54 protein-coding genes (2 of these 54 running past the window's edge) are annotated in these 57,671 nt (G+C 58.6%); 19 read left to right on the top strand and 35 right to left on the bottom strand.

What is annotated here, in order from left to right; all coding sequences use genetic code 11:
- The 3 genes from acnA to DD236_RS11050 all read right to left on the bottom strand — a co-directional run.
- Window positions 1–2,385, bottom strand: partial view of an aconitate hydratase AcnA gene (gene acnA / locus DD236_RS11060; protein WP_109094459.1) — the 5' portion only. It extends 270 nt beyond the left edge of the window; the window shows 2,385 of its 2,655 coding nt (coding positions 1–2,385); its start codon is at window positions 2,383–2,385; its stop codon lies off the left edge, out of view.
- A gap of 93 nt (window positions 2,386–2,478) precedes the next feature.
- Entirely contained in the window at window positions 2,479–3,702 is a 1,224-nt protein-coding gene (locus tag DD236_RS11055; RefSeq protein ID WP_109094458.1) for a class I SAM-dependent RNA methyltransferase, read from the bottom strand.
- Between the two features lies 1 nt (window position 3,703).
- Window positions 3,704–5,509, bottom strand: a complete 1,806-nt coding sequence (locus DD236_RS11050; RefSeq protein ID WP_109094457.1) for an APC family permease — start codon at window positions 5,507–5,509, stop codon at window positions 3,704–3,706.
- 62 nt (window positions 5,510–5,571) lie between these two features.
- On the opposite strand from DD236_RS11050, the gene DD236_RS11045 reads away from it, so the two are divergent.
- Both DD236_RS11045 and DD236_RS11040 read left to right on the top strand, forming a co-directional pair.
- On the top strand, window positions 5,572–6,219 hold the full coding sequence (locus tag DD236_RS11045; protein ID WP_109094519.1) for a potassium channel family protein: 648 nt from the start codon (window positions 5,572–5,574) through the stop codon (window positions 6,217–6,219).
- On the top strand, window positions 6,219–6,902 hold the full coding sequence (locus DD236_RS11040) for a potassium channel family protein (protein ID WP_109094456.1): 684 nt from the start codon (window positions 6,219–6,221) through the stop codon (window positions 6,900–6,902). The genes DD236_RS11045 and DD236_RS11040 overlap by 1 nt, the downstream gene beginning before the upstream one ends.
- Here DD236_RS11040 and DD236_RS11035 read toward each other — a convergent pair.
- The 4 genes from DD236_RS11035 to DD236_RS11020 are packed head-to-tail and all read right to left on the bottom strand — an operon-like array spanning window position 6,874 to window position 8,795.
- On the bottom strand, window positions 6,874–7,539 hold the full coding sequence (locus tag DD236_RS11035; RefSeq protein ID WP_109094455.1) for a DUF3159 domain-containing protein: 666 nt from the start codon (window positions 7,537–7,539) through the stop codon (window positions 6,874–6,876). The genes DD236_RS11040 and DD236_RS11035 overlap by 29 nt on opposite strands.
- Complete coding sequence (locus tag DD236_RS11030; protein WP_133246099.1) at window positions 7,536–7,808, bottom strand: single stranded DNA-binding domain-containing protein; 273 nt, start codon at window positions 7,806–7,808, stop codon at window positions 7,536–7,538. Before DD236_RS11030 ends, DD236_RS11035 begins: the two co-directional genes overlap by 4 nt.
- Window positions 7,805–8,476: a DUF3710 domain-containing protein gene (locus DD236_RS11025; RefSeq protein WP_109094453.1), complete on the bottom strand. Its 672-nt coding sequence runs from the start codon at window positions 8,474–8,476 to the stop codon at window positions 7,805–7,807. The genes DD236_RS11030 and DD236_RS11025 overlap by 4 nt, the downstream gene beginning before the upstream one ends.
- A 19-nt stretch (window positions 8,477–8,495) precedes the next feature.
- On the bottom strand, window positions 8,496–8,795 hold the full coding sequence (locus DD236_RS11020; RefSeq protein ID WP_109094452.1) for a DUF4193 domain-containing protein: 300 nt from the start codon (window positions 8,793–8,795) through the stop codon (window positions 8,496–8,498).
- A 273-nt stretch (window positions 8,796–9,068) separates the two neighbouring features.
- On the opposite strand from DD236_RS11020, the gene sepH reads away from it, so the two are divergent.
- On the top strand, window positions 9,069–10,016 hold the full coding sequence (sepH, locus tag DD236_RS11015) for a septation protein SepH (protein WP_109094451.1): 948 nt from the start codon (window positions 9,069–9,071) through the stop codon (window positions 10,014–10,016).
- On the opposite strand, the gene DD236_RS11010 is transcribed toward sepH, so the two are convergent.
- From DD236_RS11010 to DD236_RS11000, 3 genes are read right to left on the bottom strand one after another with little or no spacing between them, the layout of a single operon-like run.
- The gene (locus tag DD236_RS11010) at window positions 10,013–10,663 is read right to left on the bottom strand and encodes a thymidine kinase (protein WP_109094450.1); all 651 of its coding nucleotides are present in this window, start codon (window positions 10,661–10,663) and stop codon (window positions 10,013–10,015) included. The two genes, sepH and DD236_RS11010, sit on opposite strands and share 4 nt — an antisense overlap.
- Window positions 10,663–11,784, bottom strand: a complete 1,122-nt coding sequence (locus DD236_RS11005; RefSeq protein ID WP_109094449.1) for an alkaline phosphatase family protein — start codon at window positions 11,782–11,784, stop codon at window positions 10,663–10,665. Before DD236_RS11005 ends, DD236_RS11010 begins: the two co-directional genes overlap by 1 nt.
- A complete protein-coding gene (locus DD236_RS11000; protein ID WP_109094448.1) occupies window positions 11,781–12,347 on the bottom strand; it encodes a DUF5998 family protein in 567 nt (188 codons plus the stop codon). Before DD236_RS11000 ends, DD236_RS11005 begins: the two co-directional genes overlap by 4 nt.
- 109 nt (window positions 12,348–12,456) lie before the next feature.
- On the opposite strand from DD236_RS11000, the gene DD236_RS10995 reads away from it, so the two are divergent.
- Window positions 12,457–14,880: a DNA gyrase/topoisomerase IV subunit A gene (locus DD236_RS10995; RefSeq protein ID WP_109094447.1), complete on the top strand. Its 2,424-nt coding sequence runs from the start codon at window positions 12,457–12,459 to the stop codon at window positions 14,878–14,880.
- On the opposite strand, the gene DD236_RS10990 is transcribed toward DD236_RS10995, so the two are convergent.
- From DD236_RS10990 to DD236_RS10980, 3 genes are read right to left on the bottom strand one after another with little or no spacing between them, the layout of a single operon-like run.
- Complete coding sequence (locus DD236_RS10990) at window positions 14,865–15,887, bottom strand: GNAT family N-acetyltransferase (RefSeq protein WP_109094446.1); 1,023 nt, start codon at window positions 15,885–15,887, stop codon at window positions 14,865–14,867. The genes DD236_RS10995 and DD236_RS10990 overlap by 16 nt on opposite strands.
- A gap of 38 nt (window positions 15,888–15,925) precedes the next feature.
- Complete coding sequence (locus DD236_RS10985; protein ID WP_109094445.1) at window positions 15,926–18,061, bottom strand: DNA gyrase/topoisomerase IV subunit B; 2,136 nt, start codon at window positions 18,059–18,061, stop codon at window positions 15,926–15,928.
- A gap of 60 nt (window positions 18,062–18,121) precedes the next feature.
- Window positions 18,122–18,316: a DUF7455 domain-containing protein gene (locus DD236_RS10980; RefSeq protein ID WP_109094444.1), complete on the bottom strand. Its 195-nt coding sequence runs from the start codon at window positions 18,314–18,316 to the stop codon at window positions 18,122–18,124.
- 104 nt (window positions 18,317–18,420) lie between these two features.
- Between DD236_RS10980 and DD236_RS10975 the strand changes: the two genes are divergently transcribed.
- A complete protein-coding gene (locus DD236_RS10975; protein ID WP_109094443.1) occupies window positions 18,421–19,068 on the top strand; it encodes a 3'-5' exonuclease in 648 nt (215 codons plus the stop codon).
- Here DD236_RS10975 and DD236_RS10970 read toward each other — a convergent pair.
- The 7 genes from DD236_RS10970 to DD236_RS10940 form a co-directional block, all read right to left on the bottom strand.
- Entirely contained in the window at window positions 19,037–19,345 is a 309-nt protein-coding gene (locus DD236_RS10970; RefSeq protein ID WP_109094442.1) for a DUF4333 domain-containing protein, read from the bottom strand. The genes DD236_RS10975 and DD236_RS10970 overlap by 32 nt on opposite strands.
- Window positions 19,346–19,360: 15 nt before the next feature.
- Entirely contained in the window at window positions 19,361–20,899 is a 1,539-nt protein-coding gene (locus DD236_RS10965; RefSeq protein WP_109094441.1) for an HNH endonuclease, read from the bottom strand.
- Window positions 20,900–21,101: 202 nt separating this feature from the next.
- Window positions 21,102–22,430, bottom strand: coding sequence for an RNA polymerase sigma factor (locus DD236_RS10960; RefSeq protein WP_165819907.1), 1,329 nt, complete (start codon window positions 22,428–22,430; stop codon window positions 21,102–21,104).
- Between the two features lie 151 nt (window positions 22,431–22,581).
- Window positions 22,582–25,467: an aminomethyl-transferring glycine dehydrogenase gene (gene gcvP / locus DD236_RS10955; protein ID WP_243410299.1), complete on the bottom strand. Its 2,886-nt coding sequence runs from the start codon at window positions 25,465–25,467 to the stop codon at window positions 22,582–22,584.
- On the bottom strand, window positions 25,467–25,835 hold the full coding sequence (locus DD236_RS10950; protein ID WP_109094440.1) for a glycine cleavage system protein H: 369 nt from the start codon (window positions 25,833–25,835) through the stop codon (window positions 25,467–25,469). The genes gcvP and DD236_RS10950 overlap by 1 nt, the downstream gene beginning before the upstream one ends.
- A 26-nt stretch (window positions 25,836–25,861) precedes the next feature.
- Window positions 25,862–26,959, bottom strand: a complete 1,098-nt coding sequence (gene gcvT / locus DD236_RS10945; protein ID WP_109094439.1) for a glycine cleavage system aminomethyltransferase GcvT — start codon at window positions 26,957–26,959, stop codon at window positions 25,862–25,864.
- A gap of 117 nt (window positions 26,960–27,076) precedes the next feature.
- On the bottom strand, window positions 27,077–28,147 hold the full coding sequence (locus tag DD236_RS10940) for a DUF4192 family protein (RefSeq protein WP_165819906.1): 1,071 nt from the start codon (window positions 28,145–28,147) through the stop codon (window positions 27,077–27,079).
- 118 nt (window positions 28,148–28,265) lie between these two features.
- Between DD236_RS10940 and DD236_RS10935 the strand changes: the two genes are divergently transcribed.
- Window positions 28,266–29,342: a polyprenyl synthetase family protein gene (locus DD236_RS10935; protein ID WP_109094437.1), complete on the top strand. Its 1,077-nt coding sequence runs from the start codon at window positions 28,266–28,268 to the stop codon at window positions 29,340–29,342.
- Here the strand turns inward: DD236_RS10935 and DD236_RS10930 are convergent.
- Window positions 29,339–29,698 (bottom strand): Rv2175c family DNA-binding protein, encoded by a 360-nt coding sequence (locus tag DD236_RS10930; RefSeq protein ID WP_243410298.1) that lies wholly within the window; start codon window positions 29,696–29,698, stop codon window positions 29,339–29,341. The genes DD236_RS10935 and DD236_RS10930 overlap by 4 nt on opposite strands.
- A gap of 131 nt (window positions 29,699–29,829) precedes the next feature.
- Here DD236_RS10930 and DD236_RS10925 point away from each other — a divergent pair, with 131 nt between their 5' ends.
- Together DD236_RS10925 and pknB are read left to right on the top strand one after the other, a co-directional pair.
- Window positions 29,830–30,924 carry a lytic transglycosylase gene (locus tag DD236_RS10925; protein WP_109094435.1) on the top strand — a complete coding sequence of 365 codons (1,095 nt, stop codon included), beginning with the start codon at window positions 29,830–29,832 and terminating at the stop codon, window positions 30,922–30,924.
- A 15-nt stretch (window positions 30,925–30,939) separates the two neighbouring features.
- On the top strand, window positions 30,940–32,841 hold the full coding sequence (gene pknB, locus DD236_RS10920) for a Stk1 family PASTA domain-containing Ser/Thr kinase (protein WP_109094434.1): 1,902 nt from the start codon (window positions 30,940–30,942) through the stop codon (window positions 32,839–32,841).
- On the opposite strand, the gene DD236_RS10915 is transcribed toward pknB, so the two are convergent.
- Both DD236_RS10915 and DD236_RS10910 read right to left on the bottom strand, forming a co-directional pair.
- Entirely contained in the window at window positions 32,842–34,212 is a 1,371-nt protein-coding gene (locus DD236_RS10915; RefSeq protein ID WP_109094517.1) for a class II 3-deoxy-7-phosphoheptulonate synthase, read from the bottom strand. It abuts the gene before it with no gap.
- A 69-nt stretch (window positions 34,213–34,281) separates the two neighbouring features.
- Window positions 34,282–35,493, bottom strand: coding sequence for a pyrophosphate--fructose-6-phosphate 1-phosphotransferase (locus DD236_RS10910; protein ID WP_109094433.1), 1,212 nt, complete (start codon window positions 35,491–35,493; stop codon window positions 34,282–34,284).
- Window positions 35,494–35,572: 79 nt separating this feature from the next.
- Between DD236_RS10910 and DD236_RS10905 the strand changes: the two genes are divergently transcribed.
- From DD236_RS10905 to DD236_RS10895, 3 genes are read left to right on the top strand one after another with little or no spacing between them, the layout of a single operon-like run.
- Complete coding sequence (locus DD236_RS10905) at window positions 35,573–36,019, top strand: hypothetical protein (RefSeq protein ID WP_133246098.1); 447 nt, start codon at window positions 35,573–35,575, stop codon at window positions 36,017–36,019.
- A complete protein-coding gene (locus tag DD236_RS10900) occupies window positions 36,016–37,773 on the top strand; it encodes a DEDD exonuclease domain-containing protein (RefSeq protein ID WP_109094431.1) in 1,758 nt (585 codons plus the stop codon). The genes DD236_RS10905 and DD236_RS10900 overlap by 4 nt, the downstream gene beginning before the upstream one ends.
- Before the next feature lie 18 nt (window positions 37,774–37,791).
- Window positions 37,792–38,085 (top strand): Lrp/AsnC family transcriptional regulator, encoded by a 294-nt coding sequence (locus DD236_RS10895; RefSeq protein ID WP_243410297.1) that lies wholly within the window; start codon window positions 37,792–37,794, stop codon window positions 38,083–38,085.
- Between the two features lie 16 nt (window positions 38,086–38,101).
- Here the strand turns inward: DD236_RS10895 and DD236_RS10890 are convergent, their stop codons facing one another.
- Genes DD236_RS10890 through DD236_RS10880 form a run of 3 tightly spaced genes read right to left on the bottom strand, consistent with a single transcriptional unit; the run spans window position 38,102 to window position 40,468 of the window.
- A complete protein-coding gene (locus DD236_RS10890) occupies window positions 38,102–38,992 on the bottom strand; it encodes an Fpg/Nei family DNA glycosylase (RefSeq protein ID WP_109094516.1) in 891 nt (296 codons plus the stop codon).
- Window positions 38,985–40,046 (bottom strand): anthranilate phosphoribosyltransferase, encoded by a 1,062-nt coding sequence (gene trpD, locus DD236_RS10885; protein WP_109094429.1) that lies wholly within the window; start codon window positions 40,044–40,046, stop codon window positions 38,985–38,987. Before trpD ends, DD236_RS10890 begins: the two co-directional genes overlap by 8 nt.
- The gene (locus DD236_RS10880; protein ID WP_165819905.1) at window positions 40,046–40,468 is read right to left on the bottom strand and encodes a response regulator; all 423 of its coding nucleotides are present in this window, start codon (window positions 40,466–40,468) and stop codon (window positions 40,046–40,048) included. Before DD236_RS10880 ends, trpD begins: the two co-directional genes overlap by 1 nt.
- A gap of 271 nt (window positions 40,469–40,739) precedes the next feature.
- On the opposite strand from DD236_RS10880, the gene DD236_RS10875 reads away from it, so the two are divergent.
- A complete protein-coding gene (locus DD236_RS10875) occupies window positions 40,740–41,363 on the top strand; it encodes a superoxide dismutase (RefSeq protein WP_109094427.1) in 624 nt (207 codons plus the stop codon).
- A gap of 56 nt (window positions 41,364–41,419) precedes the next feature.
- Here DD236_RS10875 and DD236_RS10870 read toward each other — a convergent pair whose 3' ends face one another.
- The 5 genes from DD236_RS10870 to DD236_RS10850 all read right to left on the bottom strand — a co-directional run bounded on the left by DD236_RS10870 (window position 41,420) and on the right by DD236_RS10850 (window position 46,774).
- Window positions 41,420–42,868, bottom strand: a complete 1,449-nt coding sequence (locus DD236_RS10870) for an amino acid permease (protein ID WP_207785801.1) — start codon at window positions 42,866–42,868, stop codon at window positions 41,420–41,422.
- A gap of 57 nt (window positions 42,869–42,925) precedes the next feature.
- Complete coding sequence (locus DD236_RS10865; protein ID WP_109094426.1) at window positions 42,926–43,939, bottom strand: FKBP-type peptidyl-prolyl cis-trans isomerase; 1,014 nt, start codon at window positions 43,937–43,939, stop codon at window positions 42,926–42,928.
- Between the two features lie 19 nt (window positions 43,940–43,958).
- On the bottom strand, window positions 43,959–44,309 hold the full coding sequence (locus tag DD236_RS10860) for a HesB/IscA family protein (RefSeq protein WP_109094425.1): 351 nt from the start codon (window positions 44,307–44,309) through the stop codon (window positions 43,959–43,961).
- A 51-nt stretch (window positions 44,310–44,360) separates the two neighbouring features.
- A complete protein-coding gene (locus tag DD236_RS10855) occupies window positions 44,361–45,284 on the bottom strand; it encodes a hypothetical protein (RefSeq protein ID WP_109094424.1) in 924 nt (307 codons plus the stop codon).
- A gap of 131 nt (window positions 45,285–45,415) precedes the next feature.
- Window positions 45,416–46,774: a dipeptidase gene (locus tag DD236_RS10850; protein ID WP_109094423.1), complete on the bottom strand. Its 1,359-nt coding sequence runs from the start codon at window positions 46,772–46,774 to the stop codon at window positions 45,416–45,418.
- Window positions 46,775–46,863: 89 nt separating this feature from the next.
- On the opposite strand from DD236_RS10850, the gene DD236_RS10845 reads away from it, so the two are divergent.
- On the top strand, window positions 46,864–47,589 hold the full coding sequence (locus DD236_RS10845; protein ID WP_109094422.1) for a DUF3043 domain-containing protein: 726 nt from the start codon (window positions 46,864–46,866) through the stop codon (window positions 47,587–47,589).
- A 2-nt stretch (window positions 47,590–47,591) separates the two neighbouring features.
- Here the strand turns inward: DD236_RS10845 and DD236_RS10840 are convergent, their stop codons facing one another.
- The 3 genes from DD236_RS10840 to DD236_RS10830 form a co-directional block, all read right to left on the bottom strand.
- Window positions 47,592–48,614: a quinone-dependent dihydroorotate dehydrogenase gene (locus DD236_RS10840; RefSeq protein WP_109094421.1), complete on the bottom strand. Its 1,023-nt coding sequence runs from the start codon at window positions 48,612–48,614 to the stop codon at window positions 47,592–47,594.
- Window positions 48,615–49,049: a hypothetical protein gene (locus DD236_RS10835; protein WP_133246096.1), complete on the bottom strand. Its 435-nt coding sequence runs from the start codon at window positions 49,047–49,049 to the stop codon at window positions 48,615–48,617. It abuts the gene before it with no gap.
- Between the two features lie 77 nt (window positions 49,050–49,126).
- Window positions 49,127–49,465 (bottom strand): oxidoreductase, encoded by a 339-nt coding sequence (locus DD236_RS10830; protein WP_109094419.1) that lies wholly within the window; start codon window positions 49,463–49,465, stop codon window positions 49,127–49,129.
- 143 nt (window positions 49,466–49,608) lie between these two features.
- On the opposite strand from DD236_RS10830, the gene lpdA reads away from it, so the two are divergent.
- Both lpdA and sucB read left to right on the top strand, forming a co-directional pair.
- Complete coding sequence (lpdA, locus tag DD236_RS10825) at window positions 49,609–50,985, top strand: dihydrolipoyl dehydrogenase (RefSeq protein ID WP_109094418.1); 1,377 nt, start codon at window positions 49,609–49,611, stop codon at window positions 50,983–50,985.
- A 14-nt stretch (window positions 50,986–50,999) separates the two neighbouring features.
- A complete protein-coding gene (gene sucB / locus DD236_RS10820; RefSeq protein WP_109094417.1) occupies window positions 51,000–52,694 on the top strand; it encodes a 2-oxoglutarate dehydrogenase, E2 component, dihydrolipoamide succinyltransferase in 1,695 nt (564 codons plus the stop codon).
- Window positions 52,695–52,754: 60 nt separating this feature from the next.
- Here the strand turns inward: sucB and DD236_RS10815 are convergent, their stop codons facing one another.
- On the bottom strand, window positions 52,755–53,237 hold the full coding sequence (locus DD236_RS10815; RefSeq protein WP_133246095.1) for a hypothetical protein: 483 nt from the start codon (window positions 53,235–53,237) through the stop codon (window positions 52,755–52,757).
- Window positions 53,238–53,378: 141 nt separating this feature from the next.
- Between DD236_RS10815 and DD236_RS10810 the strand changes: the two genes are divergently transcribed.
- The 4 genes from DD236_RS10810 to DD236_RS10795 all read left to right on the top strand — a co-directional run.
- The gene (locus tag DD236_RS10810) at window positions 53,379–54,080 is read left to right on the top strand and encodes a DUF4191 domain-containing protein (RefSeq protein WP_109094415.1); all 702 of its coding nucleotides are present in this window, start codon (window positions 53,379–53,381) and stop codon (window positions 54,078–54,080) included.
- Between the two features lie 154 nt (window positions 54,081–54,234).
- Entirely contained in the window at window positions 54,235–55,659 is a 1,425-nt protein-coding gene (gene glnA, locus DD236_RS10805; RefSeq protein WP_109094414.1) for a type I glutamate--ammonia ligase, read from the top strand.
- Between the two features lie 158 nt (window positions 55,660–55,817).
- Complete coding sequence (locus DD236_RS10800) at window positions 55,818–56,723, top strand: ABC transporter substrate-binding protein (protein ID WP_109094413.1); 906 nt, start codon at window positions 55,818–55,820, stop codon at window positions 56,721–56,723.
- Between the two features lies 1 nt (window position 56,724).
- Window positions 56,725–57,671, top strand: partial view of an amino acid ABC transporter permease gene (locus DD236_RS10795; RefSeq protein ID WP_109094412.1) — the 5' portion only. Its footprint extends 19 nt past the window's final position; the window shows 947 of its 966 coding nt (coding positions 1–947); its start codon is at window positions 56,725–56,727; the stop codon falls past the right edge of the window.

Below are 57,671 nucleotides of genomic sequence, written 5' to 3'. Positions count from 1 at the left end.
GTTCGAACGATGAATACGCTCGAAGGATTCGGTGATCACTGCTTTGACTCCCAGCAGCGACGTGCCCTTGGCAGCCCAATCGCGCGAGGAACCGGAACCGTACTCCTTGCCGCCCAGCACAACCAGCGGAATATCCTGCTCCGCGTAGGCCATTGCCGCATCGAAGATTGCCTCGGTTTCACCCGTCAGCAGGTTCTTCGTATAGCCGCCCTCAACTCCATCGAGGAGTTGATTCCGCAAGCGGATGTTAGCGAACGTTCCGCGGACCATGACTTCATGGTTGCCGCGGCGCGATCCGTACGAGTTGAAGTCGCGGCGCTCCACACCGTGATCGGCGAGGTAGCGTCCAGCTGGGGAATCCGCCTTGATGGCACCCGCCGGGGAGATGTGATCGGTGGTGACCGAATCGCCCAATTTCGCCAGCACACGGGCACCGGAAATATCCTTCACGGGTGCTGGATCGGCAGCCAGATCATCAAAGAACGGAGCCTTACGGACGTAGGTTGAATCCGCGTCCCAATCAAAGAGATCACCCTCAGGTGTTGGCAGCTGCTTCCAGCGATCATCACCCTCAAAAACACTCGCGTAGTTATCGCGGAACATGTCTGAATCAATCGACTGATCGATCGTATCCTGAACTTCGTCCGGATCGGGCCAGATATCTTGCAGGTACACCGGCGTGCCATCGGGATCATTGCCCAAGGGCTCATTCTCAAAATCGAAATCCATCGTACCGGCCAACGCGTATGCGATCACGAGCGGCGGAGAGGCAAGATAGTTCATCTTGACGTCCGGGTTAATGCGGCCTTCGAAGTTTCGGTTGCCCGAGAGCACTGATACAACGGCCAGATCGTTCTCGTTGACAACATCGGACACTTCCTGCGGAAGCGGTCCCGAGTTGCCGATACAGGTGCCACAGCCGTAACCCACAAGGTTGAAACCGAGCGCGTTGAGATCATCCCACAGGTTGGCCTTGGTGAAGTAGTCCGTGACTACCTTCGATCCTGGTGCCATGGAGGTCTTGACCCACGGCTTGGAGCCAAGCCCCTTGGCCACTGCTTTCTTAGCCAGAAGACCTGCCGCCAGCATCACTGAGGGATTCGAGGTGTTGGTACACGAGGTGATGGAGGCGATAGCCACATCGCCGTTGCTCAGCCGCGTATTCGTCCCATTCTGGAGCGTCAATTCGACCTCTTGGGCAGGATCGGAAGCGTAGTCACCAATCGTGTTCTCGAAAGACTCCTTCGATTCGGACAACAGGATGCGATCCTGTGGTCGCTTGGGGCCCGCGATGGAGGGAACCACCGTGGAAAGGTCCAGCTCAAGGTATTCGGAGTACACCGGCTCATGAGCCGGATCATGCCATAGGCCCTGCTCCTTGGTGTACGCCTCAACCAACGCAACCTCAGAATCGTCACGGCCGGTCAGGCGCAGATAATCGAGTGTCACGTCGTCAATCGGGAAAATAGCGGCCGTGGAACCAAACTCCGGGGACATATTGCCAATTGTGGCGCGGTTCGCCAGCGGAACCTCAGCAACCCCGTCTCCGTAGAATTCCACGAACTTGCCCACCACGCCATGCTGCCGCAGCATCTGGGTGATCGTGAGCACCACGTCTGTGGCAGTAGATCCGGCTGGGATCGAGCCGGTCAGCTTGAAGCCCACGACCTTCGGAATGAGCATGGAGACCGGCTGGCCCAGCATCGCCGCCTCGGCCTCAATGCCACCCACACCCCAGCCAAGAACGCCAAGGCCATTGACCATCGTGGTGTGAGAATCAGTTCCCACGCAAGTATCCGGGTAGGCCACTCCATCGCGAGTCATCGTTACGCGAGCTAAATACTCGATGTTGACCTGATGGACAATTCCGGTCCCGGGTGGCACAACCTTGAAGTTCTCGAACGCACCTTGGCCCCAGCGAAGGAACTGGTAACGCTCACCGTTGCGCTGATACTCGATGTCCATGTTCCGCTCAAGAGCGTCTTGACGGCCGAACACGTCGATCTGGACGGAGTGATCAATCACCATCTCCGCAGGGTTGAGCGGATTGATCTTATCGGGATCCCCACCTAAAGAGGACACTGCTTCACGCATGGTGGCAAGATCCACGATGCAGGGAACGCCGGTGAAGTCCTGCATCACCACACGCGCAGGCGTGAACTGGATTTCGTGGCTGGGCTCTGCCTCAGGTTCCCATGAGGCGAGGGCCTCAATCTGGGCGGCGGTTACATTGGCGCCATCTTCCGTACGCAGCAGGTTTTCGGCGAGGACCTTAAGCGAGTAAGGCAAACGAGAAAGTCCTGGAACTGCATCAAGACGGTAGATGTCATACGAATCGCTGCCCACCTCAAGCTGGGCGCGCGAGTTAAAGCTGTTCAGGCTCATGACACTCCTCTAGATAACTCTTGCTGAAACTATCTTGACGTCAAGATATCACGTTATTGGCGTTAACGCGCAGCCTTTCACCACTATTCCGTCTCAGACCAAAGCAGTCACAACTTCGAAGTGGTGAGTATTAGGAAACATATCCACTGATTCCATCGATACTACCTTTCGGCCAGCATCCACCATGGCACGAATATCGCGAGCCATAGACGCGGGATCGCAGGAAACCAGCACGATACGATTCGCACCCGTACCAGCCAGAATGGTGGCGATCTCCTGGCCTAATCCGGCCCGCGGCGGATCAGCGATTACGACATCGCCAGCTTCCTTCCCCACCAACTGCGCACTGACAGCAGAGGTTCGGCTGGTGGCCCAGCTGAATTCCCGCAGGTTCGCCCGGGCATCCTCAACTGCCTGACGCACACCTTCGAGGGACTGAACGCTTCCGCCTTGGCCCACCTCGATGGCGAGGGGCTGAGTGAGCAGACCAGCGCCCGAATAAAGCTCCACTACATTGTCCCCCGGTTGGACCGCGGCGGCTCGCATCACCATCGCAATCAGCTGGGCCGCTGCTTCACGATGCACCTGCCAAAACCCATTGGCGCGGACTCGGTAGCTGTAGAGGTTATGGCCCACCACAACGTCTTCGCGAACATAGGGCTCTGCAGGCATCAGAGGTGCCCAGAAGGCATTCTTGTCAATCATCAACACCGGGTCGCTTCCGGAAGGGGCTACAGCCCTCAGCCTCTGGCCCGGACGGAACTGACCGGCCCACGATCCCCCAAACACCTCCAAGTCATCGATTTCGGCCACGGCCAACGGCACGTGGCCGACAGCAACGGTTTCGCGTGTTCCGTTTCGGTACATGGCCGGGAAACCGTCCGCGTCAACGGTGAGTTCCACACGCGTACGTGTGTGCCAGCCGCCATTCGCTCGGTCTCCATCGAAGGGAAACACATGCGGTTGGATCCCCGATTCCGCAAGATGGTCAACGAGCCGCTGCCCGCCAATCCTACGTAGCGTGCTGTTGAGGACGTAGGTTTTCCATTCGCTTTGGTAATCAAATTCCACGTGCCCAAGCTCAGCCCCGCCTACCCCCAACGGGCCTGCAACGGGCCATGGGTGATCGATACGGTGCGGTGAAGGGTTGTCTAGCACTTCCACCACGTCGCCGCGAAGTAGCTTTGAGCGCTCTTCAGTTACGGCAACTCGCACGCGTTCGCCCGGTAGCCCAAATCGGGCAAAAACGGCCCGCCCATCGCTGTGTCCAACGCAGGCTCCGCCATGGGCAATATCGGTGAGTTCAATATCGATCATGCTATTCCTCATCTTGGGGTTGAAGTTGGTAGGGAACCTCGGCTATGACAACACCGTCTTGGAGGCGCAGGTCAGACATAATACGCGGTTCGGAGTGACGAACAAAGAACCTCTGCCATACACCAGTGGGCACCAGCCGCGGTATATACACCATAACGATGTCCGCACGTTGAGTCTGCCGCAAGGAGCGCACGTAGTCCACGATGTTTTGGGGCCCTGCGCCCTCCGGGGTCCCCAATACTGTCAATTCAACGGGGAGCGCGGCCGCCCGCCAATCTTGACGAAGATCATTCGTTGCTCTCGGATCAAAATCGAGCGTCACCGCAGTCAGCGAACTGAGCCGGGCCGCCCGAGCAAACGAGACCGCACGAAGTGTGGGCAGGTCCAGAGCCGAGACCAAGACCACCCCATGCACTCGGGTGGGAAGCGTACGCCCTGCGGTCAAATCGGTTGCCGCAAGCTGGCGTACCACGCGTACCCGACCCCGCCGGAAGAAGATAAGAAGAGCGGCAGGAATGAGGAGGGTAACGATGGCGGTGGCGGCCCAGCCGGTACGAATCCACGCAATCCCCACCAACACACCCACGCCGCATAGGGCGCACAGCCCGAATATCCACCGCGAAACGCGAGCTCTGGCCCGCTCTTCCTTGCTCACTGACTCCTTCAGAATCGACGAACCGCGGAAGCCCATCGCGGCACACGAAAGGGTGAAGATGGCGAACGTGGTGAACACAAACATCATCGCGGGAGACTGTGAAGCGTAGGTGACTGCCGCCACCAGCGCGGCCAGACCAGCGGTGATTGACACGGCAAGAACTCTAGGGCGCGGGGAATTCTCGGTGGCGAAGTGGCGCGGGAGAATCCGGTCAACGCTCAAATCGTGAACTAGCCTAGGCAGCGTGCCGTAGGCTGCAACGGCTGCCCCCATACCCGCAATAATCGCTGCAATAGAGAGTACGCTGTGCCCAGCGCTGCCAAAGAGCCCGTATGCCATCGCCAGCACAGGAAGTGCTCGCGTATTCGCGCTCATCTGAAGCGATGATTCGAAGTACAGCGTGATGAGTATCGCCACGAAAGCAAAGACAGCCCGCCATCCTTGCATGCGTATATTGCCAGCCCGCTCCTCAGACCTCACGGAGCGGCGGTCAATTGCAAGGATGAGCATCCCGGACGGCAGCAAGCCCACCAACGCCACCGCGTGCAGAGAGAATGGACCGGCCTCATACTGTGCCGTATTCGCCATATACTCGCGGGTTGCCGCCAACGTCTCCTCAGAGAACCCTCCCGAAACCTCTGCAATGAGACCATAGATGAGAAGCACCGCGAGGGCGAGCACCGAAAAACCGGCCCCTAGATACAACACCAGCGAAGGCGGGCGCGACCCGAAGATCCCAGGAAATGCCAGCACAATCACCGTGGCAACCAGCACGATCCGCCCATACCCGCTCAAGTCAATCAAGGCAGAAAGGCCCCCCACCGCCAGCCCCGCGCCCATCACCACGATGAGGGCATAGGAAACGAACCGGGCCGAGGACAGGACAACGCTGGTCCGCTCCCCGATATAGGTGGCAACCAGCCGAGGATTGGAGCTGCGGGGCAAGATGCGTTCCTGCCACGCTAGGGCGAAGAAAACAAGCAGGGATGAACCCACCAGCGCAGCCATCACCACTAGGTGAGAAGTCACCCCGGCAGACGGCATAACGCGCAGCGCCAACTGCGGCGCTAGGAATACCACTAGCACCACCGCGCTGAACGCGCTTACCCGCCGCGACGCAGCGAATCGCGCGGCCTTTTGAGGAATACCCATGATCAAATAGGCTACGCTACCTTCCGAGTTGAGGTAGCGTCTAACCCGTGCACTTCGTCATTATGGGGTGCGGTCGCGTTGGTGCCGCACTAGCAATTAACCTGTCCGCTATGGGCCACTCTGTCGCCGTGATAGATCACGACCCAGATTCTTTCCGGCGCCTACCCGAGGATTTCAGTGGACAAAGCGTGACGGGTGTGGGGTTTGACCGCGAAGCGCTGCGCCAAGCCGGGATTGAGGATGCAACGGGTTTCGCCGCAGTGTCTTCGGGCGATAACTCAAACATCATCGCCGCTCGCGTGGTCCGGGAAACCTTCGGGCTGAAGAACGTTGTAACAAGAATCTACGATCCCACACGGGCTGATGTTTATGAACGCCTAGGTATCCCCACGGTTCCCACCGTGAAGTGGACTGCCGATCAGGTGCTGCGTCACCTCATTCCGTTGGGTCCCCATGTGGAATACACCGATGAGGTGGCCGAAATCAGCCTCATTCGCGTGGATGTGGTAGATGACTGGTTTGGGCACACCGTGGGAGAAGTCGAAGATGCCACCCAAGCTCAGGTTGCCTACGTGACACGATTGGGCCATGGCCTTCTCCCTCATCGCGGCTTCGTCCTGCAGGACGGCGATATCGTCAAGCTCCTTGTGGGAACCGCCCAAGCGGGTGCCGCCCAATACGTGCTCATGCACCCCGTCAAGGAGGATTAATGAAGGTACTCATTGTGGGCGCAGGATCCGTTGGCCGTTCGATCGCCCGCGAGCTCGCTCGGTCCAAACACGACGTCACCATCATCGATCGGGCACCGGAGGCTATGAAGGTAGCCTCCGTGTCGCAGGCCGATTGGATCCTCGGAGACGCTTGCGAAGTTGAGTCTCTTGGGCGGGCGGGCGCGGGAGAGACTGACGTCGTCGTCGCCGCTACTGGGGACGACAAAACCAACCTCGTGGTCTCCCTCCTTTGTAAAACCGAATTTGGCGTGGAACGTGCCATCGCGCGGATCAACAACCCAAAGAACGAATGGCTATTCGACGATTCTTGGGGTGTAGATGTAGCCGTTTCCACCCCGCGAATCATGACGTCCCTTGTGGAGGACGCTGTGGCGGACGGAGATCTCATCACCGTCATGCAATTTCAGCGGTCCGGTGCCACGCTCATGCAGGTGACGCTGCCAGATAACGCCCCGGTGGCAGGCACCCCGATTTCGCAGATCTATCTTCCCGGCACAGTCATCATCAACGCGATCGTGCGTGACGGAATGCCCGTTCCAGCCGATCCGGATCTCACTCTCGAAGCGGGAGATCAGGCACTACTACTATGCGCGGAAGGAGCACAAGACGATCTGGACCTTGTGGCCGAACTTTTTACTCCGCTGGAGAATCCTCAGGAGTAACAGCGGGAAGGCGGCGCACCATCATCCAGCTCAGCCATGCTACAAATGCGAAAAGGAATGGCCCCATGACGAGCCGGGCAATGCCCAGTGCCGTGGTGGAATCCGCGAAATACAGCGGGGCCTGAACCAAGAGGCGTGCAGCGAACAATCCACACCACAGCCACGTAATGCGCCAGTACGCCTTCTTAGTTCCGATCAGCGCCGGATCCCGGCGCCAGCTCGTAATATCGCCGCGTAGCGCCCCGATAAGCAGTCCAAGCGCGGGCCACCGGACCGCGAGCGAAAGCAGCAGACCGCCCAGATAGGCGGCGTTCGTGATAAGCCCCATCCCGAAGAAGTTCGAGGCTTCGCCGGACCGCCATGCCCAGATGGCCGAAATCGCGATGCCTGCCAGGCCGCCGAGCGCGGGGGTCACGTCGATCCGTTGGATGAGTCTGAGCAGGATACACGCAGCCGATAACGCAACTGGCGCGATGATCGAGGGAGTTAGCTCCCCGCTCACCACGTATACCACGATGAACACAAGGCCGGGCGCAGCAGTCTCGATAAGGCCGCGAACTCCGCCGAGCGCCTGCCACACGTCAAATTCTTCTGCGATAACTGAATTCAGCCCGGTGTGCTTCGGTTGCTCACTCATACGTCTTCCTCTACCTCGGTATCCGCAATGATGCTGATTTCCGGGTTATAGATGGTGGGTGTACCGCGCCTGTCTACCAGTGCGCCCTTCGCCCGAAGCTGCGTGCCGATCTCTATCGCCTGCAGATCGTCCCTCCCAAGGAATGCCAGCACGAGGGAGTTCTCCCCCACGCGAAGTTGGACGCGCAGCACGGGTGCTGGCCCCGCGCCCGGATAGGTGATCGCCGTGGTCACGCCACGCACGTTTACCCTCCGGGACCGGGTTGTCATCGAACTTCCGAAATCTCCGGGCCGCGTTCGGGCAGGGAGAGCGAGGGCCGCTCCGATTCCTTTTCCTCGCCTTCCTTACGGGGGATTGAGAGGGCGAGCAGCTCGCGTGGCGGGTGCGGAGTTTGTCCGCGAACCACGACAACGGTATCCAGCACTTCATGCAGAATCTTCGACGCGGCCTCATCCTGGGTGGCGGCGCGGCCAGTGAGTGTTGCACGCAGGAGCCAGCGTGGGCCATCAATACCCACATACCGCACGCGGTTAGTTGCCTTCGTGTTGTTGGCACCGGGAGCGGGCATAACTGCGAGGACCTCAGCGCCGTATTCGCCTTCGGACTGGCGCGATTGGCCACCTTGTGCAGCGATCGCGGAGATGAGTTCCGCCCGGATATCGTCCCACAGGCCAGCAGACTTCGGGGCGGCAAACACCTGAAGCTGAAGTGCGGAATTGTCCTTGACGAACACCACTCCTAGGACAAGCTTGCGCCGCTTATCAACAGAAAACTGGACGGTCGCGCCCTCGACCTGTGGAAGCCACAATGCTCCCGCGTCAAGGAGCTCTCCGCGATCCGGATGATCCTCCTCACTGAGAGGTCCGATCAGCTCCTCGGTTTCCGGGGCTTCCTCTTCGGAAGCTTGGGAGCCCTTCTTTCGGGAAAAGATTCCCACAACTACTCCATCTAACTAGTTAGGCTGCGCACTCCGCGCAAACCAGAAGTCCATTCTCTTCGTACGCGAGCTGCGAGCGGTGGTGGACCAAGAAACACTGCGAGCACGTGAACTCATCATCCTGTGCCGGAATCACGTTTACGGAAAGCTCAATGTTCGAAAGGTCGGCACCGGGGAGCTCAAACCCCTCAGCGGCTTCAACTTCGTCCTCATCCACTGATCCAGACTGCTGCTCGGAGCGGCTGGCCTTGAGCTGTTCGAGGGAATCCTCCTTCAGCTCCTCATCCTGCTTGCGAGGTGCATCATAATCGGTAGCCACGGTAGCTCACGCTCCAGTCTTTATTTCTCCCAATGGTCCAAGCGGCAAGAGGACCAATCTCTTGCGCTCTGCCAAACAGAACGCAAGAAGTGCGATTTTGTTCCCACACGCGTCGCGCGAGTGCGCCCACAATGTACCAGACATTCAGCTGTTTGCCTACCCGGAATACATCTAAAAGCTCAACGCGTGCGTGAGGAACACACCGAGGCCTATTGACGCCATCGGCGATGGTGCCGTGGCACGCTTGATACACAAGCGGGAGGAAAGGGAGTCATGATCACACTCGAATTACTCGGGCTCCAAGCAGACGGGGAACACTTAACACTCAATGATGGAGAGGGTAATCGCTACTCGTTGCCAATTACCGATGCGCTGCGAGCATCGCTGCGTAGGGATGTTCGCCCCACCTCGCCTGAGATAACTCGGAGTGTTTCTCCTAGGGAGATTCAGGCGATGATCCGTGAAGGCATGAGCGTTGAGCAGGTGTGTGAAGTCTCCTCACTACCTGCCGCGCGCGTCTCTGTGCTTGCCTATCCGATTCAGGCTGAACGCGAGCACCTTGTCCGGCTTGCCACCGCAATGGTTCTGGGCCGGGAAGAAGGTTCGCTTACGGTTGAAGAACTGATCACCTCTCGTTTGGTTGCCCGCGGCGTGCCGTCCGATGGCATTTCATGGGATGCAACGCGAAAGTCGCATAATCCTTGGGTGCTCTGTGCCACCTTCACGGAGAACGGTGAAGAGCACACGGCCCGCTGGCGCGTTGACCTTGACCGCAAGAGCCTCGAAGCGCGTAACGCGGACGCTCAGGCACTCTCAGAGAAGCAGATCGAGCAACCGCCAGAAGAACCTGCCAATCCCCGCATAGATGACGTTCTGGCCACTCTGGATTCTCAGCGAGGTCACTCGCGCCCAATGCCCACCTTCGATGAGCTTGAAGACGTGGAAGAGCCCGAGGTATCCGGTTCTCACCCCGAGGGAGACCCCACCTATTCTGACGCCACCTCACCTCACGTTCTGCCGCCCGAATCGGCAGCCACTCCAGATAGCAAGCACAATCGCGCACTCTCAGTAGCTGAGCCGTTGAGTGATGATCTGTTCGATCCCGAAGAAGAGGATCGAGCGCATCATCCGGCCGGAACGCGTTCTGATGCTAAGAAGCGCCGCAGCTCGCGCCCCGAAATGCCTTCGTGGGATGAGATCGTGTTCGGGAAGAAAGACTAAGCTTCCGCACTCCACGCGTTCGGGAGCGGATCCTCACCCATGGTTGCCTTGGCAGTTGCCGCGGTCATGTGCTTCATATGGTGAGATCGGCACAGTACTTCGTAACCAACCGTGCCCGAATTGACATCCCCAACAACCACTTGTTCGCCTTCCGTCACCATAACTCCATCGATGGTACGGGCGTTGTGGGTTGCCCTCTTCCCGCACCAGCACAGGGCCTTCACCTGAAGCACCTCAACCTGATCGGCCAGCTCAATCATGCGGGCCGAACCGGGAAAGAGCTTCGTGCGGAAATCTGACGTGATCCCAAATGCATACACGTCAATACCAATTTCGTCGACTATTCGGGCAAGTTGCTCCACCTGAGGCTCCGTATAGAACTGGACTTCGTCGCAGATGAGGACGTCCACGCGGCGGCCCCTGGTTCGTTCGTCCGCGACCACTCGCCAGAAATCTGTCGAAGTATTAACCTCGAAGGCATCCGATTCCAAGCCGATTCGAGAAGAGAGCTTTCCAGATCCCGCTCTGTCTTCACGCGTGAAGATCATGCCGCGTTGGCCGAGCTGCTCATAGTTGTAGGCGGTTTGGAGTGCGAGCGTGGACTTGCCGCAGTTCATTGTGCCCGAGTAAAAGACCAGTTCTGCCATTACGCCACCTCAATCAACAGAGGAACTCGCATCTCTTGCTCGGTGAGCGAGCCGTGCACACCCACCATAAAGGATTGGTTGGGTCTACGCTGGCGCGAATCGATCACCGCATCTGTGCCTCCCATGAAAACGAGCACATCCCCCATTGTTTCTTTGGTGCGGTCCGCCAACGGCCCCATCAGGCCGTTCGTAGCTATTTCTGCCTTCGTGTAGATCAGTGCATCCGCGCCAAAGAACTCCTGCCAGCGCTCGGCTACGGCGGTTGCGTGATCTGTATACAGGTGGGCAGCGCGCTCCTCCCCGGACACAAGTTCCACCTCGCAGGCCAGTTGCGGTTCCTCCGCAACGTCGAATCGGCGCGTCACGTCGATCATCCCGTGGTCCGCAGTCAGGATGATGAGCGTGCCTCGCGGAACTCTGCTGGCCAGCTCCGCCATCGCGGCGTCTAGCTCTTCAAGGTCTTCCACCCAGTCTTCCGACATCCAGCCCTTTGAATGGCCCGTATGGTCCAGTTCGCCCCAGTAGAGGTAGGCGGCCTTAGCTCCACGACGTAGCGCGCTAGCTGCTGCATCTATGCGATCGTTAGTTGTGTTAGCGGGAATGGCTCGCGCCCCACGCAGTGCGCACTGAGTTAGTCCTGAGGCGATAAACTCGCGCGGTTGGATCAGGACGCAACTCTCAGCTTGTTCCGCCAGAAGCTCCTCAAAGAGCGTGGGGCAGGTTTGCCACATCAGAGGATCTAGGCCACTGCCCTCCCACTTGATGAGCGAAAAGTTCTTTCCCGTGGCCGGAGACCGCAGCGCATAGCTGGTCATGGCCGTTTCGCCGGGTTGGCGTCCAGTGCCCAACGCCGTGATAGCTGCTGCGGTGGTGCTTGGCGCAACGGTAGTCATCGGTTCGAGGCTTTCCCAAGCGCGGAGCGTTCGGGCGTGCCCGCTTCTCGAATCTAGGTTGTGATATCCAAGCCCGTCCACCAGAACAAAGCACACGTGGTCCGCCTCCGGCAGGCCAAGCAGTGCCCGATCCTCCCGTGAGCCCACCGTGTGAAAGCCAACGGCGTCTAGTCCGGCTGAAAGGCTAATGCGTACTGAACGGCCCGTCGGGACCACCCAGCGGCTCATGCGTGGTCCGCCAGTGCCCGTTGGAGATCGGCGATAAAGCTCAGCCCCTTGCGGAAAGTAGTCTCCTCCAGTGAGGAATCGAGCAGTACCTCCGCGTCGTCGCCGCTCATCATCCCCATATATCCGTGATCCGCCGAGCACTGCGGATTGTCGCAAGTGGCCGGGCGAATATCCTGCTGCCAGGACGCTCCCCAGCGCAGTCGCATCTGAACCGAGCTGAGTGCGCCAGCGGAGTTGCCATCGGCGATACGGCGCCGAATCACCTGAAAGTCCCGGATCTCACGAAGATCCACGAACTGAGTGGTGGTGATGAACTCTCCCTCAGGGCTGAACTCGTAGGAAACATCGGAGACCAGAATGATGAGCTGATTCGTGGTGAGGACGAACACGCCAACCGAGTTGTAGACAGAGTCCTGATCGAACACTGTCTCTGGCCGCACGAAATAGGCGCGAATCTGTGAGATCCCTTGAAGGCAGTCCATGAGGTCACCGAGTATAGGTGAATCGACGGCCACGATGGACGCCAGTTCACTCAGCAGGGCGGGCTTTTGATCAACAGACACCGCCCGATTCTCTCACTTCGGCTAGTCTGGCGCATCTTCGTCATCAATCTCACTGAACACGTCCTCGTAGAACTTGGCGGAGAACCGTCGGCCCGGAATACTTGAGTGCATGCGTCATTCTGCTGCCGATGAGATTGAAGAGAAGATTGTAGACATCGACGTCTCAACAGAGATGCGCACTTCTTTTTTGGAGTACTCCTATTCGGTAATTTACTCCCGCGCGCTTCCCGATGCCCGCGATGGCCTCAAGCCGGTACAGCGCCGCATCCTCTATCAGATGGATCAGATGGGTTTACGCCCTGATAAAGGCCACGTGAAGTCTTCACGTGTGGTGGGCGATGTCATGGGTAAGCTGCATCCTCACGGCGATGTGGCAATTTATGACGCTACAGTCCGCATGGCTCAGGATTTCACCATGAGGCTGCCTCTGGTGGACGGCCACGGAAACTTCGGGTCGCTCGACGATGGGCCGGCGGCCGCGCGATACACCGAGGTTCGGATGGCGCCGTCCGCGCTGGCGATGACTACCTCGCTCGACGAAGACGTTGTTGACATGGTGCCCAACTATGACAACACGCTGACTCAACCTTCGGTCCTGCCAGCGGCGATCCCCAATCTGTTAGTTAACGGCGCCTCGGGTATCGCGGTGGGAATGGCAACCAATATGCCGCCACATAACCTTGTAGAGGTGGTGGCTGGAGCCCAACACCTTCTGAAGCACCCCGAGACAGGCTTGGATGATCTGATGCGATTCATCCCCGGCCCGGACCTTCCAGAAGGCGGCAAGATTGTGGGACTGGACCCCATCCGTCAGGCATACGAGACCGGTCGCGGTATCTTCAAAACCCGGGCAACTGCGCGCATAGAAAACGTAACGGCAAGAAAAAAAGGCATCGTCTTCACGGAACTCCCCTACCTTGTTGGACCTGAGAAAGTCATAGAAAAGCTCAAGGACGCCATTACTTCAAAGAAAATCTCTGGCGTTAGCGGTGTCCACAATCTCACGGACCGCCACAACGGGATGCGCCTAGTAGTGGAACTTAAGAACGGTTTCAATCCTGAGGCAGTGCTGGCCCAGCTCTACCGGTTCACGCCGTTGGAGGACTCTTTTGGCATCAATAACGTAGCACTCGTAGACGGTCAGCCGCGCACCCTCGGACTCAAGGATCTGCTGCAAGTCTTTCTTGACCACCGCATCAACGTGGTGAGGCGCCGGTCGCAGTTCAGGCTGGATAAGGCAACGAAGGACCTCCATCTCGTTGATGGCCTCCTCATTGCCGTCCTTAACATCGATGAGGTGATCGCGGTTATCCGATCCTCAGATGATACGGCCGCCGCACGGAGCAGGCTGCAACAGGTCTTTGACCTGAGCGAAGCTCAAGCCGATTACATCCTAGAGCTGAGGCTTCGCCGCCTCACCAAGTACTCCCAGATCGAATTAGAGAAGCGCCGCCAGGAGCTCCTCGATCAGATCGCCGAGCTCCAGAAGATTCTAGGCTCGGAAGAAGAGCTGCACCGAGTAGTCTCCACAGAGTTGGAGGAAGTCGCAGAATCATACGGGACACCGCGCCGAACGGTCCTCATGGAATCCGACGGTACTGAACAAGCCGGTAAAGGCGCAATGCCGCTCGAATTAGCTGACGATCCCTGCTGGGTGCTTCTCTCCACAACCGGGTTAATTGCACGCATCGCCGATACCCCTGTCAGTACGGGCGATCGGGCAGCACACGACGGCCTAACCGCCGCTGTTCCGGCCACAGTGCGTGGGCAGATCGGGGTGGTGACCAATCTCGGGAATCTCCACCGCCTTGATACACTTCTGGCCCCGGCCCTTCCGCCCACTAACTCTGCTCCGTCCCTGCGCGGCGGTGCCCGCTTGAAAGACCTGCTCACGCTCGGCAACGGCGAAGTACCGCTAACCATAGTGAGCTTGGCGGATGAATCCCCGATTGCGTTGGCCACTGCTAAGGGCAGGGTGAAGAGGTTATCCACGCCTCAGACCTACCCAAACCGCGAATCGTTCGAAGTCATCACGCTTGCACCCGGCGATAGCCTGATAGGCGCCCGGCCATGCAAGGATTCAGACACGATAGTGCTGGTGACCAGCGATGCCCAGTTGCTCCGCTTCTCTGCCGAAGCCGTTCGTCCGCAAGGGCGCACCGGCCAAGGTATCGCGGGTATCAGGCTGGGCGATGCTGCGCGCGTCCTCAACCTAGGCGTTGTGCCCGGCGACGATCTAGCCGGATCCATGGTTGTAACGATTAGTGGGAGTACCTCTGCTCTGCCAGGTACGGTGGCCGGATCCGCGAAGGTAACGCCTCTGGACCGTTTCCCAGCCAAAGGTCGCGGCACCGGTGGAGTTCGCGCACAAAGGTTTGTTCGTGGCGAGGATTGCCTCCAGCTAGCCTACGTTGGCCAACAGCCTCTTCGCGCGATGGACTCAAACGGGAAGCCGGTAGATCTACCAGATATTGACGAGCGCCGGGACGCCTCGGGATCGGGTATGACGGCGATCGTTCATTCAGTCGGCTGATCTTTGCGCAACACCCTGCGCAGGCTACTGGCACGCATCTGGAGGGGACGGGCGAAGATAGTGGTAATCCCAGTCTTCTCAAATCCGAAGCGTTCGAAGATCACCGAGGTGCCGTTTGACCCATCGATCTCCACATCTGCGTCTAAACCGGCGAACTCAATGCCGTCATCCTCGTAGGCACCCATCGCGGCCCCCAGTAGCGACCGCATGATGTTCATGCCACGCCATTCCTTCACCACGGCTACCTCTTGGATGTAGCCCTCAGACCAGCCGCGGCTCTCCCAATCCTGCTCGTAGCGTCCCGATAGGACGTACCCAGCTACCCGCGGGCGATCACCGCGTCGGTCTACAGCAACGAAGCTCCACGGCAGATGGGTGTATTGGCGCTCCAGCGCCCACTGCGCCCCGCTCAGTGGTGCCTGCCCAAATTGCTCAAAGTAAATATCGTTGTGTGCCTTCCGCACCTCATCGCGAATGTCGGCCGTTAAGGGCTCGATTGACACGAACGTGGGAAGCTCTGAGGCACCGCTGAAGCCGCCCAATGCCCGCCGCATCTGGACGTAAGAGCTTGCTGCGGTGAATCCGGCGCGCTCCAACAGATCTTCAACGTCCTCTTGGCCCGCATCAACGTGCATGATGGCAATAGCTGATTCGGTTTCCGCTTGTACAAGTTGTTCGGCGGTCACAACCTGCATGCGCAGCAGCTGCCTACCCACACCCGCACCACGAAATTCTGGGTGTACCCCACCCGAGAGAGTAACTTCAACATTGTTACCCGGCGCCATCGGGGTGCGCGTTAACCCGAAGGCGATGAGCCTGCCCGAATAATCCCGCGCAGCTGTGGCGCGCCAAAAGTGGGTGGGGTCGAAGTAATCGAGGATCTCTTCATGAGAGGTACGGTAAGGCGTCCCATCATGTTCCTCAATATCGCGCACGAGCCTAAGAATCTCTTTTGACTGGTGTGGTCCGATTGGCACCCATGTCAGCGCGGAGGGAATCTCCTGCATATATCTCCCTGTTAGTCACTGATTGAGAGTCTACCGCGCTATGCGTCAATCATCTGTGCATCAATATGGGCCGCACCCTCAACGATGAACTCGCGGCGTGGCGCCACCTCATTCCCCATGAGAAGCTCAAACACATTCTCTGCAGACCGAAGCTCGGCCTCGTCTTCCATCCGGATACGGCGCAACGTGCGGTGTTTGGGATCCATGGTGGTTTCGGCCAATTGGTCGGCGTCCATCTCTCCAAGCCCTTTGTACCGTTGTATCGGCTCCTTGTAGTGGCGTCCCGAGCGTTCCAGCTTTGCGAGCTCCTGATGCAGCTGATTCTCGGAATACGTGTAGATGTAGTGGGCCTTGCGCCGCCCCGCTCCGGCTACTTCGATCCGGTGGAGCGGAGGAACCGCGGCATACACTCGCCCAGCCGCAACCATTGGCCGCATGTATCTGAAGAAGAGCGTGAGGAGCAGCGTGCGGATGTGCGCGCCGTCCACGTCGGCATCCGTCATCATGATGATCTTGCCGTAGCGCGCTGCATTAATATCGAACGTGCGGCCAGAACCGGCACCCACCACCTGGATCATAGAAGCCACTTCCGCATTCTTCAGAATTTCTGTGGGCGATGCCTTTTGAACATTGAGTACCTTACCGCGAATAGGAAGGAGGGCTTGGAACTCGCTGTTGCGCGCCAGACGCGCAGTGCCAAGCGCCGAATCGCCTTCCACGATGAACAGTTCGGTCTTTGCCACTTCCTCGCTCCGACAATCCGCAAGCTTCGCTGGGAAGCTCGAAGATTCGAGGGCATTCTTGCGTCGCGATATCTCCTTGTGCATGCGTGCGGAGATTCTCGCCCTCATCTCTGCGATCACTTTTTCCAGCAGACGCTGAGTTTCAGTCTTCTGGTCGCGCTTAGTGGATGTGAGCACGTTGGTTAGTTCGCGCTCCACAACTTGAGCAACAATACCGCGCACTGGCGCCGTTCCCAAGATTTCCTTGGTTTGCCCTTCAAACTGAGGCTCAGGCAGGCGGACGGTCACAACCGCTGTAAGCCCGGCAAGAACATCGTCTTTCTCAATCTTACCTTCCTTCGCAGTGAGCTTCAGACGCCTAGCATTAGATTCCACCAAGGAGCGCATGACCTTCATCAGTCCCAGCTCGAATCCGCTCAAGTGGCTGCCGCCCCCGGGCGTGGAAATGATGTTGACGAAGGACGCTTCCTCGGTCTCATATCCCGTTCCCCACCTAAGTGCGATATCGACCGTGCAGGTGCGCTCCACTTCCTTGGTGCGAAGATGCCCAGACTTCTTGTCGAAGGCCTGAACGTTCTCCGTGAAGGTGCCCTCACCGGCTAGTTTCATGGTTGCAGTGACGGCGGGATCCTTCGCTAGATGATCCACGAAGTCAACGGTTCCACCTTCAAAACAGAAGGATTCCTCGTGTGGACCATCCGCTCCAGGCGTGTCAGGCAAGCCGCGCTCATCACAGATTGTGATGTTGAGACCGGGGATCAAGAACGCCGTCTGGCGTACGCGATGAACCAACTCATCGTAGGAGAACTGCGCAGTTGCCGGGAAGATCTCTGGATCGGCCCAGTAGCGTACCCGGGTTCCCGTCTTCTTGCGAGCTACCTTCCCTACTACGTCCAGCTCTGAGCCAGTGGTGAACGGCGAAAAGTCGGCCTCCGGCACCTTCTTCCGGCGCCCGTTGGCGAACCGGCCCGGAATCCCCTGATGGAACTGCATCTGGTAGGTTTTCCCATCGCGATCCACCTGAACGTCCATGCGTGCAGACAGTGCGTTCACAACGGAAGCGCCAACGCCGTGCAGGCCGCCCGACGATGTATATGAGCCACCGCCGAACTTCCCACCGGCGTGGAGCTTGGTGTAAACCACCTCAACACCAGTTAGCCCGACCCCCGGGACAACGTCAATGGGGACGCCGCGCCCGGAATCGGCTACCTCCACCGATCCATCGGCGTACAGGCGAATGGTGATGCTTCTGCCATAGCCTTCAAGGGCTTCGTCCACTGAGTTGTCGATGATCTCCCAAAGACAATGCATAAGGCCGCGCGAGTCCGTGGATCCTATATACATACCAGGGCGCTTGCGAACGGCTTCGAGGCCCTCTAGGACCTGAAGGTGGCGCGCTGTATAAGCTTCGTTCGTAGACACGTCCAACATGCTACGTGTTCACTCGAGCGCTTTCTTGTTTTGGCACGCGAACGCGTGTCATTTCACGCTTCAGCTAATGCGATCTCGCTGATCTTGAATAGATACGGCTACTTCGCGCAGCTTATCGATGTGTTGGGCAGCGTGATGCCCACAGAAAAGAAGTTCGCCGTGTTCCATCGTGGCGCGGACGTATGCCTGAGCACCACAGACGTCGCAGCGATCAAGTGCGGTCAGTTCCTTCTCGTCAATCATTGTTGCGTTCACACCATCATCAAAGCATTAAGGGACCAAAACATTCCCACTCTGGACTGTGAGTTCACCCTCGGTGGAACGGGCCCGTGTAGAGTGTCCGGGAACAAAGGAGGGACATGAGCGGTTTTGCCGTGATAGATCTGGAAACCACCGGCCTAAATGCCCGCACCGAATCAATAATCGAGGTGGGTGTCGTGTTGCTCGATAGCGCGGGCAATCTCGAGGGCAGATGGACCACGCTGATCAATCCCCGCCGTGCCATCCGGGCACAGTTTATTCACGGAATTTCCGACGACGACGTCACCTCCTCGCCCACCTTCGCCCAAATCCTTCCGGAACTTGTTACTCACTTAGAATTCCGGGCAATTGTGGCGCACAACGCCGTTTTCGATGTGGGGTTCCTCAACGAGGAGTTCAAGCGGGTAGGCTTCCCGATGTCTATTCCCGATAGCGCCACTGTGTGCACCATGGAGCTATCAAAGATGTATCTTCCAGCAGGAAGACATTCATTGGACGCTGCAGCGCAGCGGGCCGGAATCAGTGTGCACAATCATCACCGCGCACTTGCAGATGCGGAAACGGCGGCCGAGCTCCTACGGGTGTATCTGGATGCAGAGAAGGCCGGTACTCATTATGAGAACCCGGTACACACCCGTAGTGGCGGCGAGCTCAAACCTGCCTCATGGGTAGATGCACAAATCCGAGCTGCCCAGCTGGGCTGGCCAATTGCACTTAATTTTGAGTCTCGGCAACTTCCGCAGTGATCCAGTAATTAGTGCCATCAACGTTCGAGATCGTGACCGTGGTGTCGTACTCTTCACCTGTTGGTGGATCAGTCAGGACGCAATCGACCGTGTTGCCCTCCACAAGGTCAATCTGTTCAGAGCCACAGTCGAGCTCAGGCGCATAATCCGTTCCCACCTCGTCCTGAAGAACCCGAGCAGCTTGTTGTTCTATATTCTCCGGCGACACGGTTAAGTTGGCGCTGCCAGTGGCACTGCAGCCAGCGACCAGAAGAATCACGGAAGCAAATAGTCTCATGCCGCCGATCCTATGTTATACGCGCCTGTTGAGGTTTGGTGTTATGGGTGGTGCTTGGCTTTGGTAGGTGTGGCCGGTGGGTGTGGTGATGTTTCGGGTGGTGGTGTTGGTGGGGGTGTGGTGCCAGCCGGGGTTTTCTTTGGTGTAGTTACACCTAGCACAGAGCCCGGTCCCATTGCCAGGGCTTGTGTGGCCGCCTTTGGCGAACGGGTGGGCGTGGTCTAAATGGGCGATGGGTGCGTTACACCACGGGGTCCGGCACTGCTCATCACGCAGAACCAGAGCTCGTCGTAGCGGACCGGTGAATTCACGTTTCCTGGTGTCGATCTTTGTGATGTCTCCGGTGACCGGATCGGTCAACACGCGCCGTAGAAACACCCGGGCCGGTGTCTGGTGATCATGGACCGGATCAAGCATGTCCCGCGCGAGTGCTGCGGGGATGGGACCATAGCCGGGCATCCACGCGGCAGTAAACACGTCCTCAGCGTGCCGGCCCGTATTATCAATGACCGGAGAGACGGAAGCAGTATGCCCCGGAGTCTGAACTGTGCTGGTGGTGCCGAGCAGTGTTTCGTCGGTCATGACGAGCTGGACTTCGATGTTGACTGCCTCGGCATGGGATTGTCCCGTCAGGCGCTGGACCAATAGGTCGGCTTCGAGCTGGGTCGGGCCAGCCTGCACGGTCTCCTCGCTGAAGGCCATAGAGGTGGCGGTATCGTGGAGGGCTTTCTTACAGGCGAAGGCTTGCCCTAACGGTAGTAGGGCGGTCAGGTAGGCCATCCCTGATGGTGCTGGGCGTATGTTCACCGCCCGAGCAGACTTAGCCAGGGCGTGGGCTTTCATATATGCCACCGGGTCGGCCTGCTGGGCTACGGCCCGGACTTCACCGGCCAGACGCCGCGAGCCGGTCTTTCCGTAGCGGGTGGCCATGTGGGTATCGATCGCGGTTTTGCCTGCCGGGTCCAGGTGACTGGTTTCTTTGACCACCAGCCCCGCCGCGTACTCCGACAGTCGCCCATCGCACAGTGCTTCTAACGCGTGGGGCATGTCAGTGGTTAACGTGTGGGCGGTGCGGACCGCGCCGGATCCTTGCTGGGGTGAGGCCCTCCTAGCGAGTCCGATCTCGCTGCCGATGCCTCTGGCGCGCTGTTCCAGCTTGATACCAGCATCTGCCTCGGCCTGATCACGACGATGGCGAAACTCCTCGGTCGCCACCATCTGAGCCCAAGCGGCGGCGCTTTTAATGTCCTCCAGGAGGCGGATCTGGTCAATACAGGCCGCCTCGCTACCAGCAGCCAGCCGTCCGCGCAGCAGATCCCGCACGATCTGCAGGACCCGCACCGCCCCGTCGGCGTCTTGGGAAACAGTCGTGGTGAGCACGGCGGCTGATTCGCCTACCCAGTCGATATCGTGTGCTGCGTAATCTTCTTCGGAGGGTGGTGCGGGGTGGTGATCACCCTCCCACATGTCCTCGAAAAACCCGGCGTGCTCGGCCCACGCTTCAAGGACCCACGCATCCGATTCACGAGCCGTATCCTCAACCGCGCTCACCACACCCACCCCCTCGTACCTACCAAGAAACCGTCACATGTCCGAATGATTGTTCTACCCCTAGTTTACCGAACGACCATTCGAAACACAATACCTAAACACACCCAAACAGCATCAATAAATACGGAACGACGAGCAAACCGTCGTCGTTGGAAATAAAAAGCCCCACCGATCAACCGGTGGGGCTTTCCAACGTGAGGTGTGACTACTCCAAGTAATCGCGCAGAACCTGCGATCGGCTTGGGTGCCTAAGCTTGGACATCGTCTTGGACTCTATCTGGCGAATCCGCTCACGCGTTACACCGTAGACCTTGCCAATTTCGTCGAGGGTCTTGGGCTGGCCATCGGTCAAGCCGAAGCGCATGGAAACCACGCCAGCCTCCCGCTCAGAGAGCGTATCGAGAACCTGATGGAGCTGCTCTTGGAGCAGTGTGAAGCCCACGGCATCCGCAGGCACAACGGCCTCGGAATCCTCGATAAGATCGCCGAACTCGGAATCGCCGTCCTCACCTAACGGGGTGTGAAGTGAAATAGGTTCGCGGCCGTACTTCTGGACCTCGATCACCTTTTCCTCAGGCATATCGAGTTCCTTGGAAAGCTCCTCGGTGGTTGGTTCGCGGCCGAGATCTTGGAGCATCTGGCGCTGAACGCGAGCGAGCTTGTTAATCACTTCCACCATGTGAACTGGGATACGGATGGTGCGGGCCTGATCCGCCATAGCACGTGTGATGGCCTGACGAATCCACCAAGTTGCGTACGTGGAGAACTTGTAGCCCTTCGTGTAATCGAACTTTTCGACCGCGCGAACCAGACCCAAGTTGCCTTCCTGAATCAGATCAAGGAACAGCATGCCACGGCCGGTGTAGCGCTTGGCGAGCGAAACAACGAGGCGGAGGTTCGCCTCAAGAAGGTGGTTCTTTGCCTGCTGGCCATCACGCGCAATCGCCTTGAGCTCACGCAGGTACAGGCGGTCATCCTTCGGATCAAGGGTGCCGGACTTCGAAATGTGATCGGCATATAGGCCCGCCTCAATACGCTTGGCGAGTTCAACCTCTTCCGCGGCATTCAGCAGCGGCACCTTGCCGATTTGTTTGAGGTAATCCTTGACGGGATCTGCCGTTGCTCCCGCAACGTGCACACGAACCGCCGGCTCATCTGATTCATCCGAATCAGTAACCGTGAATGCACCCTTACGACTCAGAGGGGGCTCCTCCGTACGTAGCTTGGGAAGCTTCACCTGACTGGGCTTAGACGTTTCCTCATCGGAATCCTCCGTACCTTCGGCGTCCGTCTCATCAGCCTCATCGGTGGCCTGAGTATCCACATCCTCATCTGGCTCCACGTCATTGAGATCATCAGGCGTGGGGGCGCTGTTGGTCTCCACCTCCTCGGCAGGATCGGCGGAAGCCTTCTTGCGCGTTGCTGGCTTTTTGGCGGCAGTCTTGCGCTTGGTCGAAGGCTTCTTCTTAGGTGTCTCCACCTTTTCTTCCTCAACTGTCTGAGCAGTCTTGCGAGTCGCAGACTTCGTGGCCACGTGTCACCTTTCGATGGGAGCAGAACGAGCGGCAATCATCATACCGGCGCTGGGCGTATTCCAGCACATCATGGTCAACGCGCGAGCCTTCGATCTTGTTCCCACGAGTTCAGATTGATTCATGGGAACAAGATCACGCTAAGTCCGCCGGCTAATCCTCGAACGCTTCCGGTGGCGGACAGGAGCACTGCAGGTTCCGGTCACCCCAAGGCGCATCAATTCGTCCAACCGGCACCCAGTACTTGCTTTCGATTAGGCGGTGCACATACTCGGGATCGCGCCCCTTCTTTCGGGCGATCAACGCATCTGGATAGGCCGCGACTTCCTGCGAATACGGATGATCCCATCCGCCCACAAGCAGCGAATGGGCAGTATGGGGTGCGCCCTGAAGCGGATTATCGTCCGCCGGCCATTCGCTTCCGACGCGGGAGGCTTCTTCTGCAATGGACTCCATCGCATCACAGAACCGATCCAGCTCTTCGAGACTCTCCGATTCCGTGGGCTCAACCATCAGTGTTCCCGCCACGGGGAAGCTCATGGTGGGCGCGTGAAAACCATAATCAATCAGGCGCTTTGCCACATCGTCAACGGTTACGCCGTACTTCTCCTTAAGAGGACGAACATCCAGAATGCACTCATGCCCCACGAATCCTCCCGGTCCCCGATAGAGGACAGGAATTGAGGGTTCTAACCGGGCAGCCACATAGTTGGCGGCCAAGACAGCGGTTGCTGTTGCTTCCCGTAACCCTTCGAGTCCAAGCAAGCGAATGTATGCCCACGATATCGGGAGGATGCTGGCCGATCCGTATGGCGCGGAAGATACCGCTCCCGATCCGGGCCAGTCATGGCGCGACCCTCCTGGGAACCCCGGCAAGAACGGGGCCAAGTGGGACTTTGCGGCAACAGGCCCGACGCCCGGCCCCCCGCCGCCGTGGGGGATCGCAAACGTCTTGTGGAGATTCAGGTGGGACACATCACCGCCGAAAGCGCCCGGCCGCGCATAGCCCACAAGCGCGTTGAGGTTGGCGCCATCGATGTAAACCTGCCCGCCCGCCGCGTGCACCAGATCAGTCACTTCAACTACTTGGGGCTCGAATGTGCCATGCGTAGACGGATAGGTCAGCATGATCGCGCCGATCTGCCCAGAGAAATCCTCGATCTTCTGTGTTAAGTCGCTCAGATCGATGGAGCCATCCTTTGCCGTCTTTACAACAACAACTCGGAATCCCGCCATCACAGCCGAGGCCGCGTTTGTTCCATGAGCGGACGCGGGAATGAGGCAGATGCGCCTGCCCTTCTCTCCCTTTGAGTCGTGGTATCTACGTATTGCAAGTAGTCCAGCGAACTCGCCCTGACTACCAGCGTTGGGTTGTAGACTGACCGAATCGTACCCCGTGATCTCTGCAAGCCATGCCTCTAGATCTTGGGTGAGGCGGCGGTATCCCAGCCGATCCGATTCAGGGGCGAACGGGTGAATTCGGGCGAAGCCGCTATACGAGATAGCAGAGACTTCCACGGCCGCATTCAGTTTCATCGTGCATGAGCCGAGCGGGATCATTCCTCGGTCTAATGCATAGTCCTTCTCCGCGAGCCTGTGCATGTACCGCATCATCTCGGTTTCTGAGTGATACCGGTGGAACGTGGCCTGCGGCAGGAAATCGCTGCTTCGACGAATTTCCTCCCCTAAGGAGAATTGGTCCATATCTACAAGCTCATTGGTACCCTCAATGACCCGGGAAAATGCGCGAACAACGCTCACACGCGTTTCATCCTTTGTGCATTCATCCGTTGAGATGCGCAAAGTATCCGAATCCACGAGGAACACCGTAATGTTCTCCTCGAGGAGCGCCGCACGGATGACTTCTGCCTTATTCGGGACCGAGGCGGTTATCGTATCGAAGAACCGGGTGTATCGGATGCGCACGCCAAGGCTAGAGAGGTTGCATGCAAGCGCACGCGCCTGACCGTGGACACGCTCGGCGATGGACCGGAGCCCCGTTGGGCCATGATAGACCGCGTACATCGATGCCATGATCGCTAGGAGCGACTGGGCGGTACAGATATTGCTAGTGGCTTTCTCCCGGCGTATGTGCTGCTCTCGCGTTTGCAGAGCTAGCCGGTAGGCAGGATTACCCTGACTATCGCGCGAGACCCCAACGATTCGTCCCGGAAGATTCCTCTTTAGTTTTTCTTGGCACGCGATATACCCGGCATGGGGTCCGCCCCCACCCATGGGAACTCCAAACCGCTGAGCAGTCCCGGCGGCGATATCGGCCCCTAGTTCCCCGGGTGGCGTCACGATGGAGCAGGCCAGCAGATCGGCAACCATGATGAACAGACCGCCCGCACGGTGGATCGAATCAGCCAGTCCGCGATACTGAGCGGCTGTCATCATTCGCCCAGTAGCGCCGGGGTACTGTACAAGCAATCCCGCGCATCCCTCAAGGTCAAGCGCGCTATCAACCCTTACTGGAACGATCTCGATATCCAGCCCGTGACAACGCGTTTCAATCACCGCCCGCGTCTGGGCGAACAGATCCTCGTCAACGGCGATTCGTTGCCGCTTCGTGGTTCGGGCCGCGAGCGCAATGGCCTCGGCCGCCGCCGTGGATTCATCCAAGAGAGAAGCGCCCGCGATATCCATGGCCGTCAGCTCGCTCACCATCGTCTGGAAGTTGAGCAAGGCTTCGAGCCTTCCTTGCGATATCTCCGGCTGGTACGGGGTGTATGCCGTGTACCACGAGGGATTCTCTAGGACGCACCGCCGTATCACGGCTGGCGTTTCCGTATCGTAAAAGCCCTGACCGATCATCGAGGTCCGGATCGTGTTGTTCGCTGCGATTTCCGTGAGTTCTGCAGCAACCTCGGCCTCGGTGGCAGCGCTCGGCAGTTTTTTCGCCGATGGCGGGGTGGAGATGACGTTTGGCATCGCGCGCGCCACCAGAGCGTCAAGGTCCCGCACCTTTACGGAACCCAACATGAGTTCGCGATCCTGCCCGCGCGGTCCAACGTGTCTGCTTGCAAAATCGCTCATCATTATTGCTCCTGTATGAACGCGTCGTATGCGGCACTATCCATTAGCTCGCCGCGCTCGGTGACTGCCATCTCATAGAGCCAGTTCTCGTGGGGATCGTCAGTAGCAATTTTCGGGTCATCCACCACCGCGTCATTGATTGCAGATACGGTCCCGCTCGCGAGCGCGATGAGGTCAGAGACCGACTTGACGGATTCGATTTCCCCGCAAGCCTCCCCAGCGGTGAGCTCGGCACCAACCTCTGGGAGATCTACGTAAACGGCCTCGTCAAGGGCTTGCGCGGCGAAGGCCGTGATTCCCACGCGGGCCGTTTCCCCTTCGGTGATCCACTCATGATCCTGCGAGTACATGCGATCAGTTGGATAGGTCATGGCATTCTCCTTATAAGTAGGTGAGGTTAACTGCGGGTTCTGGAATAGAAAGGGAGCTGGGTGATGCGCATTTCGTGGGTCTTGCCGCGGACGTCAACACTGACCGAATCACCAGCACTTAGTCCCGGCCTTAACCTCGCCAGAGCAATCGGATGGCCGAGTGTTGGGGAGAGAACGCCTGATGTGATTTCGCCAAGCTCTTCGCCAGCGCGGCTGACAGTGCAGCCGGCGCGGGCTGCACGCTTGCCCTCTCCCACAAGGCCATAAAGGTCCCACACTTGCTCGCGCCCGCCGAGCGCTTGGCGCCCTACAAACTGGTGATCCTTCACAAGGTTGGCAAGTCCTACGTCCGCCGGGCAGAGATCCCGGTTGAGTTCATGCCCATAGAGCGCCATTCCCGCTTCAAGCCTGAGCGTGTCCCTAGATGCGAGTCCGCAAGGGGTAAGACCACGTTCGCGTCCAATCTCGGTAGCACGGTCCCAAACCGCTTCCGCTTGGGAAGCAGGCATCATCAGTTCATAGCCCGTCTCCCCCGTGTAGCCGGTTCGGGCTAGGCGAACAGGTCCTTCGACGTGAACATCACAAACCCTGTAGTAGCCGAGGCTATCGAAGAGTTCGTGCTCGGATTCTGGCAATAGCTCACGCACAATCTCCGTGGATCGGGGCCCCTGGATTGCGATCAGAGCACGATGGAGAGTGGTATCCGTGATGCTAGCCTCCGCGCCAACAGCTCGTGCCCTCGACGCCAATTCATCGCGCACCACCAGCCTGTTCGCCGCATTCGCCACCACCAGATAGGACGCCTCAGAGAGCCGATACACGATCAGATCGTCAATAATGCCTCCATCTGCCGTCAGAATAAGGGTGTATCGGGCCCTTCCAATCGTCATCTTTGATGGTTGAGTAACAAAGCTGGCGTCCAGAGCATCGCTTGCTCCGGGCCCTTCTACCTCGAGTTGTGCCATATGGGAAAGATCGAAGATTCCTGCACTCTCGCGTACCGCTGCATGTTCGGCCCTATCAGAGCTGTACCGCAGAGGCATGGACCATCCGGCAAAATCCGTGAGGGTGGCATCAAGGAGCCGATGCGTGTTAGTAAGGGCAGTCTCCAGAAGCCCAGTCATTCTTCCTCCGTGAGTTCGAATTCCACTAGGTGATGCCCAGCTCACCGTTGAGCCCGACATCACACTATGAATCTACCCCGCCTCGCGACAATTCTCACATCAAATTCGGCACTAGTTTTATTCCTCTTCGGTCTCAGTCAGCCAAAGTGGCAAGATTGCAGCGTTTACTGCGTCTAAGAGCAATTCGGCCAGAGTATAATTCGGGTCAGCTTCCATCGCTTCGAGCAGGCGCTCCGCCGCCCGAGTGTTCTGCCCATACCACCACAGGCAGTACGCCGCACACGAGAGTGCCGCGGGATCATCGAGATCGGCAACTTTCGCGCATTCCTCCAAAAGCTCAACCATATTCTCAAGGTGAGTGACGCGCACCGGTGCCACGGCTGTTTCGGAGTATCCATCAAGCAATTGCTCCTCGCTCATCTCTGCCACTCTCCGGTCCGGACTGGTACACCACAGTAAGATTCTGTCCCGCACGCCCACAACGGACAGAGCAGCATTGGCGCGCCCTAAGCGGGCAACATCTCTATTGATTCCCTCCCGATGGCCAGGATCTTCCCAGTCCGCAATGAGCTCATCCCAGAGCGTTGAGCCCCGGGCTATGAGCTGTCCGCGATTAGCGGTCAGCCATTCCTCACCCGCCGCGCACGCCTGCTTTCGCGCATCGTGGCCCCGGCGAACAAGCTCATACGTTGGGCGTTCCTCCGGCGGAGCGCTCCCCGCGTAAACCATCGCGGCCGCAGCAGGTGATGCGTCAAGCTCGCTCCAAGGATGTAGCTCAAGATCCTCCCCCGTAAACGCCGCCCAGTTATCGCCATCAGCGACAAAGCACTCGAAGAACCCGCCCGGCTCCGATCGCATGGCGTCCCCCGCCATGGCACAAGTATTCGCGAAGGCGCGTTTGAAGTAGTCGAAGCCCTGAAGCAGGTCTTCACAGTACAGAACTAGCACAGCGCGAGTAACGCGATAATCGCGGACCGTTCGCGCCAAGAGGATTCCCGTTTCGGGTTCGATTCCAAATTCATCAGTATCGAGCACCATAACGGGACCCATTGCAACACGCTCATCATCCGAGTGCGTCTCGCGCTGATCTAGGCCAAGAAACACCATGTGGTGATGCGGGCGAAACCCGATGAAATGCGGAACAAGTATGAGGGCCTCACTTGGCCTATGCAGTGTCAAAGTATCCATGTGACAATTCAAGCTGCCGAGCCGGAGGGGCACACGGCACGTTTCCCTCCCTGTGGACAAAAGCCACACAAACGCAAGTTGGGGAAACCGTCGCGTCATTGTCGATAAGCTGAGCGGTATGGATCTCACGTTGCCCGAATTTCGCGTCCTCGTTGAAGAGCGGCTGGCCCAGTCGATAGATTCGCTGACTTGGCTAGTTCAAGAGGAGTTTGATCAGGTCCCTCACGAAGAGTTCTTAGCTCCCGCCCGCCTCCTTCTGAACAGCGGCAAACGCACACGGGCCGCTTTCGTTTTGGCCGGATACCAGTTGGCTACCACTTCCGCATGCGATCCAGCTGCCACAGCCGGTTCCGCCATCGAGCTTTATCAGGCTTCCGCTTTAGTTCACGATGACGTCATAGACGATTCACCGACCCGACGGGGCAACCCGGCCGCCCATGTAGCTTTCACGAATCTTCATACGGAGAGCCGCTGGCTCTATTCACCTGCGGATTTTGGGCGCGCGTCCGCCATTGTGCTAGGCGACCTTCTTCTGTCTGAAGCGAGCAAGGAGTTTCAGGCGGCCGCGGCCATGGTGACTCCTCGTGAGGGCACCACGGCTTTCCGCCAGTTTCAGGCTATGTGCACCGAAGTGGCCTTCGGGCAGTACTTGGATATCCGCGCCGAGCAACAGCCGCTGGATCGTTCCCAAGACGCCATCGCCTCCGCATTGAGCGTATTACGGCACAAGAGCGCCAACTATTCGGTGCAACTACCGCTCGTGATCGGGGCCCAATTGGGAGGTGGATCGGACGAGTTGATTTCCCAGCTTCGAAAGCTTGGCGGATTACTGGGAGAGGCATTCCAGATGCGAGACGACGATCTCGGAATCTTTGGCGAACCATCCCAAACCGGTAAACCCTCCGGCGGCGATATCACCGAGGGCAAGCGGACGATCCTGCTCGCTCTCATCCGCGAAAAGGCTGGTGCCCGCCGAGACTGGCTGGATTCGCGGCTAGGAACTGTTCTCTCGGATGCGGATATCTCCCAGCTACGGACACTCGCTATTTCCTGCGGTGCCCGTTCCGAGCACGAGGATATGATTTTGGCCCGCGAGGATGAGGCTCGCTTGCTACTTCAGACTTTGGATGGGAACGACGACGGAATCCAGACTCTAGCCAACCTCATGCATGAACTGGCTGGCCGAATAGCCTAACCAACATCCAGAGCTGCGGCACGTCGCACGGCGTGCACGTCACCTTTTCTCAGCATGTCGATTGGTTCTTCACCCAGAAGACTATTCTCGCTGGTCAGCCACTCCATGGCCTCGGCATCCGTGAAGCCTGCGTCTTCCAGCACGGTCACCGTGCCACGAAGTGACGGTAACGGTATCCACTGACCGTCTACCTCAATGAGTTCCTTACGGTGCACGATCACGACATTTGTGTCAGCAGTCCTGACGGCCAGTAAGTCACGGGTATGTATCAGCCCCCGGACATCGCGCAAGCGTGCGCCTAGGAGCTCCGCCACGTCCGGCACTGTCAACCATTCACTTTCAGGGTGTGTATTCACAATACAAAGCCTAACCGACGCGCCGTCTGCAGCCCCCATTTGTAATCACACCTAGAAACTGCTGGGGAAAAACGCTATTGTCACTCCTGTAACATTTTCATCACTGGAATCAGCAAACTCAAGAAGCACACGTGCAACAACTCGGAGGTCGAATCTTGAACAAGCGCTCACGAACAGTCCGCGCAACGGGTGCCGCTCTCGCGGCAACAACCGCCTTCGGGTTTTTTGCACCCGCAGCCAACGCCGTACCCGAAAATACCGTGCCTCTTTCCGCCGATCGCGCAGCGCGGCACCTCAACGTAGTCGCAACACACACGGCAAAGCCGGCATCTGCGCCCACCGCCAAAAAGGCCACCACGTATACCGTGAAGTCTGGCGACACACTCTGGGGTATAGCCAAGAAGCACTCTTCTTCCGTCTCCGCCATCGCGAAGGCCAACGGCATCAAAAACACAAGCTATATCCGGATCGGACAGAAACTCACGATCCCCGGCAGCTCTTCGTCCGCAAAGGCCACCTCTAGTAGTTCCAAGGCGAGCAGCACACCAGCCAAGACCACAAGCACCGGCTCACGCCACGTCGTGAGATCAGGCGAAACCCTCTCCTCAATCGCCAAGAAGTACAACACCAGCACCTCGGCGATACAGAAATCCAACTCCCTCTCAAACCCCAACCTCATCTACGTAGGCCAAGTCCTCACCATCGGCGGGAGCACGAGCGCCTCGACCTCGAGCTCCAAGAACTCGGTGGGCAACACTTTCCTCGGCTACACCTATCCCGAATCGACAACCAATGCAGCCAATGCCAACAAGGACCAGCTAAAGTCAGGCTCGGTGCCCTCCCGCGCGCAGATGCAGCAGATCATTCGGCAAACAGCCGTCAATATGGGAGTGGATCCGAGCTTGGCCCTCGCTCACGCCCAAGTCGAATCAGGCTTTGACCAGTCCGCGGTATCCCCCGCCAACGCCATTGGTGCCATGCAGGTGATCCCGTCCTCGGGCGATTGGGCTTCGCAGCTCGTTGGGCGCAAACTCAATCTGCTGGATCCCTACGATAACGCGACAGCGGGCGTGGCCATTATCAGGTATCTTCAAACCAATGCCAGTTCAAAGGATCAGGGAATCGCCGGTTACTATCAGGGACTGGGCGGCGTACGGAAGTACGGGATGTACCCCGATACCAAGAACTACGTTGCTAAGGTCAAGGCGGCACAAGCCAACTACTAGCTGTAGCCTTGCTCTGTGAAGGAAACGTTAATTGGATCGGTTGTTGACGGCCGATACCTTATAACCGAACGCCTCGCAGGTGGCGGCATGGCGGTGGTGTACCGAGCCCGTGACAAGCGTCTTGAACGCGACGTCGCGATGAAGCTCATGCACCCCCACCTTGCCGAACAACCCAACTTCACAGAGCGATTCAATAAGGAAGCCCGCGCTGCTGCACGCCTTTCGAGCCCCTATGCAGTCTCAGTTTTTGATCAGGGCGTTTGGGGCTCTCAGGCATATCTCATCATGGAGCTCATTCCGGGTCCCGACGTCCGGTCGGAGCTCACTCGACTCGGCTCTTTCTCTCTCAGAACCGCCCTCAGAATCACTGAGGATACGCTCTGTGCGCTCGCCGCAGCCCATAATGCTGGCCTGATCCATCGCGACGTTAAGCCGGAAAACGTCATGCTAGCGGCGCCGCTCGCGGCACCCACCGTTCTGGAAGAATCAGAGATTTCGGCCAAGGTCACTGATTTTGGGTTGGCGCGGGCAGTCAATGCCGCAAGCGCAGCATCTTCAACGGCAATGGGAACGGTTGCGTACATCGCACCCGAGGTCATCACCGAGGGTGCGAGTGATGCACGGAGCGATCTTTATTCTGTGGGCATCATGCTCTACGAGCTACTGACGGGGGAACTTCCCTACCAGGCAGAAACTCCCATCCGGACGGCATACATGCACGTCAACGATCCAATGCCGCGCGTGGGCGAAATAGCAGAATGGATGCCTCCCGCTGTCGATTCCTTCATAGCTACCTTGACGGCGAAGAATCCTGAGGACCGCCCAATGGATGGATCTGAAGCTCTCGCCAGTCTTCGTGCACTGCTGCCGACCGTGCCTCCCGAGGCGGGCATACGCCGCATCCCGGTGATTGGCAAAGTTCCCCCATCACACCAGAACGCAACACTGATCGATACCCCTGAGCTGACAACCAAGACGGCGCCTATGAATACGGCACGCTTGAACACTGAACCGGCAGAGCAGCCATCGGCTCCCAGCCGCACCAAACGCCGCTGGATCGTCCCGATCATCGTTCTTCTCATCGCGTTAACCGGTGCCGCCGCATGGTATTTCTTGGACGGTCCCGGCCAACGCGTGACCGTACCAGATGTCACGGGACAAACCACCGCCGAGGCTCACGATCTATTAGAGGCCGAGGGCCTGACCGTTAACGAGTCCGAGCAATACTCGGATACCGTGCCAACTGATCACGTGATCTCTTCGAATCCGTCCGCCGGATCCCGGATACACCCGGACTCAGATGTATCGATCGCGATTTCTCTGGGCATAGAACAGGTCAAGGTCCCAGACGCCACCGGCAAGGACCTTCAGGCGGCGGAGGCGCTACTGGGCGAAAGCCGCTTGGAGATGGCAACTGAGGAAGCATATTCCGAGACTGTTGAAGAAGGAGTGGTGATTTCTCAGGACATCGATCCAGATTCCACGGTGGATCACTCCACCACGTTAACTCTCACGGTCTCTTTGGGCCGCGAGCCGTTCGAGGTCCCGAACGTCACCGAGCAATCAAAGGACGATGCGATCGCCGCGATCGAAGATGCCAATCTAACGGCCGCTGTTGAGGAGCAATACTCAGACTCCGTTTCCGAGGGCGTTGTGATCTCGCAGAGCCCCGAAGATGGCACGCTCTTTAAAGGCGACGAGGTCTCGATCACGGTGTCGAAGGGCCCCGAGCCAATCGAAGTCCCTGATGTCACGTTCGAATCGAAGGATAGCGCAATCGAGACTCTTGAGGACGCCGGCTTTGAGGTAAAGGTAGATGAACTCTACGGCGGCATACTGGGCGTTGTGCGGTTCCAGAATCCTGAGGGCGGCTCGCTCACCAGCCCCGGTACCGAGATAACGATCTCGGTGATGTAGCTACGGCCACACGGAGAATCTAACGTCCCGCAACTGCTCGGCCAACAGGAACGCCATTTCCAGAGATTGCTGGTGGTTGAGTCTCGGGTCCACGAGCGTCTCGTATCGCTCACCAAGCCCGTCCTCGCTGATCTCTTCAGATCCTCCCAACACCTCGGTCACGTCTCCCCCGGTAAGCTCCACGTGGATACCGCCAGGATGGGTGCCGAGATCCTGATGCACGGTGAAGAAGCCGTCAATTTCCTCTACGATCGCGGATAGCCTGCGGGTCTTCAGCCCGTTCGACGCCGTGATGGTGTTGCCGTGCATGGGATCCGTGACCCATGTGACGGGCCGCCCATCCTGGCGGATCGCCTCAACGAGCGGCGGGAGCGCCTCACGTATCTTCCCGGCGCCCATACGCGTGATGAAGGTCAGCTTGCCTGGAATACCCTCCGGATTGAGCTTATCGACTAGGGCAAGAGCATCTTGAGGGGTAGTTGTGGGACCGAGCTTCACTCCGATGGGGTTGCTCACGTGCGAGAGCATCTCCACGTGAGCGCCTCCGATATCGCGCGTCCGCTCCCCGATCCACAGCAGGTGCGCCGAGGTGTTGTAGGGCTCCCCGGTTCGCGAATCGATTCGCGTCATCGCGTCTTCGTAGGGCAGTAGGAGCGCCTCGTGGGAAGAGTACAAATCCACCGTTCTCAGATTGTCCATATCCACACCGGCCGCGCGCATGAACCTCATCGCGCGATCGATCTCCGAGGCGAACTGCTCATAGCGAGCGTATGCGGGATTGGCCATGAACCCCTTGTTCCATTCGTGCACGGCCGTCAGGTCCGCGAAGCCACCCGTGCTGAAGGCACGCATAAGGTTCAGGGTTGATGCCGATCGCTGGTATGCCTCTACCAGCCGATGCGGGTCCGGCGTGCGAGCCTCAGCGGTGAACTCATAGCCATTGACGGCATCGCCCATGTAGCTCGGGAGAGTCACTCCCCCGAACGTCTCCAAGGGATTCGAGCGCGGCTTCGCGAACTGGCCCGCCATGCGCCCAATCTTCACCACGGGCACCGAAGCACCGTAGGTGAGCACAACCGCCATTTGAAGGATTGTGCGGATTCGTGCACGGATCCTATCGGCGCTGGAATCTGCGAAGGACTCCGCGCAGTCACCACCCATGAGCACGAAGGCCTCACCCCGGGAGGCGGCGGCCATTTCGGACGTCAGCTGATCAGCCTCGCCAGCGAACACGAGTGGCGGAAGTGAACGCAGATAGGCAACGGCATCTTCAAGGGCCGCGGGATCGGGCCACGCGGGCTGGTGCTGTGCCGGCTTCTCACGCCACTGCGAAATGGCAGCCAGCGTTTCCTCATCTGCATCTTCGAACATGCCCACGAGTGTATCGCCAAATAAAACAAGTTGGCCCCCGGTCCGTGTTCTGGATCGGGGGCCACTGAATCAGTGTGCGTGAACTTCCTGACCGATCTCGGCCATGGTCCCGCGGAACCAGTCCTGATCGATATCAAACGCCTTGGCTCCCTTGATTCGGGGGAATGCGATGGCGGAGAGAACGTCGCCATTTTCTTCGTCGTGGCCAATCACGCCAGGAGTACCCTCAAGTGCGCACTGAACCGCGAGGTCCACCATGGACTTGATGAGACGCAGGTCGTCAGCGTTTGCATGCCAGGCACGGGAGAAATAGCCGGACTTTTGAACCATTACCTTCTCAGCCCCGATCTTCTCAGCGAACTGCTGAGCAAACCACTGGCCGGGGTTGATGGTATCGAGCTTGACGTGTCCGAACGGATCGCGCGCAACCTCTTCGCCAGCGGCCTCCTTCTCGGCAATGATCTCTTCTACACCCGCACCTTCAGAGAGGAAGATGTTGACGTTTCCGATCTCATCCATGATCCCGCGCAGGCGAACGGCCTCGGTATCAAGATCCAGTGCCATCTCCGGCAGATACACGGCGTGGACGTCCCAACGTTCCTGTGAGAGCCCGAGCGCCGGGGCCCACTCCTGCTTCTTGACCCACTCGTGGTAGTAGTTGGCGGCCTGAGCGGTGAGGTAGCCACAGTTACGGCCCATGACCTCGTGCACAATGAGCATACGTGGGTTGGAACGGTGCTCTCCGATGATGTGCTGGGCAAAGTCGGACGCCTCTTCAGCCGCCGTCATGGCGCCGAGGGACTGACGGATGGGCACGATGTCATTGTCAATGGTCTTGGGCAAGCCAACCACTGTCAGTTCGTAGTCATTCTCGTGCAGGTAGGCTGCCAGATCAGCGGCCGTGGTGTTCGTATCGTCTCCACCAATCGTGTGAAGAACGTCTACGCCGTCCTTGCGTAGCTGTTCAGCCGCCACTTGCAGCGGATCTTCGCCTTCCTTGACGAGGCCGCGCTCCACGAGGTTCTTGGCGTTTGTGAGCTTCACTCGCGAATTACCGATCGGCGATCCACCGAAGCGGTGAAGGATGGGGGCCTGCTTGCGTGCCTCATCGGTCACGGTGACGTAGTTCCCTGTCAGGAGCCCGTGGTAGCCGTACTGGTAAGCGATAATTTCCACATCAGGAGCAATTTCCGTGTACCGCTCAATAAGCCCGCCCACAGCGGAGGACAGACAGGGGGCAAAGCCACCGGCGGTAAGTAGTGCGACGCGACGGACTGTCATCGTGTACCTTCCAAACGTTGATTATTTCGAGGGCGTAGTCACGCCCGCTTCTATTGTACTCAACGGTAATCTAGGACCTATGCAGGATGAAGAGTTTGAGCGCAGATGGGCCGAGATTGCCGAAGACCTATCTGACCTCGAGCCCGCCCCCGAAGATCTGACCGAGCCCGAATCGGAGGATCCGGATTCACGCCAGAGCTCCGGCTTTGGGCCTCGGGACTGGGCGCCTTCCGAGGAAGAGGAAGAAGACGAGGAGGATGAGTTAGACGCCGTTTTTGACGAAGTGGCGGCCGTTGCGCGAGCTAGTAAGAAACAGGCTCCGCCCAGCTCGCGTCACTCTGCCCTCCTCTGGATCATCTGTGCCGTCGCCCTATCCATCAGCGTCCTGATGGCCTTTTCAGTGATTCCCGGCGGCGGGGTTGTTGCCGGAGTTTTGGGAATAGTTGGCTTTATATGGGGTGCTTTGGCCGCCTTCGGTACGTCTTCCCACGGCCGTGATCCGTTCGACGACGGAGCGCGCCTATGAGGAGGCAGCCAGACCAACTAGGCAAACGCCTTGATCTCGATAGTGTGCGGAGCGCATCCACACAGTTGGCATTTGATGACCTAGGTACACCGCTGGAGAGAGTGACGTTCGTCGTCGTCGATCTTGAAACAACGGGAGGCGCCCCAGCTACTCACTCCATCACGGAATTCGGTGCGGTCAAGGTGTGCGGGGGTGAAACCGTAGGCGAGTTCGCAACGCTCGTGAATCCTGGCGTGCCCATTCCGCCCTACATCACCGCCCTTACCGGTATCAGTACGGGGATGGTGATGGAGGCACCCGATATCGCGGCCGTAATGCCCTCCTTCCTCGAGTTTGTTGGACAGGGGCCGGATACGGTGCTGGTTGCGCACAACGCAAAGTTCGATGTCGGGCACCTCAAGGCGGCTGTAACCGGTCTGGAGCTGGCGTGGCCGAAGGTGCGAGTTGCCGATACTCTGAAGCTGGCTCGGCGCGCCTTCACCAAGGATGAGACCCCGAATTACAAACTAGGCAGCCTGGCCCGCCTGTGTGGCGCCGCAGTCACTCCTTCGCATCGGGCGCTCGATGATGCCCGAGCAACAGTGGACGTTCTGCACGCGATTTTGGCCCGCCTTGGGCCCTTGGGAGTCACTCATATCGAGGACCTTGCAACGGCCAGTGATCCGGTGCCGGCCGCGCGGCGGCGTAAGGCGGCCATGGCAAGCGGGCTGCCGCACACGCCTGGCGTCTATCGGTTCATCGGCCCCGGCGGCGATGTCATGTACGTGGGCACCTCAATCAACGTCTACAAGCGTGTCCGTCAGTACTTCACGGCGGCCGAAAACCGCAAACGTATGGCGGAGATGGTCGATATCGCCGAATCCGTACAAGCCACATCTACAGCCACCGCGCTAGAGGCATCGGTGCTGGAACTTCGCGAGATCACCGAATTCGATCCGCCGTATAATCGGAGGTCTCGGCATCCGGAGAAGCGGCCGTGGCTTACCCTCACCGATGAGCCGCATCCACGCTTGAAGGCAACCCGCGGGCTATCGTTCGATCAGATGGACGCGGCACTCGGGCCATTTTCTTCGCTTAGTCAGGCAAAGCGGGTATCCGAACTTGTCAGCGATTTCGCCAACCTACGCACGTGCACCAAGAAGCTTCCTGAAACTCCCAGTCAAGGCGCCGCGGCGTGCCATCTGCTCGCGATGGGCAAGTGCGCCGGGCCGTGCATCGGTGCCGGTAGCGATACCGCCGCAGTTTCTTGCGTTCAGGACATTCTCGCAGGCAACTGCGATACCGTATGGGACGCGCAGATTGAGCGTTTGAGCATGCTTGCCTCACAGGAACGGTTCGAGCAGGCAGCCACAGAGAGGGATCGGTTAGCCGCACTTATGTCCGTTGCTCAGCGCAGGGAGCGGCTACTTCCCCTGCTCACCGCCCGAGAAATCATCGCCACCGCACGGGAAAAGCACGGGTGGGAGATCTCTGTGATCCGGTATGGGCGCCTCATGGGCACGGCTATTTGCGAGAAGGGCGAGGAGCCGCCGGACGTTGCCCAGCGGCTCGCCGAAAGCTGTCCCGTGTTGCAACGTCCAGAAACCGCCGGTGGGGCCGCCCATATCGAAGAATCGGAGATTCTCCTCAAATGGTTGTGGCGCCCGAACACGAGGCTTCTTAAGTGGGACGGTGAGCGTCCCTTGGCTCTAGCGCGGCGTTCTCCGGCTCGGCGCCAAGTTCCGCGGCAGATCCCGCTCCCTGCTCTAAACTAGAGACAGCACATTCACTACATGAGAGAAGGCACCATGCTCACCGCGATTGTTCACATCGATGTTGACGTTTCGCTGATCCCTGAGGCCGCGCAGGCGATCGCCGCGGTTGACGGAGTTTCCGAGGCGTTTTCCGTCACTGGCGATCACGATGTGATTGCCATCGTGCGGGTGAATGCGCACGAGGATCTTGCCACTGTCATCTCCGATCACATCGGCAAGGTCAAGGGCGTTACTGGAATTACCACGTATCTTGCATTCCGCACCTACTCGCAGGAAATGCTGGACGAGGCCTTCCATATCGGCCTGGACTAGGCGATTGTGCGGGCTGTCAGTGCTGGCATCCCGCACACCAAAAGAGGCGGCGGCCCTGCATGAGCTTCTCACTAATTGGCGTACCACAGCGTAGGCATGGCCGCCCGGTGCGGTGATACACGTACCATCGTGAGGCTTCGAGATCCCCTTCAAGTGGGGGAACGGGTGCATCTTGTGGATCAACAGTCTCGATTCGCCCGCCTTCGAGGCCGCGTTCCATGAGGTCGCAGAGGTGATCCCACAAGATTGTTATGCGGTTCGCGGAGACCCTATCGCCCCGTCGCATCGGAGAGATTCCCGAGACGAAGAGGCCCTCTGCCCTGTAGATGTTGCCAACTCCTGCGGCGATCGCCTGATCCATGATGAGCTCCCCGATGGCTCGGCGGCGGGATTTGACCCGGCGCACGAATTCGGGGGCTGCTAGCCGTGCATCGGGACCCAACGGGTCTGGCCCCAACTTCAGTTCCGCAGCAATCCGCTCCTCGTCAGTGAGAAGCTCGCAACGGTTGGGACCCGATAGATCTGCAACGCCGTGGGCCGTGCGGAGCCGAAGCCTCACCTGGCCCACCGGATCAGGTGGAATCCACTCGCCCGTATCCGCAGCCAGAGTGGTGACAGCCCGGCGCGGTGCCCCGATGGACGCCGGCGCCACGAACGTTGAATCACCCGAAAAACGCCATGAACCGTACAGGCCTAAGTGCACGTGGATCCAACTGGGCACGGGCCCACCGTCGAAGCCGAGGAACAGATGCTTTCCAACCGCGTGCGCACTCGTTAGATGGGCCCCGTCGATTAGTTCCGCGGAGCGGGCAAACCTCCCCTGCGGTGAGGAAACAGCGCAACGCTGGCCCACAAACAGGTTATCGAACGCTCGCGCCAACCGATGCGAAGCATCCCCTTCAGGCACTTGCACCCGCCGAGAAATCAACCCACCGAGCCAGAAGTCCGCGCGCCGCCCCAGAATCGATCGTCTGCTCGGCGATCTCGATCCCGGCAATCAGCCGCTCAGCCAGAGTTCCGTCCTCAGGATGAACGCGCGGGAGGCTCCCATCAGCAACGAAGCCGGCCGCCGCGTTCAAGGCGACGGCGTCACGCACCGGCCCCTTCTCTCCCGCGAGGATCCGGCGAGCTACCTCGGCATTCTCATCCGCCGCACCACCGCGCAAATCATCGACTGAAGCAGGGGCAAGCCCGAGATCCTTCACGGCGTCAAGCTCTGAGAACTGCATCCGGCCGCCGCGGACCTCCCAGACCTGATTGGGCACTACGGCTGAAAGCTCATCCATCCCGTTACGGCCACGGAACACAAGCGCATTCGTGCCCCGCTCGGCCAGAACGCCAGCCACGATGGGTGCGTGGGATTCGCCCGCCACACCGATCACGCTGGTAGATGGGCGCGCTGGATTGGTCAGGGGGCCAAGGATGTTGAAAGCTGTCCGCACACCCAGCTCGCGGCGGGCCTGCGCTGCAAACCGCATCGACGGATGGAACACATTCGCGAAGATAAAGGTAATGCCTAGCTCCGCAAAGCAACGCTCCACGTCCTCCACAGGCATCTGGAGGTTAACTCCAAGCGACTCTAGGCAATCAGCCGAACCCGATGCCGAGGAGGATGCACGGTTGCCGTGCTTGACGAGTGGGATTCCCGCGCCAGCGATCACTAGGGAGGCCATCGTGGAGATATTGACTGTTTTCAGCCTGTCCCCACCTGTACCCACGATATCCAGGACCGGGCCCTCGGCCTTAACCGGAACGGCATGACCAAGCATCGAGTCTGCTAAGCCGCGAAGCTCATCAGGAGTTTCACCCTTTGTTGCCAGCGCCGTCAAGAAACCGGCAAGTACAACCGGCGAGGTCTCCCCTGACATCACCCGATCCATCGCCCACGCGGTTGCCTCGGCACACAGATCCTCGCTATCGATCAGGCTGGATGTGAGCCCTGCCCATGTAAATTCCGGCATCAACGAAGCCTATCGGTCAGGATCCCTGCAACCTTATCGGCAAGTTCACGCGGATCAATCGGGAAGGACACATAGCCGGCAGCGCCAGACCATCGTGCCAGCCACTCATCTTGCGGCCTTCCAAGAATTACGATGAATGGGATATCAGGGTCAATCTCATCGTGAATCATCTTGCCGAGGCCCAAGCCTCCCAGCTTCGGGGATTCCCCGTCCAGAATCAGCAGATCAAAGTTGCCCTGTTCGGTGTAAGCGCGAGCCATGTCTGGTGTCGCGGCCTCCTGCCAAGAAATCTCGGGGAGGAATGGACCGGCCTTACGGCCAACGGCCGCAAGAACCTCGCGGCGTGTGGCAGAATCGTCCGAACACACCAGCACGTTCACCGTGTTGGTTGTTGTTTGCTCCTGCACGAGATCCTCTGCCATCTCTACCTCCATGGGATGCGTCATTGTTAGCTCTTGTGGCACCCCTCCATAGTAGCGATTTCCGAGCGGCAGTGATGCCAACACTCGACTGGCGGCATCACCTGCCTGCCACTACACCTTGGCTTAAGGCTTAATTCTGTGGCGACCCTGCCATTAGGGGACAATGGTCCCTATACTGGACGAGAAGGTTCCAGTTGGTGCTCGCCGCCACATACGGTCGCCATCTCGGAATTCACAAAGGGTTTCTACCCGCAACATCATGGAGGAATAGATGGCTATTTACACTCTTCCCGATCTTCCCTACGACTATTCTGCGCTCGAGCCGCACATCTCCGGTAAGATCATGCAGCTCCATCACGATAAGCATCATGCAACGTATGTTGCAGGTGCCAACAGCGCACTTGAGAACCTCGCTGAGGCCCGCGAAGCTGGCGATCTCTCGAAGATCAACCAGTTCTCCAAGGACCTAGCTTTCAACCTCGGCGGTCACACAAACCACTCGGTGTTCTGGAAGAATCTCTCCCCGGATGGCGGCGGCCGCCCCGAGGGTGAACTCGAAGCAGCGATCAACGATGCATTCGGTTCATTCGAGAAGTTCCAGGCACAGTTCACGGCAGCAGCAACGGGCATTCAGGGCTCCGGCTGGGCCGTCCTTGCCTACGATTCAATCTCAGGCAAGCTCAATATCTTCCAGCTCTTCGATCAGCAGGCAAACGTTCCCGTGGCCCAGACCCCGGTGTTCATGCTTGATATGTGGGAGCACGCCTTCTACCTTGATTACCTCAACGTCAAGGCGGATTACGTGAAGGCAATCTGGAACATTGTCAACTGGCAGGATGTTTCGGATCGTCTAGCCAACGCCGTAGCCAAGACGGACGGCTTGGTACTCCGCTAAGTAGTACCTCAGAGAAAGCGCCTACCCTTTCCGGGTAGGCGCTTTTTTACGGCAGGTTATTGCCGCGGTCGCGTCAGGTTCGCTTCCTCGGGCCGGACGCCCACAGATCCTGTCTTCCACTTATGGATCCCCCATAGGAGTAGGAAGAGTGGCAGCCCGATGTAGCTAGAGATCAGCGCGGTGAAATCGTGGTCACCAAACATCGCCTCATAGCCCTGCCCCAGGATCACCACAGCACACATGACAAGCGCGATGATCGGACCGGCAGGGTAGAACTTGGCCCGGTAAGGCAAATCGGACACCTCAAAGCCTTGGGCGTAAATCGCCTTGCGGAACTTCCAGTGGGACCACGCCACTCCCATCCACGTGATGAACCCTGCCAATCCTGAAGCGTTCACAAGCCAGATATAAGCCTGGCCATCCCCGATAAGCGAAGAAATAAAGCACATGGCCCCTGCGGCCGTTGTGGCAATGAGCGCCGGAATTGGCACGCCGTGGGAATTGGTGCTCCTGAAGAACTTCGGGGCGCTCCCCTGCCACGCAAGGGCGTACAGCATTCTGGTGGAGGCGTAGAGTCCGGAGTTTCCCGCCGAAAGAACCGAGGTCAAAATTACTGCGTTCATCACGGCCGCGGCGGCCGCCACACCGGCACGATCGAAAACGAGTGTGAAGGGAGAAACGGAGATATCGGAGATATCGGACTTCAAGAGATTCGGATCGGTGTAGGGCACGAGGAAACCGATCACAATGATGGCTCCGATGTAGAACAGGAGGATGCGCCAGAAGATTGTGCGAATGGCACGGGGCACGTTCTTCTCGGGGTGCTCAGCTTCTCCTGCGGCGACGGCCACCAGCTCAGTTCCTTGGAAGCTGAAGCCAGCAACCATGAACACAGCGAGGATGCCCAGACCGCCACCTACAAACGGCGCCTCTCCTTCAGTCCAATTCTCAAACCCAGGCGAGCTTCCTCCCATCACCCCAACGATCATGAGAACGCCAAGTACCAAGAAGACCACGACCGTCACAACTTTGACCAGCGCGAACCAGAACTCGCCTTCGCCGTAGGCTCTCGCAGACAGCGCGTTGAGCGTCACGAGAATCGTGAGGAAGATGGCCGACCACATCCAACCCGGCGTGTCCGGGAACCAGAACTTCATCACCAGAGCCGCCGCGGCAAGCTCCGCCGCCACGGTAATCGCCCAGTTGTACCAGTAGTTCCAGCCGATCGCGAACCCGAAGCTTGGGCTGACGAACCGCCGACCATACTCCTCGAAAGATCCAGCAACCGGAAGGAAGGTTGCCATCTCGCCCAGCGACTGCATAAGCAGATACACCATCAGGCCAATTGCGGCGTAGGCAACTAGCGCACCGCCGGGGCCGGCCGTGGAGATAGTTTCACCGGAAGCTACGAAAAGGCCTGTTCCGATTGCTCCGCCGATCGCAATCATCGTCAAATGACGTGAGTGCAATCCCCGTTTAAGTGAATTATCTCCGTTGGTTGCCATGCCAGAACTCTGCCGCCCCCGGCCAATCGATGCCTCGAGATTCCAAAACTTGGACTACTAACTAGCAGCTTCCCCGAAGCCGAGGACGTCTACAACGGCAGCCATTGCGGGTGAGGAAACATTCTCCTCGCCACCATCAGACTCTGGAATAATCAAGAGTACGCGCGAGCCGACGGGAACATCCTTGAGCTCGTCAAACACTGTTCCACTACCGATTACTACGGGCTGAGCACCGGCAAGCTCCTCGGGTTCTCCGGTCCAAGAATTCTCCGAGAGCTCGCCGTCCCACGACGTGGCGGCGTAGTTAATGAAGACCGTTGATCCGTCTCCTGGCACCTTATCGCCAGTTCCCTCGGCAATCACGGTTGCACCGAGTTCCTTTGGCTCGGACTCGCCCTCGTTCACCGAGACTGAGGTGACGGGTTCACCTGGCTCGCCCTCAATAGCCACCGGAAGGTCTTCTGCGGGCGTTACAACCTTGGCATCGGCCTCACCGGTGCTCGCTGAACTCCAGCCGTCTTCAATCTCAACGTAGAACGCGATCGTGTCATCAGCACCAATTCCTGCGGAATCATTGCCGCCCGTTGGCCCATATCCATAATCGGCAGGCAGGGAAATGATGTACTTGCCGCCAACATGATGGCCGGAAAGCGTGTATCCCCATCCCGTCACGAGCTGGCTTAGTGGAATCTGGAGCGGACTGCCATTAACAAACGATGAATCAAAAGGCTCGTCATTACCCCACACTTGCCCTACGTAATCAGCTACAACCAGAGAGTCGGGGGTGATCTCCTCACCCTTACCCTCCTCGATTACGCTGATCTGCAGGCCCGAAGGGGCGTCGCCATCCGGGAATTCGAGGACGGGGTTATCGTCATCACCTTCCCCAAGAGTTGGCATGCCTTCGTCTGATTCAACAACCTCGGGTGCCTCCGTTGGGGCCTCCGTGGGAGCGGCTTCTGACGCGCTGGCTGAAGCCGAGGGAGATTCCGTGGAATCGTCAGAGCTGCAAGCCGCGAGGGTGAGTGCAAGCGACGCCGCTAAGGCTGCCGCTGAAAAACGCGGACGCATAGTACCTTTCGGTTTAATATCAGTGGAAGGATTCGCCGCAGGCGCATGAGCCCTGCGCGTTCGGATTATCGATTGTGAATCCCTGACGCTCAATGCTATCGGCGAAGCCAATGCTGGCGCCGTCGAGGTATGGACGTGACATCTTATCCACAACAACCTCAACGCCGTCGAAGTCGCGCACTGCATCACCGTCCAGAAGGCGCTCATCAAAGTAGAGCTGGTACATCAGGCCAGAGCATCCACCGGGCTGCACGGCGATACGCAGACGAAGATCGTCGCGTCCCTCCTGCTCGAGAAGAGCCTTTACCTTGGCCGCAGCTTCGTCAGAAAGCATGACGTTGTGTGTTGCGGTATCGAGAATCTCGGTCATCGAAAACCTTCCTTCGCTAGTCCTGACATCAGACTATCGCCATCGTAGTACTCAGTTCCAGCCCCATGTGCGTGCAACGCGCCCCACTAATGAGTGGAGCCGTTCGGGTAGATCCGCGAGTTCTTCTGTGGTTGCTTCCCCCGTGGCAAAGGCCCGTTCCGGGCGGATTTCGTAGGCCCCGTTGAGTCCGAGGCGCGCGAGCTCCCCCTTCCGGAGGGCTCCGGAATCGTAGATAACGACGACGGGGACGCCCCGCGATGCGGCAACTCTGCTCCCTGCGAGAAGGCCCGACGGAAGATCTTCCCCAATGTGCCCGCACACATAGACGAACAGATCGCTGTCTTCTATCTCGCCTCGCATCGGGTCGATGCACACATCGCCGATAGGGAGAATCTGAGCTCCCAATAGCCCGAGCACATAGGCGATGCCTCCACCGCAACCGGCGTAGATGCTGCGTTCTGGGCCTCCACCAGTTCCAAGGAGTGGCAATCCGGTGGAGCGAACAGGAATTCCAGCAACGATTTCGCTGAAGGTATTCTCAAAGCGCTGAGCCGCCTCCGGATCCAACCCATGGGCGATCCAAGACCGCGCTACGCCCCCTAGGCCCAGCAACCGCTGTTCCCCCGGAACCAGCACCTGGATCGACATTGGCGCGAGCGCCTCGCGAGCAGCATCTAGCCCGCCGAGCTCCTCGAGGATACCCATGCCCAAATCGCTGACACACCCGGGGATCGGCAGGACTATATGTACTTCAGAGATACCTTCGCGAAGCGCCCACGCGAGGTCCCGGCCAACAATATGAGAAGACTGGGAGGCCCCCTCTTGGGGAATACCGTAAAGGATCTGCGTGTAGTCCAGCAGCAAAGCAGTACCGGCCCGGTAGGCGAAGTGCCGCTCCCCGGCCTCCCCTAACTCAACGGTCTCTGAGTTGTCTCCGGCCAGCACATCCTCGGCTCCGGAACCCACGTATGGCATAGCTACAGCATCTGAGACCGGACGGGAGCATACGTGGTCGTCCCTCCTGCGCGAAAGCCAAGTGTCACGTACCAGAGAATGGACCTCCCCCACCCGTAAACCGGGCAGGGGAGAAACAGCTAGCGCAATCTTCACAGTTCGTTGCCGAGGCGCGCAATCAGCGCAGCTTCGGCCACGATCGCGTTACGCCAATCGGCGAGGTGGAGCGATTCGTTCTGGGAGTGTGCGCGCGTATCGGGATCTTCCACGCCTGTCACAAGGATCTCGGCGTCCGGAAATACCTGATTGAGGTCCGAGATGAACGGAATAGACCCGCCCACGCCGATATCTACGGATTCGCTTCCCCATGCCTCCTCGAGAGCCCATCGAGCGGCAATAGTGGCCGGTGTGTCTCCCCCAGCCTTGAACGCAGGCCCCGCCTCCTTGATGTCCACACTCACGTGGGCACCGAACGGCGCGTTTGATTCAAGGTGCGCGGCAAGCGCATCGGCGGCCTCGCGCGGATTCTGCCCCGGAGCCACGCGCATCGAAATCTGGGCCGTGCAGGACGGGGTGAGGGTATTCGAGGACTTAGCAACGGAGGTGACGTCCATGCCAATCACGGAGATAGCGGGCTTGGTCCAGAGACGGGAAGCAATCGAACCGTTACCGGCCAGCTCCACACCCTCCAGAACGCCGGCATCGACGCGCATATCCTCCTCGAGGTATTCGGCGTCTGCATCGTCATATGCGGTGAGGCCCTCAACCGCCACCGAGCCATCATCGTTGTGCAGCGTGGCGATGAGGCGCGCCATAAGAGTCACGGCATCCAGAACAGGGCCGCCGTACATACCCGAGTGCAGGGCGTGATCAAGCACGTCTAGGCGCACGGACATGCTGGTAACTCCGCGCAGCGATGTGGTCAGGGAGGGCGTTCCCACCTTCCAGTTGTTGGAATCAGCCACCACGATTACGTCTGCCTTCAGGCGATCTTGGTAGGTCTCAAGGAAATCGTGGAAGGTGGGCGATCCAACCTCTTCCTCCCCTTCAATGAAGAGCGTGACTCCCACCCCAGTGGATTCCCCGAGAGCAGCGAGGGCTGCCATATGCACCATAATGCCGGCCTTATCGTCTGCCGAACCGCGGCCGTAGAGGCGGCCATCGCGCTCTATAGGTTCGAACGGCTCAGAATCCCATCCGGCAGGATCACCTTCGGGCTGAACATCGTGGTGGGCGTATAGCAAGACGGTGGGCTTGCCATCTTGCGCGGAGCGGTGGGCAAGAACGGCCGGACGCCCAACCTTCCCGGATTCTGTGTGGAGCTGGATCACCTCAACATCGAGGCCACGATCACGCGCCAACGAGGCAACGGCCTCCGCGGATTTGCGCACTTGGCTTTGATCAAACGAATCTGCCGAAACAGAAGGGATACGGACAAGATCTTCAAGCTGTGCGCGATGGGCGGGCAGCTGGGCATCCACCGTGGACGCGATTTCCTCAAACGTAGTCATAAACCAAGACTAGCCACTTCACCAAACGGGAGCGAATACACACGCGCGCGTGTGGAGGCTAGGAAAGCCTAGACGTAGTATTGACGTGTATGCCCGCACACGCCGCGGGCCTGACCCGAGATGGAGAATACGTGTTCAAGGATAAGAAGGAGATTCCAGCGGAGGAGACTCCCGAGGAATCTGTACCTCACCTCCCCAAGGGCTACTCCCCAAAGAAGGGGACGCCCACACCGAGGCGGCGCGATGTTGAAGCGGCACAGCGCACGCCTCTTATCTCCGATCGAAGCAAAATGTCTAAGGCGGAGAAGAAGGCACAAAAGGCCGCTGACCGCGCCAAGGCGGATGCCTCGTGGCAGAAGGAACAGCGCGCAATGAAAACCGGCGATGAGCGCAACATGCCCATCCAACACGCCGGTCCCGTTCGCCGCTTTGCGCGCGATTACCTCGATGCTCGCGGTGGAATCGGCGTGGGATTCATGCCGCTGGCTGTTGTCCTGCTTGTCACGATCATCATTCAGGGCATCAACCCCGATCTCTTCATCATCATTACGCTGTGCGTGTACGCCCTCTTTATCCTCATGATCGTCGATTCCGCGTGGGCCACCCATAACGCACGGCGTCTGTGCCAGTACCGTTTTGGGTCAGACAAGGTTCCTCCCCGGTTCACGTGGCAGATGTTCACGCGCACCTTCTATCTGCGGCGCTGGAAATTGCCAATCCCCATGGTCAAGCGTGGCGAATACCCCGAAGGTGGAACACCGGCTGATCTCAAAGCCGCGCGCAAAGCCCATCGCGCAAACAAGAAAAGCAAATAGGGTTAGCCCGCCGTACGCGCAAGCGCACGGTTCACCCTGCCTGGCATGAACGGACCCTCGTAAACGAAACCCGTCAGTGCCTCAATAAGATCCGCTCCGGCGCCTACCATTCGGTGGGCGCCGTTTGCGTCAAAGATGCCCCCTACGCCGATGATGATCTTGTCGGGGCCCAGCCTAGATCGCAGGTAGGAAACCGTTTCCACCGCCCGATCTAGCAGCGGCGCTCCAGACAATCCGCCTTCACCGTACGAATGGGCGATCGTGGTGTTGGAAGCGACCACGCCATCGAGGTTTTCGTCCACGACCATCTGGGCCACATCTCGCACATCTTCACGGGCGAGATCTGGCGCGATCTTCACGAGGATGGGAACGTGGCGATCCGTGGCCCTTCGGGCCCCCTCGCGGGTAGCGCTAGCAATCTCGCGCAGCGAACTCACCGCCTGCAGATCTCGAAGGCCGGGCGTGTTCGGCGAGGACACGTTAATCACAAGGTAATCGGCGTAGCGCGCAAGCTTCCGCGCGCAGGTGGCGTAATCCCGGGACGCATCCTCCGGCCCCGTCCACTTATTCTTGCCGATGTTGACTCCAACGATGGCTGCGCGCCCGCGCTTGGTGGAACGAAGCACGGCCAGCTGTTCGGCGGCGGCATCAGCGCCCAGATTATTGAACCCCATGCGGTTCCGAAAGGCGCTCTCCTTCGGCACGCGCCACAGGCGAGGCTGCTCGTTTCCCGGCTGCGGCAGCGGAGTAATCGTGCCGATCTCCGTGAATCCAAAGCCGAGCGCAAGCGTGCCGAGTATCGCCTGCGCATCCTTATCCTGGCCAGCCGCAAGGCCCAATCTACCCGGCACCGGACGCGAGAGAATTCCTGAGAAGCTACCGCCACCGCGGTACCCCACTGTTGCTTCACTGAGGCGTGCGAGAGGTGACCGCCCAAAGACGCCGATGGCGTTCATTGCAACGTCGTGAGCAATTTCTGGGTCCGTACGAACCAGCAGGTGATCGTAGATCCATCGGTATAGCATTTAGCCTCCGTTGCGGTGAGCGATTTGGGAAGGTGAGGACCACACGAGCCAAATAAGCGCCGAGATGGCGCCAACCATCGGTAGGTAGAAATAAGTTGAGCCTGCCTCGAACCACGGGCTCACTTCTATGAACTCTGGGAGCTTTGTTGCGAGCGCAATAAGTGGCGCGATCACGTTGATTGTCCACGATACAGCCGCCACGATCCGCATCTTCCGGCCATTGTGGATCAGTCCGATCGCTCCGGCCAACCAAAATATGTCCGCCAGCAACGTCACTACCGCGGTAGAAATGTTGCCCGCTGTGAACTGCTGGGTTGAGGCCACTATGCCGCGCCATGTGAAAATTACGGCACCTACGGCCAGCACGCACAATAAGACCCACGGCCACCCATGGGTAGAGGTTCGATCATCAGAAAGAGATTGCTGTTCGCTCACTGACGCCTCCACATGTTCCATCGATATACACGCGATATATCATCGCAGATTCACCACGGCCGCCCAGCATTTGGTCATCATGAACGCTTGCGCTGTTGCTCATTCCACTGCCGCATAGAATCCGGATAACCGGTTTTCACTATCTCGTAGAGGGGAATCTCCAGCTTCCCGGTGAGATCAACGGCAGCCTTTAAATCAGGAACCCTCCGCCGCGTCCACTCGCCATCGCGAGCTACCAGAAGGAGCGCGGATTGTTCGCGCGGGGTCTCGGGTTCGAAATAACCCTCAACACCCGTACGCGTGGCAACGAAATCCCGGAAGTGGTCAATCGTGGCGGTGCGCGCTGCCTTCTGGTCCCGACGCGGAGCGTCGGAGCCTTTTCCTGAATCCTTTTTGCGGCGAGAGAACAAACCCATACATGTAGCGTAGCTTGAACACTCACGAAGTGTAGTTCGTGGCACAATGAGAGAACTGTGATTTTTGCAGCGAAAGAGTGGATAATTGGGACGTAGGTACTAACCGGAGTGGTTAGACCGTTCCTAACTCGAGGGAGATGTAAGTGGCTGACACCCAGGAATACGACATTGTGGTGCTCGGAGCTGGCAGCGGCGGGTACGCTGCTTCGATTCGTGCCGCGGAGCTCGGTCTGAAGGTCGCACTCATCGAAGGTGACAAGGTAGGCGGAACATGCCTGCATCGCGGTTGCATTCCAACGAAGGCTTTGCTTCACGCGGCAGAAGTTGCCGATGAGATGCGCGAGAGTGAATCGATCGGCGTTCGTGGCACATTCGATGGAATCGACATGGGCGAACTCAATCAGTACAAGTCAAGCGTTGTTGACCGTATGTACAAGGGCCTGACAGGACTAATCAAGTCCCACCAGATCGATACGATCAATGGCTGGGGACGGCTGGTCGATAAGAACACTGTGGACGTGGACGGCACCCTGTACCGTGGAAAGAACGTCATTCTCGCTTCCGGTTCTTACTCCAAGACCATCGGTTTGGACATCACCGGCCGGGTCATCACGTCCGATCAGGCACTCAACATGGACGAGGTTCCTGGCTCCGCGGTGATCTTGGGTGGCGGCGTAATCGGCGTTGAATTCGCCTCCGTCTGGAAGTCCTACGGCACCGATGTCACCATCATCGAAGGTCTCCCTCACCTCGTTCCGAACGAAGACGAGTCAGTGTCCAAGAACCTCGAGCGCGCCTTCCGTAAGCGCGGCATCAAGTTCAAGACCAAGACCATGTTCGATCACGTGGATCAACACGAAAACGGCGTGACCGTCCACACCCAAGACGGCAAGACGTTCGATGCAGATTACCTCCTCGTGGCCATTGGCCGGGGCCCTGCCACCGCCAACCTCGGATACGAAGAAGCGGGCATTTCCATGGATCGTGGATTCGTTCTGACCAACGATCGCCTTCAGACGAACGTTGAAGGAGTCTATGCAGTTGGCGATATCGTTCCTGGCCTCCAGCTTGCTCACCGCGGATTCCTACAGGGAATCTTCGTAGCTGAAGAGATCGCTGGGCTTAACCCCAAGGTGATCGACGAAACCAAGATCCCTCGCGTGACCTTCTGCAATCCTGAGATCGCCTCAGTGGGACTCAATCAGAACACCGCCGAAGAGAAGTACGGCAAGGAGAATATTGAGGCCACAGAGTTCAACCTTGCTGGCAACGGAAAGTCCCAGATGTTGGGCACAGCGGGATTCGTCAAGCTGATCCGCGAGAAGGATGGCCCCATCGTTGGATTCCACGCCATCGGTGCACGCATGGGTGAGCAGGTGGGCGAAGGCGAGCTCATGGTGGCTTGGGAAGCCTACCCCGAAGATCTAGAGGGCCTTATCCACGCCCATCCCACTCAGAACGAAGCAATCGGCGAGGCCGCCATGGCCCTTGCTGGCAAGCCACTCCACACTCACAACTGATACGAGGGATAAACATGTCCGTAGACATTAAGATGCCGGCTCTCGGTGAATCTGTCACCGAGGGAACGGTTACTACTTGGCTCAAGGCCGTTGGCGATACCGTTGAGCAGGATGAGCCCATCCTCGAAGTCTCCACCGACAAGGTGGATTCCGAGGTACCGGCCCCCGCCTCAGGCGTTCTCCAGAAGATCCTAGTGGAGGAAGACGACACCGTAGATGTCGGAACCGTCCTTGGAACGATTGGCGATAGCGCCGAATCAGAGCCCGAGCCCGCCGCCCCCGCACCCGAAGAGGCTTCGGCACCAGCACCAAGCCCCGAGCCTGCTGCTGAGGCCGCACCCGCCCCCTCCCCCGAGGACGCACCCTCCGGCGAGGGTATCGAAGTGAAGATGCCCGCCCTTGGCGAGTCTGTTACCGAGGGAACGGTCACCACATGGCTCAAGGCCGTTGGCGATACCGTTGAGCAGGACGAGCCCATCCTCGAAGTCTCCACCGACAAGGTGGATTCCGAGGTACCGGCCCCCGCCTCAGGCGTTCTCCAGAAGATCTTGGTTGACGAAGATGACACCGTTGATGTTGGCACCATACTTGCATACATCGGTGACAGCGCTCCTGCTAGCGCCCCGAGCCCCGAAGCCGCAGCACCCGCGGCACCAAGTCCGGCACCCGCACCAGCCGCGCCTGCCCCGAGCCCCGAGCCGGCTCCTGCTCCAGCAACGTCCAGCCCCGCGCCAGCCGCTCCCGTAGAGACCGGTTCAGAGCCGGGCGGCTACGTCACGCCGATTGTTCGCAAGCTGGCTCGCGAGAACAACGTGGATTTGGGCGCGATCACGGGCACAGGAGTTGGCGGGCGGATTCGCCGTCAAGACGTTGAGGATGCGATTAAGGCTGCCAAGGAAGCAGAAGCCGCCAAGGCTGCTGCTCCGGCTCCGGAAGCTGCCGCTCCGGCCAAGGCTGCGGCTCCGGCCAAGCCTTCCGCCGAGGCCGCCAAGCTGCGTGGCACCACGCAAAAGATGCCACACATGCGCACGGTTATCGCCAAGCGCATGGTGGAGTCCCTACAGGTTTCGGCTCAGCTCACCACGGTGATCGAGGCAGACGTGACCAAGATCGTGGGCCTGCGTGCTGCGAAGAAGGCCGAATTCCAGGAGAAGGCCGGAACGAAGCTCACGTTCCTGCCGTTCTTCGTGAAGGCCGCTACGGATACGCTGAAGTCGCATCCGAAGGTCAACGCCTCAATCGATGGCAAGCAGGTCCACTACTGGGATCACGAGCATCTAGGTATCGCGGTTGACGCTCCCAAGGGCCTCATGGTTCCCGTGATCAAGGATGCCGGCGATCTCAACATCGCGGGCATTGCCAAGGCGATCAACGATAAGGCCGCTCGGGTCCGTGACAACACAATCGGGGCTGACGAGCTCTCGGGATCTACCTTCACGATCACCAACACTGGTTCGGCAGGCGCACTGTTCGATACGCCGATCATCAACCAGCCCGAGGTTGCAATCTTGGGGGTCGGCACGATCGTCAAGCGTCCGGCAGTGATCAAGGACGCCGATGGCAATGAAGTGATTGGCCTACGCTCCATGGTTTACCTAGCTCTCAGCTACGATCACCGCCTCGTTGACGGTGCCGATGCTGGCCGCTATCTCTCCGATCTCAAGCGCCGCCTTGAGTCGGGCGATTTTGAAGGCGATCTAGGTATCTGAACCAGAACCGCCTGAGACATTAAGGCCGGGGTGCGTTCTGCACCCCGGCCTTCGTCGTCGTTATTCACACTCCCCCAACGAATCCAGCTTCCACGCCGGCCCAACAAGGTTCCAAACGGCGCACCGCGATGGCAACTCCCCAACGGGCTCCTCCCCAACAACACTTAGACTCTCCTGAGTAGTCCACACCTGAATCTGCGCAAGCTTCCCAGTTTCCAAGCAGTCAAGCAGGTGCACGGCGTCAACGCGAGTATGCAGCTCGGTGATCTCGGAATCGGCAAGGGAGGCCAACAGGTCTTCATCTTGAGCACGAACGGCGCTGCCCTCAACGGTCAGAGTGAAAAGCGCTTCGTCCTCCCGCATAATTAGGGCTTGATCCCGCGCTGCAACCAATTCCGTGACCACTTTCTCAAAGTCTTGGGAACAATCATTTGACTCCCGAGCCGAAGATGGCGAATGTTGGCCAGTTTCGTTGGGGATGCCCAGGGTAAAAGTCAGCGCTAGGGCCAGCCCGAATGCGCATCCGCCAGCTACAAATCTCATGGTGATCACCTCCCTCTAAGACCACCACACCGGGTGTTTTCCTGCAGAAGTTATCCACAGGCCCCGCGTCTTTGGGCGGAGCGGTGCCTATCAACTAGACTCAGTGCAGTTAATACTCTGAAAGGTTGGACGAGGGCTGTCATGGCGAAAGAGAAAAAGGCACCGGGCGAGAAGAAGAAGCACTGGTGGAATTACCTTGGGGATGCCTATCGCATCACCAAACGCACGTACTCTTGGCTGCCTTGGGCACTGATCGGCGCATTTGTCCTTGGCCTCGCGATTGGCCTAATTCCCGCGATCGTCACCGGGAAGTGGATCCAGTGGATCCTTCTCGGGGTTGCCTTCGCCCTCATGTTCCCGATGTTCCTGCTCCTGCGCTTGGTCCGCAAGGCCAGCTATTCCCAGCTGCGCGGTATGGCGGGGGCTTCCACCGCTGTACTTGATAATTTGGGGCGCGGGTGGAACGTCAAATCAGAACCCGTCCGCGTGAATGCGCGCACTCAGGAAATGGTGTTCCGAGCCCTCGGACGCCCCGGAGTAGTACTGGTAAGCGAAGGCACCAAGAGCAGAGCCGGACGGCTGCTAAACGATGAGCGCAAGGCGATCAAGCGAATCGCGCCATCGGCCCCCATCCACGAGATCATGGTGGGAGAAGAGGAAGGTCAAGTGGATCTGGCGAAGCTTGAGAAGCAGATCAAGAAGCTGAAGAAACAGATCACCTCTCAGGAAGTCGCGGCACTCTCCTACCGCCTCGAGGCCCTGAATAAGAACGCACTGCCGATTCCGAAGGGAATCGATCCATACAACGCTCGGCCGAACCGCCGCGCGATGCGGGGGAAGTAAGCAAAATGGGAGCCTATGGGCTCCCATTTTTGTTGCCTACACCTCATAGCATGTAACACGCCTGAAACAAATAAGTGACGCCGGGGTAATTCCCATGAATTACGCTAGCCAAGGACCGCGGGGAAGAATCCACGCGAACAACGAAGGAGCGAAAATGTTCTCGAGCGCTGAAGAGGCGATTGCCTACACAAAGGAAGAGGGCGTCAAGTTCATCGACGTTCGCTTCTGCGATCTCCCAGGCATTATGCAGCACTTCACGATTCCAGTGATTGCTTTCAAAGACGATGTGTTCACCGACGGATTGATGTTCGACGGCTCTTCGATTCGAGGCTTCACAGCAATCCACGAATCAGATATGAAGCTCGTACCGGATATCACTACGGCCTTTATTGATCCGTTCCGCAAGGATAAGACCCTCGTAGTGAACTTCTCGATCGTTGATCCTTTCACAGAGGAGACGTTCTCACGCGATCCCCGCAACATCGCGGCAAAGGCGGAGGACTACCTGCGCTCAACGGGCATCGCCGATACCGTGTTCTTCGGGGCAGAGGCCGAATTCTACATCTTTGATGACGTCCGATTCGGTGAAGATGTTCGCCAATCCTTCTATCACCTCGATTCTGAAGAGGGCTGGTGGAACACCGGTCAGGAAAGTGAAGGCGGCAACCTCGGCTACAAGACCCGCGTCAAGGGCGGCTACTTCCCCGTTTCCCCGAACGATCACTACACCGAGCTGCGCAACGAAATGTGCAACTACCTCGAAGAGGTTGGACTTGTTGTGGAGCGTGCCCATCACGAGGTAGGCACGGGTGGCCAGCAGGAAATCAACTACACGTTCGATACGCTGCAGGCCGCGGCTGACGACATGATGAAGTTCAAGTACGTCATCAAGAACACCGCGTGGGAGGCCGGAAAGACCGTCACCTTCATGCCCAAGCCATTGTTTGGAGATAACGGCTCCGGTATGCACTGCCACCAGTCCCTGTGGAAGGACGGCGCGCCGCTGTTCGCTGACGAGAAGGGCTATGGCGGCCTGTCCGATCTGGCCCGCTGGTACATTGGCGGCCTGCTCAAGCACGCCCCGTCGCTCTTGGCGTTCACTAACCCGTCAATCAACTCCTTCCATCGTCTGGTCCCCGGCTTTGAGGCGCCCGTGAACCTCGTCTACTCGGCGCGCAACCGCTCCGCGTGTATCCGAATCCCAACTTCTGGATCCTCCCCCAAGGCCAAGCGCATCGAGTTCCGCGTTCCCGATCCCTCGGCAAACCCGTACCTCGCGTTCTCCGCGATGCTCATGGCGGGGTTGGACGGCATCAAGAACCGTATCGAGCCGGCCGATCCGATCGATAAGGATCTCTATGAACTTCCCCCCGAGGAACACGCACAGATCGATCAGCTGCCCGAATCCTTCGAGGATGCTCTAGAGGCGCTCCGCGAGGATCACGATTACCTCACCGAAGGTGACGTGTTCACCGAGGATCTCATCGATACGTGGATTGATTACAAGTTAGAGAAGGAAATCGCGCCGCTGCGTCAGCGTCCTCATCCCTATGAGTTCGCGCTGTACTACGACATTTAAGTAGAGGTGCTTGGGCGGGGGGTCGAACCGGTTTGGTTCGTGCCCCCGCTCTACTTTTGCCGTTTCTGCCGTCGCATAATTCACATATACGGAGTTATGCATAGTTATACATACCGCGTATAGTTCGTGTAGGAGATTCGTTCTAAAAAGGAGGCCTCATGCGCCGCACGCTCACCCTTCCAGCCGTAGCCGCTGCCCTTGCTCTCTCACTAGCCGCATGCGGAGGAGATTCAGATTCGTCCGAGGCATCGGGGGAATCCACCCAGGCCGGTACACAGGGCTTTGACGTATCGTCTGTTGAGGAAAACGCTGAGGTTTCCGATCTGGTACCCGATGCGGTGGCCGAAACCGGCACGCTGACCGTTGGAAGCAACATCTATTACGCTCCCGCGGAGTTCTACGCCGAAGATGGCAAGACCCCGATCGGTTACGACGTGGATATGATGAAGGCGCTGGCGGCAACGATGGGGCTTGACCTCGACCTTCAAAACGCAGAGTTTGCGGCTATTCTTCCTGGTATCCCGGCGAAGTACGATATTGGCATCGCGAATATCTCTATCAACAAAGAACGCCAAGAGAACTTCAACATGATCGAATACTTCACCGTGGGTTCCTCCTGGGCTGTCCAGACCGGTAACCCCGAGGAGTTCGATCCCGCTGACTTCTGCGGTAAGTCCGTTGGCGTCCAGACCGGAACGGTGCAGGACGAGGAGTTGGCCGAGGCAGCTGAGGAGTGCTCTGAGAAACCTGACATTCAGCGCTACAGCGAGCATTCGGCCGCCGTGACCGCGCTTGTTGGCGGCAAGGTTGTTGCCATGTACTCCGATTCATCCGTGACGGATTATGCGATTTCGCAGACTTCGGGCCAGTTGGAGCAGGTTGGCGAAGTTACCGGCCAGACTCCGATGGGAATCGTTGTTTCTAAGGACGACGACGAAATGACCACCGCCGTTCAGGCCGCCCTCCAGTCGCTGATGGACGATGGAACTCTCGCCGATATCTTTGCCGAATGGGGAGTCACCGATGGTGTTTCCACCGAGGCAGTTATTAACCCCGTGAAGTAGTATGTCTGATCAACAAATCCCGGATACACCGGAACTCATTTCTGCGGCCCCAGTGCGACACTGGGGCCGGTGGGTTTCCGCTGCGATCGTTGTAGTAATCGCGGCCATGATGATCAATGGCCTTGTCACCAACAAGAACTTCCACTGGGACATCGTGTTTGACACGCTGTTCAAACCGCAGATTTTCCACGCGATCGGCTGGACACTGATTCTGACCGTGGTCTCCATGATCATCGGCATTGTCTTGGCCGTAACCCTCGCCATCATGCGCCGCTCCGAGAACCCGATCCTTCGGTGGGTCTCTATGGTGTACATCTGGTTCTTCCGCGGAACGCCTATCTACACCCAGCTCATCTTCTGGGGACTTATTGGGGTTCTCTATCCTCGGATGTCCCTCGGAATTCCGTTCGGGCCCGAGTTCTTCTCCTTCCGCACATATGACGTAATCACCGCCGGCGTAGCTGCCATGGTGGGCTTGGGCCTCAACGAGGCCGCTTACCTCTCGGAGATCGTGCGCAGTGGACTAAACTCCGTTGACGTTGGCCAGGAAGAGGCCGCTCGCGCACTCGGGATGAATCACCGGCAGATCCTGCGAAGGATTGTGATTCCTCAGGCGATGCGCGTGATCGTCCCTCCCACTGGCAACGAGGCGATCTCCATGCTGAAGACAACTTCACTTGTCACAGCAGTTCCCTTTACTCTTGAACTCACGCGAGTAACTAACGATTTAGGGACCCATAGCCTCCTGCAGATTCCCTATCTTCTCGTGGCGGCCATCTGGTATCTGGTGATCACCTCAATCCTCATGGTGGGACAGGCCCGGCTTGAAAGGTATTACGGGAAGGGCACGGAATCCACCCGCAGGCTGAGCCGGCGTGCAGGTAACCGGCAGCGTTCGGCCCGTCAACAGGCAATAAACGCCGCTCAAACAACGCCACTTACCAACTC

This window comes from Ancrocorticia populi (assembly GCF_003123745.1).
Lineage (GTDB): Bacteria > Actinomycetota > Actinomycetes > Actinomycetales > Actinomycetaceae > Ancrocorticia > Ancrocorticia populi.
This window is presented reverse-complemented; position numbering and strand designations above follow the sequence as displayed.

Excerpts from the sequence above, each read along its gene's own strand:
- DD236_RS11055 (WP_109094458.1), bottom strand. The coding sequence starts at position 3,702 with ATGATCGATATTGAACTCACCGATATTGCCCATGGCGGAGCCTGCGTT.
- DD236_RS11050 (WP_109094457.1), bottom strand. The coding sequence starts at position 5,509 with ATGGGTATTCCTCAAAAGGCCGCGCGATTCGCTGCGTCGCGGCGGGTA.
- DD236_RS11045 (WP_109094519.1), top strand. The coding sequence starts at position 5,572 with ATGGGGTGCGGTCGCGTTGGTGCCGCACTAGCAATTAACCTGTCCGCT.
- DD236_RS11040 (WP_109094456.1), top strand. The coding sequence starts at position 6,219 with ATGAAGGTACTCATTGTGGGCGCAGGATCCGTTGGCCGTTCGATCGCC.
- DD236_RS11035 (WP_109094455.1), bottom strand. The coding sequence starts at position 7,539 with ATGAGTGAGCAACCGAAGCACACCGGGCTGAATTCAGTTATCGCAGAA.
- DD236_RS11030 (WP_133246099.1), bottom strand. The coding sequence starts at position 7,808 with ATGACAACCCGGTCCCGGAGGGTAAACGTGCGTGGCGTGACCACGGCG.
- sepH (WP_109094451.1), top strand. The coding sequence starts at position 9,069 with ATGATCACACTCGAATTACTCGGGCTCCAAGCAGACGGGGAACACTTA.
- DD236_RS11010 (WP_109094450.1), bottom strand. The coding sequence starts at position 10,663 with ATGGCAGAACTGGTCTTTTACTCGGGCACAATGAACTGCGGCAAGTCC.
- DD236_RS11005 (WP_109094449.1), bottom strand. The coding sequence starts at position 11,784 with ATGAGCCGCTGGGTGGTCCCGACGGGCCGTTCAGTACGCATTAGCCTT.
- DD236_RS10995 (WP_109094447.1), top strand. The coding sequence starts at position 12,457 with ATGCGTCATTCTGCTGCCGATGAGATTGAAGAGAAGATTGTAGACATC.
- DD236_RS10990 (WP_109094446.1), bottom strand. The coding sequence starts at position 15,887 with ATGCAGGAGATTCCCTCCGCGCTGACATGGGTGCCAATCGGACCACAC.
- DD236_RS10985 (WP_109094445.1), bottom strand. The coding sequence starts at position 18,061 with ATGTTGGACGTGTCTACGAACGAAGCTTATACAGCGCGCCACCTTCAG.
- DD236_RS10975 (WP_109094443.1), top strand. The coding sequence starts at position 18,421 with ATGAGCGGTTTTGCCGTGATAGATCTGGAAACCACCGGCCTAAATGCC.
- DD236_RS10970 (WP_109094442.1), bottom strand. The coding sequence starts at position 19,345 with ATGAGACTATTTGCTTCCGTGATTCTTCTGGTCGCTGGCTGCAGTGCC.
- gcvP (WP_243410299.1), bottom strand. The coding sequence starts at position 25,467 with ATGATGAGCGATTTTGCAAGCAGACACGTTGGACCGCGCGGGCAGGAT.
- DD236_RS10950 (WP_109094440.1), bottom strand. The coding sequence starts at position 25,835 with ATGACCTATCCAACTGATCGCATGTACTCGCAGGATCATGAGTGGATC.
- gcvT (WP_109094439.1), bottom strand. The coding sequence starts at position 26,959 with ATGACTGGGCTTCTGGAGACTGCCCTTACTAACACGCATCGGCTCCTT.
- DD236_RS10940 (WP_165819906.1), bottom strand. The coding sequence starts at position 28,147 with ATGGATACTTTGACACTGCATAGGCCAAGTGAGGCCCTCATACTTGTT.
- DD236_RS10935 (WP_109094437.1), top strand. The coding sequence starts at position 28,266 with ATGGATCTCACGTTGCCCGAATTTCGCGTCCTCGTTGAAGAGCGGCTG.
- DD236_RS10915 (WP_109094517.1), bottom strand. The coding sequence starts at position 34,212 with ATGTTCGAAGATGCAGATGAGGAAACGCTGGCTGCCATTTCGCAGTGG.
- DD236_RS10910 (WP_109094433.1), bottom strand. The coding sequence starts at position 35,493 with ATGACAGTCCGTCGCGTCGCACTACTTACCGCCGGTGGCTTTGCCCCC.
- DD236_RS10905 (WP_133246098.1), top strand. The coding sequence starts at position 35,573 with ATGCAGGATGAAGAGTTTGAGCGCAGATGGGCCGAGATTGCCGAAGAC.
- DD236_RS10900 (WP_109094431.1), top strand. The coding sequence starts at position 36,016 with ATGAGGAGGCAGCCAGACCAACTAGGCAAACGCCTTGATCTCGATAGT.
- DD236_RS10895 (WP_243410297.1), top strand. The coding sequence starts at position 37,792 with ATGAGAGAAGGCACCATGCTCACCGCGATTGTTCACATCGATGTTGAC.
- trpD (WP_109094429.1), bottom strand. The coding sequence starts at position 40,046 with ATGCCGGAATTTACATGGGCAGGGCTCACATCCAGCCTGATCGATAGC.
- DD236_RS10880 (WP_165819905.1), bottom strand. The coding sequence starts at position 40,468 with ATGGCAGAGGATCTCGTGCAGGAGCAAACAACAACCAACACGGTGAAC.
- DD236_RS10875 (WP_109094427.1), top strand. The coding sequence starts at position 40,740 with ATGGCTATTTACACTCTTCCCGATCTTCCCTACGACTATTCTGCGCTC.
- DD236_RS10870 (WP_207785801.1), bottom strand. The coding sequence starts at position 42,868 with ATGGCAACCAACGGAGATAATTCACTTAAACGGGGATTGCACTCACGT.
- DD236_RS10865 (WP_109094426.1), bottom strand. The coding sequence starts at position 43,939 with ATGCGTCCGCGTTTTTCAGCGGCAGCCTTAGCGGCGTCGCTTGCACTC.
- DD236_RS10860 (WP_109094425.1), bottom strand. The coding sequence starts at position 44,309 with ATGACCGAGATTCTCGATACCGCAACACACAACGTCATGCTTTCTGAC.
- DD236_RS10855 (WP_109094424.1), bottom strand. The coding sequence starts at position 45,284 with ATGCCATACGTGGGTTCCGGAGCCGAGGATGTGCTGGCCGGAGACAAC.
- DD236_RS10850 (WP_109094423.1), bottom strand. The coding sequence starts at position 46,774 with ATGACTACGTTTGAGGAAATCGCGTCCACGGTGGATGCCCAGCTGCCC.
- DD236_RS10845 (WP_109094422.1), top strand. The coding sequence starts at position 46,864 with ATGCCCGCACACGCCGCGGGCCTGACCCGAGATGGAGAATACGTGTTC.
- DD236_RS10840 (WP_109094421.1), bottom strand. The coding sequence starts at position 48,614 with ATGCTATACCGATGGATCTACGATCACCTGCTGGTTCGTACGGACCCA.
- DD236_RS10830 (WP_109094419.1), bottom strand. The coding sequence starts at position 49,465 with ATGGGTTTGTTCTCTCGCCGCAAAAAGGATTCAGGAAAAGGCTCCGAC.
- sucB (WP_109094417.1), top strand. The coding sequence starts at position 51,000 with ATGTCCGTAGACATTAAGATGCCGGCTCTCGGTGAATCTGTCACCGAG.
- DD236_RS10815 (WP_133246095.1), bottom strand. The coding sequence starts at position 53,237 with ATGAGATTTGTAGCTGGCGGATGCGCATTCGGGCTGGCCCTAGCGCTG.
- DD236_RS10810 (WP_109094415.1), top strand. The coding sequence starts at position 53,379 with ATGGCGAAAGAGAAAAAGGCACCGGGCGAGAAGAAGAAGCACTGGTGG.
- glnA (WP_109094414.1), top strand. The coding sequence starts at position 54,235 with ATGTTCTCGAGCGCTGAAGAGGCGATTGCCTACACAAAGGAAGAGGGC.
- DD236_RS10800 (WP_109094413.1), top strand. The coding sequence starts at position 55,818 with ATGCGCCGCACGCTCACCCTTCCAGCCGTAGCCGCTGCCCTTGCTCTC.